50 protein-coding genes and 4 pseudogenes (1 of these 54 running past the window's edge) are annotated in these 57539 nt (G+C 69.5%); 32 read left to right on the top strand and 22 right to left on the bottom strand.

Annotated features, from left to right (window positions below):
* Positions 1-267: pseudogene (locus AB0D85_RS46860) on the top strand (TetR family transcriptional regulator); the annotation flags it as partial.
* 157 nt (positions 268-424) lie between these two features.
* On the opposite strand, the gene AB0D85_RS46865 reads toward AB0D85_RS46860, so the two are convergent.
* Positions 425-1237, bottom strand: a complete 813-nt coding sequence (locus AB0D85_RS46865; protein WP_362335870.1) for an IclR family transcriptional regulator C-terminal domain-containing protein — start codon at positions 1235-1237, stop codon at positions 425-427.
* Between the two features lie 189 nt (positions 1238-1426).
* Between AB0D85_RS46865 and AB0D85_RS46870 the strand changes: the two genes are divergently transcribed.
* The 8 genes from AB0D85_RS46870 (at position 1427) to AB0D85_RS46905 (ending at position 10794) form a co-directional block, all read left to right on the top strand.
* A complete protein-coding gene (locus AB0D85_RS46870) occupies positions 1427-3433 on the top strand; it encodes an acetoacetate--CoA ligase (RefSeq protein ID WP_362335873.1) in 2007 nt (668 codons plus the stop codon).
* Between the two features lie 61 nt (positions 3434-3494).
* Positions 3495-5315 (top strand): PEP-utilizing enzyme, encoded by a 1821-nt coding sequence (locus AB0D85_RS46875; RefSeq protein WP_362335877.1) that lies wholly within the window; start codon positions 3495-3497, stop codon positions 5313-5315.
* Between the two features lie 17 nt (positions 5316-5332).
* The gene (locus AB0D85_RS46880) at positions 5333-6433 is read left to right on the top strand and encodes a PEP/pyruvate-binding domain-containing protein (protein ID WP_362335880.1); all 1101 of its coding nucleotides are present in this window, start codon (positions 5333-5335) and stop codon (positions 6431-6433) included.
* A complete protein-coding gene (locus AB0D85_RS46885; RefSeq protein ID WP_362335883.1) occupies positions 6430-6921 on the top strand; it encodes a biotin/lipoyl-containing protein in 492 nt (163 codons plus the stop codon). Before AB0D85_RS46880 ends, AB0D85_RS46885 begins: the two co-directional genes overlap by 4 nt.
* Positions 6918-8282, top strand: a complete 1365-nt coding sequence (locus AB0D85_RS46890) for a biotin carboxylase N-terminal domain-containing protein (protein ID WP_362335886.1) — start codon at positions 6918-6920, stop codon at positions 8280-8282. Before AB0D85_RS46885 ends, AB0D85_RS46890 begins: the two co-directional genes overlap by 4 nt.
* Positions 8275-9750: a biotin carboxyl carrier protein gene (locus tag AB0D85_RS46895; RefSeq protein WP_362335889.1), complete on the top strand. Its 1476-nt coding sequence runs from the start codon at positions 8275-8277 to the stop codon at positions 9748-9750. The genes AB0D85_RS46890 and AB0D85_RS46895 overlap by 8 nt, the downstream gene beginning before the upstream one ends.
* On the top strand, positions 9731-10633 hold the full coding sequence (locus AB0D85_RS46900) for an HAD family hydrolase (RefSeq protein WP_362335892.1): 903 nt from the start codon (positions 9731-9733) through the stop codon (positions 10631-10633). The genes AB0D85_RS46895 and AB0D85_RS46900 overlap by 20 nt, the downstream gene beginning before the upstream one ends.
* Positions 10630-10794, top strand: a complete 165-nt coding sequence (locus AB0D85_RS46905; RefSeq protein WP_362335895.1) for a hypothetical protein — start codon at positions 10630-10632, stop codon at positions 10792-10794. Before AB0D85_RS46900 ends, AB0D85_RS46905 begins: the two co-directional genes overlap by 4 nt.
* A gap of 17 nt (positions 10795-10811) precedes the next feature.
* Here AB0D85_RS46905 and AB0D85_RS46910 read toward each other — a convergent pair whose 3' ends face one another.
* Positions 10812-11501, bottom strand: a complete 690-nt coding sequence (locus AB0D85_RS46910; protein ID WP_362335898.1) for an isochorismatase family cysteine hydrolase — start codon at positions 11499-11501, stop codon at positions 10812-10814.
* 55 nt (positions 11502-11556) lie between these two features.
* On the opposite strand from AB0D85_RS46910, the gene AB0D85_RS46915 reads away from it, so the two are divergent.
* From AB0D85_RS46915 to AB0D85_RS46960, 10 genes are all read left to right on the top strand, one after another.
* Complete coding sequence (locus AB0D85_RS46915) at positions 11557-12069, top strand: PadR family transcriptional regulator (protein WP_362335901.1); 513 nt, start codon at positions 11557-11559, stop codon at positions 12067-12069.
* Positions 12070-12371: 302 nt separating this feature from the next.
* Positions 12372-13292 carry an alpha/beta fold hydrolase gene (locus AB0D85_RS46920; RefSeq protein WP_362335904.1) on the top strand — a complete coding sequence of 307 codons (921 nt, stop codon included), beginning with the start codon at positions 12372-12374 and terminating at the stop codon, positions 13290-13292.
* Between the two features lie 205 nt (positions 13293-13497).
* Positions 13498-14247 carry an IclR family transcriptional regulator C-terminal domain-containing protein gene (locus AB0D85_RS46925; RefSeq protein WP_362335906.1) on the top strand — a complete coding sequence of 250 codons (750 nt, stop codon included), beginning with the start codon at positions 13498-13500 and terminating at the stop codon, positions 14245-14247.
* A 159-nt stretch (positions 14248-14406) separates the two neighbouring features.
* Positions 14407-15054 carry an ABC transporter permease gene (locus tag AB0D85_RS46930; protein ID WP_362335908.1) on the top strand — a complete coding sequence of 216 codons (648 nt, stop codon included), beginning with the start codon at positions 14407-14409 and terminating at the stop codon, positions 15052-15054.
* Entirely contained in the window at positions 15047-16051 is a 1005-nt protein-coding gene (locus AB0D85_RS46935; RefSeq protein WP_362335911.1) for an ATP-binding cassette domain-containing protein, read from the top strand. The genes AB0D85_RS46930 and AB0D85_RS46935 overlap by 8 nt, the downstream gene beginning before the upstream one ends.
* A complete protein-coding gene (locus tag AB0D85_RS46940; protein WP_362335914.1) occupies positions 16048-16809 on the top strand; it encodes an ABC transporter permease in 762 nt (253 codons plus the stop codon). Before AB0D85_RS46935 ends, AB0D85_RS46940 begins: the two co-directional genes overlap by 4 nt.
* A 54-nt stretch (positions 16810-16863) precedes the next feature.
* On the top strand, positions 16864-17814 hold the full coding sequence (locus AB0D85_RS46945) for a glycine betaine ABC transporter substrate-binding protein (RefSeq protein WP_362335917.1): 951 nt from the start codon (positions 16864-16866) through the stop codon (positions 17812-17814).
* Positions 17811-18671, top strand: a complete 861-nt coding sequence (locus AB0D85_RS46950; RefSeq protein ID WP_362335921.1) for a nitrilase-related carbon-nitrogen hydrolase — start codon at positions 17811-17813, stop codon at positions 18669-18671. Before AB0D85_RS46945 ends, AB0D85_RS46950 begins: the two co-directional genes overlap by 4 nt.
* A complete protein-coding gene (locus tag AB0D85_RS46955; protein WP_362335924.1) occupies positions 18664-19497 on the top strand; it encodes a DUF6282 family protein in 834 nt (277 codons plus the stop codon). Before AB0D85_RS46950 ends, AB0D85_RS46955 begins: the two co-directional genes overlap by 8 nt.
* A gap of 153 nt (positions 19498-19650) precedes the next feature.
* Positions 19651-22491, top strand: a complete 2841-nt coding sequence (locus AB0D85_RS46960; RefSeq protein WP_362335927.1) for an FAD-binding and (Fe-S)-binding domain-containing protein — start codon at positions 19651-19653, stop codon at positions 22489-22491.
* A 125-nt stretch (positions 22492-22616) separates the two neighbouring features.
* Here AB0D85_RS46960 and AB0D85_RS46965 read toward each other — a convergent pair whose 3' ends face one another.
* Positions 22617-23585, bottom strand: a complete 969-nt coding sequence (locus tag AB0D85_RS46965) for an acetylxylan esterase (RefSeq protein WP_362335930.1) — start codon at positions 23583-23585, stop codon at positions 22617-22619.
* Positions 23586-24019: 434 nt separating this feature from the next.
* Between AB0D85_RS46965 and namA the strand changes: the two genes are divergently transcribed.
* On the top strand, positions 24020-25087 hold the full coding sequence (namA, locus tag AB0D85_RS46970) for an NADPH dehydrogenase NamA (protein WP_362336104.1): 1068 nt from the start codon (positions 24020-24022) through the stop codon (positions 25085-25087).
* A gap of 106 nt (positions 25088-25193) precedes the next feature.
* The gene (locus AB0D85_RS46975) at positions 25194-25571 is read left to right on the top strand and encodes a helix-turn-helix domain-containing protein (RefSeq protein ID WP_362335933.1); all 378 of its coding nucleotides are present in this window, start codon (positions 25194-25196) and stop codon (positions 25569-25571) included.
* Positions 25572-26022: 451 nt separating this feature from the next.
* Here AB0D85_RS46975 and AB0D85_RS46980 read toward each other — a convergent pair whose 3' ends face one another.
* From AB0D85_RS46980 to AB0D85_RS46990, 3 genes are all read right to left on the bottom strand, one after another.
* Entirely contained in the window at positions 26023-26967 is a 945-nt protein-coding gene (locus AB0D85_RS46980; RefSeq protein WP_362335936.1) for a fumarylacetoacetate hydrolase family protein, read from the bottom strand.
* The gene (locus AB0D85_RS46985; RefSeq protein ID WP_362335939.1) at positions 26964-28562 is read right to left on the bottom strand and encodes an MFS transporter; all 1599 of its coding nucleotides are present in this window, start codon (positions 28560-28562) and stop codon (positions 26964-26966) included. The genes AB0D85_RS46980 and AB0D85_RS46985 overlap by 4 nt, the downstream gene beginning before the upstream one ends.
* A gap of 68 nt (positions 28563-28630) precedes the next feature.
* Entirely contained in the window at positions 28631-29569 is a 939-nt protein-coding gene (locus tag AB0D85_RS46990) for an MBL fold metallo-hydrolase (protein WP_362335942.1), read from the bottom strand.
* A 140-nt stretch (positions 29570-29709) separates the two neighbouring features.
* On the opposite strand from AB0D85_RS46990, the gene AB0D85_RS46995 reads away from it, so the two are divergent.
* On the top strand, positions 29710-30357 hold the full coding sequence (locus AB0D85_RS46995) for a TetR/AcrR family transcriptional regulator (RefSeq protein WP_362335945.1): 648 nt from the start codon (positions 29710-29712) through the stop codon (positions 30355-30357).
* A 188-nt stretch (positions 30358-30545) separates the two neighbouring features.
* Here AB0D85_RS46995 and AB0D85_RS47000 read toward each other — a convergent pair whose 3' ends face one another.
* The 4 genes from AB0D85_RS47000 to AB0D85_RS47015 form a co-directional block, all read right to left on the bottom strand.
* Positions 30546-32897, bottom strand: coding sequence for a pyruvate dehydrogenase (locus tag AB0D85_RS47000; RefSeq protein ID WP_362335948.1), 2352 nt, complete (start codon positions 32895-32897; stop codon positions 30546-30548).
* A 208-nt stretch (positions 32898-33105) separates the two neighbouring features.
* Positions 33106-34041, bottom strand: coding sequence for a fumarylacetoacetate hydrolase family protein (locus tag AB0D85_RS47005; RefSeq protein WP_362335952.1), 936 nt, complete (start codon positions 34039-34041; stop codon positions 33106-33108).
* On the bottom strand, positions 34038-36122 hold the full coding sequence (locus tag AB0D85_RS47010) for an FAD-dependent oxidoreductase (RefSeq protein ID WP_362335955.1): 2085 nt from the start codon (positions 36120-36122) through the stop codon (positions 34038-34040). The genes AB0D85_RS47005 and AB0D85_RS47010 overlap by 4 nt, the downstream gene beginning before the upstream one ends.
* Positions 36123-36288: 166 nt before the next feature.
* Positions 36289-37386 carry a LuxR C-terminal-related transcriptional regulator gene (locus AB0D85_RS47015; RefSeq protein WP_362335958.1) on the bottom strand — a complete coding sequence of 366 codons (1098 nt, stop codon included), beginning with the start codon at positions 37384-37386 and terminating at the stop codon, positions 36289-36291.
* Between the two features lie 263 nt (positions 37387-37649).
* Between AB0D85_RS47015 and AB0D85_RS47020 the strand changes: the two genes are divergently transcribed.
* A complete protein-coding gene (locus AB0D85_RS47020) occupies positions 37650-38999 on the top strand; it encodes a cation:dicarboxylase symporter family transporter (protein ID WP_362335961.1) in 1350 nt (449 codons plus the stop codon).
* A 135-nt stretch (positions 39000-39134) separates the two neighbouring features.
* Here the strand turns inward: AB0D85_RS47020 and AB0D85_RS47025 are convergent, their stop codons facing one another.
* From AB0D85_RS47025 to AB0D85_RS47035, 3 genes are all read right to left on the bottom strand, one after another.
* Entirely contained in the window at positions 39135-39368 is a 234-nt protein-coding gene (locus AB0D85_RS47025; protein WP_362335964.1) for a hypothetical protein, read from the bottom strand.
* 1129 nt (positions 39369-40497) lie between these two features.
* On the bottom strand, positions 40498-41946 hold the full coding sequence (locus AB0D85_RS47030; RefSeq protein WP_362335967.1) for a DMT family transporter: 1449 nt from the start codon (positions 41944-41946) through the stop codon (positions 40498-40500).
* 732 nt (positions 41947-42678) lie between these two features.
* Positions 42679-43509, bottom strand: coding sequence for a HEAT repeat domain-containing protein (locus tag AB0D85_RS47035; protein WP_362335970.1), 831 nt, complete (start codon positions 43507-43509; stop codon positions 42679-42681).
* 377 nt (positions 43510-43886) lie between these two features.
* On the opposite strand from AB0D85_RS47035, the gene AB0D85_RS47040 reads away from it, so the two are divergent.
* The gene (locus AB0D85_RS47040) at positions 43887-44420 is read left to right on the top strand and encodes a GNAT family N-acetyltransferase (protein ID WP_362335973.1); all 534 of its coding nucleotides are present in this window, start codon (positions 43887-43889) and stop codon (positions 44418-44420) included.
* 284 nt (positions 44421-44704) lie between these two features.
* Positions 44705-45178, top strand: a complete 474-nt coding sequence (locus tag AB0D85_RS47045; RefSeq protein WP_362335976.1) for a transposase — start codon at positions 44705-44707, stop codon at positions 45176-45178.
* Positions 45179-45224: 46 nt separating this feature from the next.
* On the opposite strand, the gene AB0D85_RS47050 is transcribed toward AB0D85_RS47045, so the two are convergent.
* On the bottom strand, positions 45225-45650 hold the full coding sequence (locus tag AB0D85_RS47050) for a hypothetical protein (RefSeq protein ID WP_362335979.1): 426 nt from the start codon (positions 45648-45650) through the stop codon (positions 45225-45227).
* Between the two features lie 25 nt (positions 45651-45675).
* Between AB0D85_RS47050 and AB0D85_RS47055 the strand changes: the two genes are divergently transcribed.
* Complete coding sequence (locus AB0D85_RS47055) at positions 45676-46152, top strand: hypothetical protein (RefSeq protein ID WP_362335982.1); 477 nt, start codon at positions 45676-45678, stop codon at positions 46150-46152.
* Between the two features lie 49 nt (positions 46153-46201).
* On the opposite strand, the gene AB0D85_RS47060 is transcribed toward AB0D85_RS47055, so the two are convergent.
* Positions 46202-46576: a helix-turn-helix domain-containing protein gene (locus tag AB0D85_RS47060; protein ID WP_362335985.1), complete on the bottom strand. Its 375-nt coding sequence runs from the start codon at positions 46574-46576 to the stop codon at positions 46202-46204.
* Between the two features lie 188 nt (positions 46577-46764).
* Positions 46765-47106 (bottom strand): annotated as a pseudogene (locus AB0D85_RS47065) (DJ-1/PfpI family protein); the annotation flags it as partial.
* On the opposite strand from AB0D85_RS47065, the gene AB0D85_RS47070 reads away from it, so the two are divergent.
* Both AB0D85_RS47070 and AB0D85_RS47075 read left to right on the top strand, forming a co-directional pair.
* Entirely contained in the window at positions 47081-47215 is a 135-nt protein-coding gene (locus AB0D85_RS47070) for a hypothetical protein (protein WP_362335988.1), read from the top strand. The pseudogene AB0D85_RS47065 and the gene AB0D85_RS47070 sit on opposite strands and share 26 nt — an antisense overlap.
* Before the next feature lie 160 nt (positions 47216-47375).
* A complete protein-coding gene (locus AB0D85_RS47075; protein ID WP_362335991.1) occupies positions 47376-48224 on the top strand; it encodes a dienelactone hydrolase family protein in 849 nt (282 codons plus the stop codon).
* A 230-nt stretch (positions 48225-48454) separates the two neighbouring features.
* Here AB0D85_RS47075 and AB0D85_RS47080 read toward each other — a convergent pair whose 3' ends face one another.
* The 4 genes from AB0D85_RS47080 to AB0D85_RS47095 all read right to left on the bottom strand — a co-directional run bounded on the left by AB0D85_RS47080 (position 48455) and on the right by AB0D85_RS47095 (position 51726).
* Positions 48455-48949, bottom strand: coding sequence for a DUF3291 domain-containing protein (locus AB0D85_RS47080; RefSeq protein ID WP_362335994.1), 495 nt, complete (start codon positions 48947-48949; stop codon positions 48455-48457).
* 32 nt (positions 48950-48981) lie between these two features.
* On the bottom strand, positions 48982-49689 hold the full coding sequence (locus AB0D85_RS47085; protein WP_362335997.1) for a helix-turn-helix domain-containing protein: 708 nt from the start codon (positions 49687-49689) through the stop codon (positions 48982-48984).
* 416 nt (positions 49690-50105) lie between these two features.
* Positions 50106-50846, bottom strand: a complete 741-nt coding sequence (locus AB0D85_RS47090) for a phosphotransferase (protein WP_362336000.1) — start codon at positions 50844-50846, stop codon at positions 50106-50108.
* A gap of 100 nt (positions 50847-50946) precedes the next feature.
* Positions 50947-51726 carry a methyltransferase domain-containing protein gene (locus AB0D85_RS47095; protein ID WP_362336003.1) on the bottom strand — a complete coding sequence of 260 codons (780 nt, stop codon included), beginning with the start codon at positions 51724-51726 and terminating at the stop codon, positions 50947-50949.
* A 19-nt stretch (positions 51727-51745) separates the two neighbouring features.
* Here AB0D85_RS47095 and AB0D85_RS47100 point away from each other — a divergent pair, with 19 nt between their 5' ends.
* Entirely contained in the window at positions 51746-52213 is a 468-nt protein-coding gene (locus AB0D85_RS47100; protein ID WP_362336107.1) for a MerR family transcriptional regulator, read from the top strand.
* Positions 52214-52682: 469 nt separating this feature from the next.
* Positions 52683-53276: a hypothetical protein gene (locus AB0D85_RS47105; protein WP_362336006.1), complete on the top strand. Its 594-nt coding sequence runs from the start codon at positions 52683-52685 to the stop codon at positions 53274-53276.
* 24 nt (positions 53277-53300) lie between these two features.
* On the opposite strand, the pseudogene AB0D85_RS47110 reads toward AB0D85_RS47105, so the two are convergent.
* Positions 53301-53528, bottom strand: a pseudogene (locus AB0D85_RS47110) (integrase core domain-containing protein); the annotation flags it as partial.
* A gap of 20 nt (positions 53529-53548) precedes the next feature.
* Here AB0D85_RS47110 and AB0D85_RS47115 point away from each other — a divergent pair.
* Positions 53549-54167 (top strand): annotated as a pseudogene (locus AB0D85_RS47115) (helix-turn-helix domain-containing protein); the annotation flags it as partial.
* A 141-nt stretch (positions 54168-54308) separates the two neighbouring features.
* Here AB0D85_RS47115 and AB0D85_RS47120 read toward each other — a convergent pair.
* A complete protein-coding gene (locus AB0D85_RS47120) occupies positions 54309-56432 on the bottom strand; it encodes a glycogen debranching N-terminal domain-containing protein (protein WP_362336009.1) in 2124 nt (707 codons plus the stop codon).
* Between the two features lie 122 nt (positions 56433-56554).
* On the opposite strand from AB0D85_RS47120, the gene AB0D85_RS47125 reads away from it, so the two are divergent.
* Positions 56555-57539 carry the 5' portion of a LacI family DNA-binding transcriptional regulator gene (locus AB0D85_RS47125; protein ID WP_362336012.1) on the top strand. The gene runs 89 nt beyond the window's last position, so the window shows 985 of its 1074 coding nt (coding positions 1-985); it begins with the start codon at positions 56555-56557; its stop codon lies beyond the right edge, outside the window.

Below are 57539 nucleotides of genomic sequence, written 5' to 3' on the forward strand. Positions count from 1 at the left end.
GGCTGCCAGTTCCTCAACGCCGCCGCCGAATACCCCGACCCCGCCCACCCCGTACGCGCCGTCATCGACGACCAGCGCACCTGGCTCTTCGGCGTACTCCGCGACCTCTCCGCCGCCATCGGCCACCCCGACCCCGACCACGCCGCACGCGTCCTCGTCCTCCTCCACGACGGCGCGTTCCAGGCCGCCGAACTCGACGACGCCAAAGCCGTCCGCGAAACCCTGCGCAGAGCCGTCGACGAGGTGTTCCCCACTCAGGAGACCTGACCACCGCTGGGGAGCACCGGATCACCCGTGGTGAGCGGGGCGCCTGCGGATGGCTGACCGTGACGAAGTAGCCACGGGCAATTGGGATGCGCAGGTTCTCGGGGACCGCGGCGACCGAGGTCGGGTGGTCGCGGCCTTCACCGAGCGGAGTTCGCCCTCAGTCGTCCATGCCGCTGTTCCCAAGTCGTTGCGGGGCGGCTGCCGAAACCCGCTCCGCGATGCTGTGCGCCGCTTTCTGCAGGTCGTCCAGGTGCCGGCGCACCACTTCCTGAGCGGACATGACCGTCTTGCGCCAGGTGATGTTGACGCATCCCAGCACTTCCCCGTGCAGGCGGATCGGCACGGCGATCGAGTTGCGGCCGTCGACGTCGTACTCCGGTGCGCGCACGCTGTATCCGCGTGACCTCGTGGTCGACAGCAGACGCTGCAGCCACCTCGGGTCGTGGGCGTATGCGTTGCCGGGTGCGTCGTTTTCGCGGAGGCGGCGCAGCACCGCTTCCCGTTCCCGGTCGGGGCAGAAGACGAGGTAGGCCCTGCCCGAGGCGCCGAGCAGCATGTGTGAACGGAATCCGATCGGGGCGACGGGGACCACCTCGTCGAAATACGCCTTGGGGCTGTTGGTGTCGATCGTCTCCATGTAGTCCAGCCGCGGAACGGTCAGCACGGAGGGCCACATGACGCGCTCGCAGAGGTCTTCCAGGACGGTGGAGGCCAGCTCGCCGAGCCACTCGGCGTCGTTGTAGGGCGCCCTCTGCGGTCTGAAGCTCGCGACGAAGGCCCCGTCGGCGAGCCGCTGCCAGACCAGGCCCTGTTGATGGCAGGTGTGGAGAATGCGGATCAGGGTCGCTTTGGGAATGCCGGTGACCTGGTGCAGGTCGTGCAGGCTTGCCGCGCGCATCTCCTCCAGGGCCCTCAGCACCCGCAGGCCGCGTTCCAGAGAGTTGATCGTCTTCACCTGGTACTGCCGCATGAGACCACCCTCACCTGCGGAGACGGGGTGTGGATTTCACCACATGAAAAGCTCGCAGACAACTGTTGCCCGTGTCACGGCACGTCGGGGACCGTTCCCTCAGCGACGCGAGGAGGCGACATGGCCGTCGAGGCAGCAGGGGGCTCCCCTGCCACTGGTCCAAAGCCCGGGGAAACCGGCGGTTCCGGCGTGGTGGCCGAAGGCGAGCTGCTGTGGACGCCCGGCCGGCGACGGGTCGCCGAGGCGAACGTGACGCGGTTCGCGGACTGGCTGTCCCGGGAACGGGGGATGCGGTTCCACGACTACGACGCCCTGTGGCGCTGGTCCGTCACCGACCTGGAGGGTTTCTGGGGCACCCTGTGGGACTACTTCGGCATCCGCTCCACGGCAGCGCACTCCGCGGTGCTCGACAGCCGGGACATGCCCGGTGCCCGATGGTTTCCCGGGGCCCGGCTGAACTACGCCGAGCACGTCCTGCGCCACGAGCGCCCCGGGGCCGACGCCTTGGTGTTCTGCTCCGAGGGCGCCGCTCCGGCCGCGATGCCGTGGGAGGACTTCGCGGGCCAGGTACGCGTGCTGGCGACGCGGTTGCGCGTGCTCGGCGTGCGTCCCGGCGACCGGGTCTGCGGGTATCTGCCGAACGTGCCGCAAGCCGCGATCGCGATGCTCGCGACGACGGCCATCGGCGCGGTGTGGGCGAGCGCCTCCCCCGACTTCGGCTCGCGAGGCGTCGTCGACCGCTTCGGCCAGCTGCGGCCCAAGGTCCTGTTCTGCGTCGACGGCTACCGCTACGGGGGGAGGTTCTTCGACCGTCGGCAGGAAACGCGTGCCATCGCGGCAGCCCTGCCGGGGCTGGAGCACGTGATCCGCCTTCCGTGCCCGGCCGACGGGGACATCCCTCCGGCCTCGCAGGGCGAGTCGCTGTGGGACGAGATCCTCGACCACCCGCCGGTACCGGCAGAGGACTTCGCCTTCGCGCATGTCCCCTTCGACCATCCCCTGTGGGTGCTGTTCTCCTCGGGCACCACGGGGCTGCCCAAGGCGATCGTGCACGGGCACGGCGGCATCCTGCTGGAGCAGCTGAAACTGCAGACCTTCCACATGGACCTGCGCGCCGGTGACCGGCCGCAGTTCTTCACCACCACCGGCTGGATGATGTGGAACTTCCTGATCAGCTCCCTGCTGGTCGGGGCCTGCCCGGTGCTCTACGACGGCAGCCCCGCGCACCCGGAGCCGGACGTGCTGTGGCGGATCGCGCAGGACGCCCGCGCCACCTTCTTCGGCGCCAGCCCGGCCTATGTGGACCTCATGGCCAAGGCGGGCATCGTGCCCGGCGAACGGTACGACCTGTCCGCCCTGCGCACGGTCATGCCCGCCGGCTCGCCGGTGTCGCCCCAGTGCACCGCCTGGTTCTACGCCAACGTCAGGACGGACCTGTGGATCGCCACCGGCAGCGGCGGCACCGACTGCTGTACCGGCTTCGTCGGTGGGGTGCCCACCCTGCCCGTGCACGCCGGCGAGATGCAGGCACGGTCGCTGGGCGTTGCCGCCCACGCCTTCGACGAGAGCGGTCGAAGTGTCGTGGACCAGGTCGGTGAGTTGGTGATCACGGAGCCGATGCCGTCCATGCCGGTGACGTTCTGGGGCCCGGACGGGGACGAGCGGTACCGGCGCACCTACTTCGAGGACTTCCCGGGCGTCTGGCGGCACGGCGACTTCTTCAAGGTCAACGCCCGCGGCGGCTGCTTCGTGCTGGGCCGCTCCGACGCCACGCTCAACCGGCAGGGCGTGCGTATCGGCACTGCGGAGATCTACCGGGTCGTCGAAGCCCTGGACCAGGTCACCGGAGCCCTGGTGGTCAGCCTCGACCTGCCGGACGAGAACTTCTTCATGCCCCTGTTCGTGGCCCTGGACGAAGGCGTCACCCTCGACGCGGGCCTTGAGCGGACGATCCGGGACCGGCTCCGCCGGGAGTACAGCCCCCGCCACGTGCCGGATCGGATCATCCAGGTCCCGGCCGTCCCGACCACCCTGACCGGCAAGAAGCTGGAGGTGCCGGCGCGCCGGATCCTGCTCGGCACCCCCGTCGAGCAGGCGGCCGACCGCAGCGCGGTGGCCGACCCGCGCGCGCTCGACGCCCTCGCCCGGTACGCCCGTACCCAGCGTGACTACTCCTTGGCCACCGCCGCCGTCTGAGCCGCACCGCCCCTCGCATCCCCGCTCCCTACCGCCTGAGCCGCACACCCTGGAGAGCACCGTGAACGATGCCAGACCCGCCCCCCGCTTCCCACTGCCCTCGGAGCTGACCGAGGTGGCGGGCGCCGAAGACTGGGCGTCGATGTACCCGTACTACACCCGGTTCCAGCCCGAGGACGACCAGCGGTTCTGGTTCTACAACGCGATGCACTTCCCCGAGCCGATGCCCGCGTTCGACGCCGTCACTGCCGAGACGCCCTACACCGCGCTCGGCGCCAACACCGCGCGCATGTTCGCCTTCCCCACCACGCTCGGCATCGAGCACCGCATCGTCAACGGCCGGGTGTACATCACCGCCAACCCGGTCACCGACCCCGAGGAGATCCAGCGCAGGCTCGCGGTGTTCAGCGAGCGGGCGGGCCACTACTACGAGAACTGGGACGAGCTCTACCAGGGCTGGGTCGCCCGTATCACCGCGCTGATCGACGAGGTCCAGCGGATCGAGGTACCCCGGCTGCCGGAGTTCGAGGACCCTGACGTCGTGTTCCAGGCCAAGGGCGTGGCCCAGAACCACTACGTCCGCGAGAACTACCACCGGCTCATCGACCTGTACTCCAAAATGTGGCACCACCACTCGGAGTTCCTGATGCTGGGCTACGGCGCCTACGTGGTGTTCTTCGAGTTCTGCAAGGCGTCGTTCCCGGAGATCCCCGACCAGGACGTGGCCCGCATGGTCGCGGGGATCGACGTCATCCTCTACCGCCCGGACGATGAGCTGAAGAAGCTGGCGAAACTGGCGGTCGAGTACGGCGTCGACGACCTGTTCGTGGAGGGGTGCGACCCGGACAAGGTGCTGGCCGCACTCGCCGTCCGCGGCGACGGCGGCCGGAGCTGGCTGACCGCCCTGGACGATGCCCGCGAGCCGTGGTTCAACATGTCGACCGGCGCCGGTTTCTACCACCACCACCGCAGCTGGAACGACGACCTCACGGTCCCGTTCGCGGCGCTGCCCGGCTATGTGGACCAGGCCAGGCGAGGCGAACTGCTCGACCGCCCCACCGAGCAGCTCACGGTCGAGCGCGAGCGCATCGCCCAGGAGTACCGCTCCCTGCTGGCCGGCGAGGAGGAGCGGGCCGCCTTCGACCAGATGCTGGGCCTGGCCCGCCTGGTGTTCCCCTTCGTCGAGGACCACAACTTCTACTGCGAGCACCACTTCACCACGAAGTTCTTCGCCAAGGTCCGCGAGTTCGGCGAGCTGCTGTACGACCGGGGTGTCCTGGCCGACGCCGAGGACGTCTTCCAGCTGAACCACACCGAGGTCGGTCAGGCCCTGACCGACGTGATGCTCGCCTGGGCAGCCGGCAGCGGGCCGGTGGGCTCGGCCCACGTGCGTGAGACCGTCGCGGAGCGCAGGCGGATGCTGGACACGCTCGCGGGCTGGTCCCCGCCGCCCGCGCTGGGACCGGTCCCCGACGCGCTGAACGACCCGGCGGTCCGCATGCTGTGGGGCATCACCGCCGAGACCATCCAGGCCTGGTCCGCCCCGGTCACGGACGGGGATCACGAGGTGCGCGGCTTCGCCGCCTCGCCGGGCGTGGTCGAGGGCACGGCCCGGGTGCTGCTGAGCGCGAACGACATCGGACAGGTACGGGAGGGCGAGGTGCTGGTCTGTCCGGTGACCGCGCCCAGCTGGGGTCCTGTCTTCGGGAAGATCGCGGCGGCCGTCTCGGACATCGGCGGCACCATGTCGCACGCGGCGATCGTGGCCCGCGAGTACGGACTGCCCGCCGTCGTCGGCACCGGCCACGCCACCAAGCGGATCACCACCGGCCTGCGGCTGCGCGTGGACGGCGACCGCGGCATCGTCACCATCCTCGACTGAGCGTGCGGAGTACGACCATGACCACCTCACCCCATGTGCGCCGGTTCGACGAACTACGGCTGACGGACCGGCCCACGGTCGGCGGCAAGGGCGCCAGCCTCGGCGAACTCACCTTCGCGGGCGCGCCCGTACCGCCCGGCTATGTCGTGACCACCGCGGCCTTCGAGGCCTTCCTCACCGCCCTCGACCCGGGCGGTGGGATACGCACCGCCGTCGAGGCACTGGACGCCCAGGACACCGAGGCGATAACCCGCGCGGTCACACCCGTCAGGGAGCGCATCGAGGCGGCCGCACTGCCCGAGGAGGTGGCGGAGGCGATCCGCGGCCACTACCGGGACCTGGACAGCGAGTCCGACACCCCGGGCGAACCCGCACCTGTCGCCGTACGGTCCAGTGCCACCGGCGAGGACGCGGAGGACGCCAGCTTCGCCGGTCTGCAGGACACCTATCTGTGGGTGCGCGGCGAGGACGCCCTCGTCGAGCACGTCCGCCGCTGCTGGGCCAGCCTCTACAGCGTCGAGTCGGTCAGCTACCGGCGACGGCTCGGCCTGCCGGAGCACGACCTCGCCATGGCCGTCGTCGTCCAGCGCATGATCGACCCGCGCTGCGCCGGCGTCATGTTCACCCGCAGCCCGCTCACCGGGGACCGCTCGGTCGTCGCCCTGGAAGGCTCCTGGGGCCTGGGATCCGCGCTGGTCAGCGGCGACGTCACACCCGACAAGTACGTCATCGGCAAGGTCACCGGGGACATCTGCTCCCGCACGGTCTCGGCGAAGCTGCGCCAGCACCGGATGGACCCCAGCGGCTCCGGGGTGCTGGAGGAGGACGTACCCGAATACCTCCGCGGCGAGCCCTGTCTGTCCGACGAGGAGATCCACGCACTCGTACGACTCGGCCGGCAGGTCGAGTCCCACTACGGGGCCCCGCAGGACATCGAGTGGGCGATCTCCCGCAACCTCGTCCCCGGCCACGACATCTTCCTGCTCCAGAGCCGCCCCGAGACGGTCTGGGCGAGCCGCGAGCAGGCCCCCGCGGCCGTGCCCAAGGCCAGGGCGTTCGACCATGTGCTGTCGCTGCTCGGCGGCGCGGGCTCCGGCTCCGGCGGGGGCACGAAGTGAACCTGACCGGCGAGGACGTCCAGGACATCCTGCGGATCATCGACGGCATGGAGGTCGACAGCCTCCGGCTGCGCACCGGCCGGTTCGAGCTGTCGCTGCGCCGCGCCGACGACGGCGCCTGGACGCAGTCGACGCGTACGACCGCCGATCCGGTGCTCGTCGACGGCCGGGAAACGCAGGCGGTTCGGACCGCCGCTTCGAAGCCGCATGCGGCGCCCGCTCGCGAGGGTCTGACCGAGGTACGTACACCCCTGCCCGGAGCGTTCTACCGGTCGCCGAAGCCCGGAGCGGCCCCCTTCGTGGAGATCGGGGACCAGGTCACCGAGACCACGGTGGTCGGCATCGTCGAGACGATGAAGCTGATGAACTCCGTCTACGCGGGGGCGTCCGGCAGGGTGGCGGAGATCTGCCTGCGGGACGGCGAGTTCGCCGAGCAGGACGCCGTGCTGATGTTCGTCGACACGCGAGCCGGCGAGGCGGCGTCGTGATACTCCGACGTGTTCTGATCGCCAATCGGGGTGAGATCGCCCTGCGCATCCTGCGGACGTGTCAACGGCTCGGTATCGAGGCGGTCCTCGCGGCGTCCGACGCCGATCTCGATTCGGTACCGGCGAGGCTGGCCGACCGGGTGGTGCGCCTCGGCCCTCCCCCGTCCTCGGCCAGCTACCTGGACGTGGACGCGGTGCTCGCCGCGGCCGAGAAGGCCGGTGCCGACGCCGTCCACCCCGGGTACGGCTTCCTCTCCGAGAACCAGCGGCTGGCCCGGGCGTGCGCCGAGGCCGGCATCGTGTTCATCGGGCCCACCGTGGAGCAACTCGCGGCGGTGGGCGACAAGTTGGAGGCCCGTCGGCATGCCGTCGCGGCCGGGCTGCCGGTGGTGCCCGGCGGGGCTCTGGAGGACATCGCCGACGCGGAGCGGCTCGCCGCGGACATCGGCTTCCCGCTGCTGATCAAGGCGGTGGGCGGGGGCGGGGGCCGGGGCATGAAGCAGGTGCACGATCCGGCGGACCTCGCCGCCACCGTCGATCTGGCTGTGGCCGAGGCGGGCGCCGCCTTCGGCGACCCTCGCGTCTACCTCGAACGTTTCGTCGCCACCGGACGTCATGTGGAGGTGCAACTCCTCGCGGACGGCGAGAACGTCGTCCACCTCGGCACCCGCGACTGTTCCGTACAGCGTCGCTACCAGAAGCTGATCGAGGAGGCACCCGCGCCGGCGCTCGACCCGGCGCTGCGTGAGGAGATGCACCGCGCCGCCGTGGCCCTCGGCAAACACCTGGAGTACCGGGGCCTGGGCACGGTCGAGTTCCTCGTCGACGTGGACCGGGGCACCTTCTACTTCCTGGAGATGAACGCCCGTATCCAGGTCGAGCACCCGGTGACCGAGGCCGTCACCGGGTTGGATCTGGTCGCCGAGCAACTCGCCGTAGCCGAAGGGCGATCGCTCTCCTTCGGACAGGCGGACGTGTCCTTCACCGGACACGCCGTCGAGTGCCGGATCAACGCCGAGGACTGGGCACGCGACTTCCGGCCGAGCCCGGGCACCGTCACCGAGGCGGTCTGGCCACTCGGTGACGGCATCCGGATCGACACACACCTCCAGGCGGGCGCGAGCGTGCCGCCGTACTACGACTCGCTGCTCGCGAAGCTGATCGTCCATGGCCGCGACCGCGCGGACGCGCTGGCCCGGCTGCGCGGTGCCCTCGCCCGGTGCGCGGTCGGCGGGGTCAGCACCAACATCCGGCTGCACCAAGAAGTGCTGGCGGAGGCCGAGTTCGCCGGGGGCGGGGTGGACACCGCCTGGTTCACCCGCTTCCTGCGGGACCATCCGGCAGGAGGCAGCCGTGGCTGAGATCCAGCTCGTCGACGTGTCGCTGCGCGACGGCAACCAGAGCCTGTGGAGTGCCACCGGACTCGACACCGGCAAGATCCTGCAGATCGCGCCGGTGCTGGACCGGGTCGGCTTCCGCGCCCTCGACTACACCTCCAGCACCCATATGGGCATGGCGGTGCGCACCCACCGCGAGGACCCGTGGGAGCGCATACGGCTGACGCGTCGCGCCATGCCGAACACTCCGTTGCAGTTCATCGGCACCGGGCTGCGCTTCATCTCGTGGGAGGCCGCGCATCCCGAGTTCATGCAACTGGTCTACGACCGGCTGGTGGTGAACGGCGTCACCCGGTACGTCGTCCTCGACCCCATGCACGACATGGACGCCGTTCGCGCGTCCGCCCGCATGATCCGTGCGGCCGGCGCCACGGAGATCGTCGGGGCCCTGACCTTCACCGTCAGCGACGTCCACGACGACGGGCACTACGGTGCGCTCGCCACGGAGCTGGCCGCCTGCCCGGACATCGACCGCGTCTACGTCAAGGACCCGGGCGGACTGCTCACCCCGGAACGCGCCGCGACGCTGATCCCGGCCGTTCTGGGCAACCTCCGCGGAAAGCCGCTGGAGTTGCACTCCCACTGCACGATCGGCCTGCCCGGCCTGACCTACCTCAAGGCCGCCGAACTGGGTGTGGATGCGCTCCAGGTGGCCTGCGGGGCTCTGGCGGGCGGCACGTCACTGCCCAACGCCCAGCAGGTCGTGGCCAATCTGCGCGAGCTCGGACACTCCGTGAACGTCGACGACCGGCTGCTGGGCGTGGTCGCGGACTACTTCCACCGCATGGCGGCGGCCGAAGGGCTGCCCGTCGGCGGCCCCCGGGACTACGACGCCGCGTTCATGCGCCACCAGGTGGCCGGCGGTGTGATGACCACCCTGCGCCGCCAGCTCGACGAACTGGGCTTCAGCGACCGCTTCGACGCGGTCATCGAGGAGGTGACCCGGGTGCGCGCCGAACTCGGCCACCCCATCATGGTCACCCCCTTCCCGCAGATGGTGTGCACCCAGGCCCTCTACAACGTCATCGGCACCGAACGCTACGAGAACGTCTCCGACCAGGTCATCCGGTACGTGCTCGGCAGCTTCGGCCGCCCCACCGCCCCCGTCGACCCGGAGGTCGCCGACCGCATCCTGGGCAGGCCACGAGCCAGGGAACTGGCCCAGGAGGCACCTCCGCCGACCGTCGCCGAACTGCGCCGGCGCTTGCCTCGCGGCATCAGCGACGAGGAACTGCTCCTGCGGGCCACCATGCCAGCCGAGCAGGTGGACGCCATGGTGGCGGCCGGCCCGGCCCGGCGGCACTACAACCCCGACGTCAGACCGGTCCTCGACCTGCTCCACGGTCTGCGGACACGCCCGGCGACACCCGAACTGATCCTGGACCGGCCCGACTTCCGACTGGAGCTGCACCGTGACCGCCGAAACCGCTGATCCGGCCGCCGACTTGACCGACCGTCTGCGGGCCGTCCGCGGTGTCGTCTTCGACATGGACGGCACGCTCGTCCTGGGCGACCGGCACAACCACGGGCTCACACCTCTGCCCGGAGCCCTGGAACTCACCGCCGCCCTCACCGCCCGCGGCCTGCCCTGGGTCACCTTCACCAACGGCACCACCCGTACGCCCGAGGTCTATGCCGAGGCGCTGCGCCGCATCGGCTTCGACCTGCCCGACGACGCCATGCTCACCCCCGCCACCAGCGCCGTCGACCACTTCCTGGCCATGGGCCACCGCAGCGCGCTGGTGCTCGGCGGCGAAGGTCTGCAGGAGCCGCTCCGGCGGGCCGGCATCGAAGTCGTAGCGCCGAAGGGGAAACCGGAGGCCGACGCCGTACTGGCGGGCTGGTACCCCGAGTTCACCATGGCCGACCTGGAGGCGGCCTGCCACGCCGTCCTCGGCGGCGCCACCCTGTACAGCAGCTCGCAGTCGGTGTTCTTCGCGAGCGCCGACGGCCGGGCCCTGGGCACCTCCCGGGTCATCTGCGCCATGATCAGCAGCGTCACGGGCGTCGCCGAACAGGTCGTGGGCAAACCCTCGCTGACCGGCCTGCACTGCGCCGTGCGGCGGCTGGGCGTCGAGCCGCGGCGCCTCGCCGTCGTCGGGGACGACCCGGAGCTGGAGATGGCGATGGCCCGACGCGCCGGCGCCCTCGGCATCGCGGTGGCCACCGGCATCCACACCGCGGACCGCTCCGGCACACTGCCGCCCGAACAGCGCCCGCATCTCACGGTCGACGGCGTGGGCGCGCTGCTGGACCTCCTGCCGACGGCCACCTCCCGGCCCCACGTCTCCGAGAGCACACCTCCACCGGCATGACGATCACGATCGCCGACCCGCAGACCCTGACCGTCCCGCTGATCGCCACCACACTCGGCGCCCGCGACATCTACGCGACATCCATGCGACCGGAACGGATGGCGTCGCCGCTGGACGAGCCTGTCGGAGACGACGTGCATCCTGCCGCCCTCGGTCCCTGACGCGGACGGGTGGCGCGTCAGGCGACGTCTGCCCGGTCCCCGTCGTCTGGCGCGTGTGTGGCTGTGGTCAGTCGGTTCGTGATCTCTTCGGCGGTCAGCACGAGTGCGAATCCTTTGCGCAGGACGGCTAGTTCCGGTTCCTGCCGGGATTCGTCGTCGGTGGCCGTGACGTCGGAGCCGACGACGACCTTGTAGCCGCGTTCATATGCCTGCCGGGCGGTGGTGCCGCAGCAGTAGTTGGTGAGCGTTCCCGTGACGATGACCGTGTCGCGGGCGAGGTTCCGCAGCATCGTGTCGAGCGGGGTGTCGTAGAACGCGCCGTAGGAGGGCTTGCGGATCAGGGCCTCGTCCGGTCCGTGGCCCATCGGGGCCCAGACCTCGGCGGGGCCGGGTCGGCGCCAGTCGGTGTCGGCGTGCGGGAGGAACCGCAAGGCGTGCGGGCGGTCCAGTCCGAGATGCGTGTCGTCGAAAATGGTCCAGATCACCGCGACGGAGGCGGCCCGACATGCCTCGACCAACTGCCGCAGCCGGGGCGCCATCCGGGTCGCCGCGGGCACCCAGTAGGGGCTCCATCCAGGCCGGACGAATTCATCCTGCATGTCGATGACCAGCAGTGCCGTCCGCTCGGGTCGTACATCGAACGAGGCCTGGCCGTGCTCATAGGCGTCCCGTGCCCGCGCGGTCACCCATTCCTCGGTGTACGTCATCCCCGCCTCCTACATCGATTCGAGGTACCTCGTTTCGATGTGCGAGAGTAGCAGCATGCTCGAACTCGCGATCCTGGGATTCCTGGCCGAGGGACCACTGCACGGCTATCAACTGCGCCATCGCATAGCGCACTTGTCCGGCCACGCCCGGCCGGTCAGTGACGGCAGCCTCTACCCTGCGATCAACCGGCTGGTCAACGCCGGACTGCTGGAGCGACGGACCGAACCGGGCGTCTCGGCTGCCCAGCGGCACACCCTGAGCCTGACCGTCGCCGGCCGCAGCGATCTGCTGCGACGGCTCCGGGATGCCCACGGCCTGGACATCAGCGACAGCACCCGGTACTTCACGGTCCTGGCCTTCCTCTCCCAGCTTCCCGACACCGCTGACCAGCACGCGGTACTGCGCCGGCGGCTGCACTTCCTGGAACAGCCCGCGAGCTTCTTCCACGACGGCGACCGCCCACTGGGCGCCGAGGACACCGACGACCCCTACCGCCGCGGCATGCTCACCATCGCCCGCACCACCAGCCGCGCGGAACGGTCCTGGCTGCGGGAGGTCCTGGCCTGACACCACGCCGGCAGGCCCACCTCGCCTGGCGGCGAGCCCTGATGATCCTGCCCTCCGACGTGCCGACGACCGGTGGCGACGCACCGGCGTGACGCGCGACACCAGTCGGACACCCAGGCGTTGCAAAATATGCATGCCCTTGTTGCGCTCATCGCATCGTGGCTTGAGAGTGACCGCCCAGGACCTGCAGCACACGCTCGACAACTGCGCAGGAGTCCCCGCCGACAGCAACAGGAGAAGGCCCCGCCCCGAGCGGGCGGAGCCCTCGCCCTGGCCCGGTCCGACCAACACAAGGAATCATCGTGATCGAGAAGGAAACCACGTTCTACAGCGAGGGCAGCCGCCTCAAGGCCACCGTCTACTACCCCGACGATCTGCCGGAAGGCGGGCCGCACCCGGCGCTTGTGGTCAATTCCGGATACCAGGGGTTCAACGAGTTCTACCCGAAGATGTTCGCCCAGCGGATGACCGAGCGCGGGTTCGTCTGCCTGGGCTTCGACTACCGCGGCATGGCGGACAGCGAGGGAGAGAAGGGCCGGGTCCTGATCGAGGAGCAGGTCCAGGACGTACGCAACGCGGTGACGTTCATCCGCTCACGGGATGACGTCGATCCCCGCCGTGTCGGCCTCATCGGCTGGGGCATGGGTGCCGCGAACGTCGTCCTCGCGGCCGAGAAGAGCGGCGATGTGGCCGGCGTCGCCGCACTGAACGGGTTCTACGACGGGGAGCGCTGGCTCAAGTCCATCCACACCTACGACGAGTTCCTGAAGATCGTCGACGAGGTGGCGGAAGACCGGGTCAACCGAGTCCTGCGGGGCGAGTCCAAGCTTGCGGACACCTTCGCCCACTACCCGCTCGACCCGGCGACCGGCGACTATGTCGAGAAGGAGCTGTCGCAGGTCTACGGGTTCGGGCACCCGACCCGGCTGCAGTTCACCGAGTCCATCCTGGACCTGAAGGTGGAGAAGGTGGTGGCGGACCTCGCGCCGACACCTCTGTTCATCGGTCACGGTGAGCAGAACTCGCTGCACCCCTATGCCGAGGCCCTGTCCCTGTACGCGTCCGCGGACTCGCCCAAGGCTCTCTACACGATCCAGGGGCGGCACAACGACTTCATGTACGTTGACCACCCGGAGTTCCTGCTGCTGTGCGACCGGCTGAAGGACTTCTTCGACGAGGCGTTCAGTGTCTCGGCCGCGCCCGCCCGGAGCATCTCGGCCTGACGGTGGGCCCGGCTGCCGGCGGGGGTGACCGGCTGGTCCCTCCCCGACGCCAGAGACGGCCTGAAGGCGAGCGGTGCAGAAAATGCAACGCCGTGTTGCGGGCACCGTCGTCTCTCATCTAGCTATTCATACCGCTACCAAGGACTTCGGTATGGCTCCTGAGCAGAAACAGACTCCTGCAGCGCGGAGCGGGGCTTCGCGCGTGATGGCGATCCTGGACGCGCTCGCGTCGGCGGATCCGGCCGTGTTCCCGGACGGGCTGAGTGTGGCCGACGTCGCCAAGGTCCTGGATCGCGAGAAGTCCGTCGTGTCCCGGCAGCTCAAGAGTCTGCTCGAGACAGGCATGGTCTCCAGACGTGACTCGGGGCGGTACGAGCTGAGCTGGCGGCTCTTCGCCCTGGCCGTGCGGGCGGGCGACCAGCGGCTGACCAAACTCGCGGCTCCTTTGCTGCTCAGGCTGACCGAGACCGTCCGGGAACGCACCTATCTGAGCGTTCTCAGCGACGGTGAGGTGCTCACCGTTATGTCCGAAGGTTCCCGGCGGTCGATCGAAGCCGTGAACTGGGTGGGCCGCACGATCCCGGTGAATCGCAGTTCCAGCGGTATGGCTCTGCTGATGGACTACGAGGACGATCACATCCTCGACCTGGTCCGGCGCGGCGAGAACGGAGTTCCGGACCGTGAGGCACGTGCGTTCCTCGCCCAGGTACAGGAGTCCCGCCGGCGGGGATACACGATCGCGAACCGCGTCTTCGACCCGGAGCTCCTGGGCATCGGGGCGCCGGTCCGGGACTTCACCGGCCGGATCAAGGCCGCCGTGAACATCTCCGGTCCCGCGTTCAGGATCGAGCCGCATATCCAGGCTTTCGGCGGCCACCTGCTGTCGGCGGTGAAGGCCCTCCAGGCATCACTCTGCTCCGACGTGCGCGCCGGCACCGGTCCGAGCGAACTCTGACGGCCGCCCTCTACCGACAACCACCTGTTCGAGCCCCGGAGAACCGGAGAACGCCATGCGACATCCAGCCCGTCCCCTGCTCGGGTCCGGCCCCACCGGCGCGCAGCAGCCGGTCCTCCATGCGGTCGTGAGCCGTACGCGCGGAGGTTCGGCCACCCCATGAACCTCCTCTCCTACATGGCGGAAAACGCCGACTACCTGCTGTTCCTGGCCGAGCAGCACATCGAGCTCGTCCTGGTCAGCGTCGCGTTCTCCTCGGTCGTCGGGATCGGGCTCGCCCTGCTCACCCAGTCCGCCCCCGGCCTGCGTCGCGTCCTGCTGTCGCTCACGGGGTCCCTGCTGACCATCCCGTCGTTCGCTCTGTTCGCCCTGATGATCCCCGTCCTGGGCCTCGGTGTCACCCCGACGATCACCGCCCTGACCGTCTACGGAGTCTTCCCGATCCTGCGCAACACGGTCACCGGCATCGAGGAAGTGGACCCGGCCGTCGTCGAAGCGGCGCGCGGCCTCGGTATGGGCCCTGGGCAGCGGTTGCGCTCCGTCGTTCTGCCGCTGGCCTGGCCGGTGATCCTCAACGGGATCCGCACGGCGACGATCATGCTGGTCTCGACAGCGGCCATCGGAGCCGTCGTACGCGGCCCCGGTCTGGGGCAGCTGATCTTCCGTGGCCTGGAGCGCATCGGAGGAGCGAACGCGCTGGAGGAAGCCCTTTCAGGAGTGGTCGGAGTGGTGCTCGTCGCTCTGGTCCTCGACCTGCTGTTCATCGCGATTGCCAAGATCACCGCCCTGCGAGGACTGAATGTCTGACAAGCCCACCCCGAGTCCCGACGCCATGATCTTGCTGCACGAGGTCTCCAAACAGTACCCGGGCCAGGACACCGCGGCCGTCTCCGAGCTCTCGATCGAGATCAAGCGGGGCGAGTTCGTCGTCCTAGTCGGCCCGTCCGGCTGCGGGAAGACCACCACGCTGCGGATGATCAACCGCCTCGTCGAGCCGACCCACGGGCGCATCTTCATCGACGGCAAGGACGTCACCCACGCCGACGTGGACGACCTCCGGCGGGGCATCGGCTACGTCATCCAGCAGATCGGCCTGCTGCCCCACCTGACGATCGCGGACAACATCGCCCTCGTGCCCAAGATGCTCGGACGGAAGAAGCCGGAGCGCCGTCGGCGGGCGGCGGAGCTGCTGGAGATGGTCGGGCTCGATCCGGACGTCTACGCCGGCAGATACCCCAGGCAGCTCTCCGGCGGCCAGCAGCAGCGGGTCGGTGTGGCACGCGCCCTCGCCGCCGATCCGCCGGTGATGCTGATGGACGAGCCGTTCGGCGCCGTGGACCCCATCGCGCGGGAGAAGCTCCAGACGGAGTTCCTGCGGCTCCAGGAACGGATCCGCAAGACGATCGTGATGGTCACCCACGACATAGACGAGGCGCTGCGGCTGGGCGACCGGATCGCCATCTTCGGCCCCGGTTCCCGTCTGGCCCAGTTCGACACTCCCCTGGAGATCCTCAGCAACCCCGCCGACGGGTTCGTCCGCGACTTCGTCGGATCGGGCGCCCCGGTCCGGCGGCTGGCACTCCTGAAAGTCGCGGATGTCATCGCCGCCGTTCCGACCGACCTCCCCAGCGGTACGAACGCCGTTCCGGTCGACGCCGGCGAAAGCGTCCACCGGGCGCTCGAACTGGCCCTGGCGTCCAGAGCGGAGGGCATCACGGTCAGTGTCCCTGGAGAGGGCAGCCGCTACCTCGGCCTCCAGACTCTGCTCACCGCCGCCGCACAGCCTGCGAAGGTCCTCTCATGAGCACCGCGGCCGTGCAGGCGGTCAGCACGCGATCCGGAGCACGTAGGTCCAGGACATGGGTCCTGCCCCTGGTCGTCCTCGTCCTGCTGGGAGCCCTCTGGGTCTACGTCGGCTCCCTCGACCTGGACTCCATCGAGACCCGCAGCCTGGCCTCCGACGTCGTCCTGACCGCGCTCTGGGAGCACGTCCAGCTCGTCGTCGTCTCGACGCTGCTGACCATCGCCATCGGTGTCCCCCTCGGCGTGCTGTTGACCAGGCCCGGCATCAGCAGGGTGGGCGTGATCGTGCTCGCGGTGGCCAACGCCAGCCAGGCGGTCCCCTCCATCGGGGTACTGGTGATCCTGGCCATGGTCTTCGGCGTCGGCTTCTGGATGGCCGTCGTGGCACTGGTGCTGTACGCGCTCCTCCCGGTTCTGCGCAACACCATGGTCGGTATCCGCCAGGTCGACCCCGCGCTGATCGACGCCGGGCGCGGGATCGGGATGAGCCCCCGAGAGGTGCTCCTCACCATCGAACTGCCCCTGGCAGTACCGGTGATGCTGGCCGGCATCCGAGTGGCCCTGATCCTGAACGTCGGCGTGGCAACCCTCGCCGCGTTCACCAACGCCGGGGGCCTCGGCACCATCATCTCCTCCGGCATCTCCCTCGACAGAACGCCGGTGCTCGTCGTCGGCAGCGCCCTCACCATGGCCCTGGCCCTGACCGTCGACTGGCTGGCCGGCCTGGCCGAGCGGGTCCTCCGCCCACGCGGCATCTGAGACCGCTCCCCTCCGCTATCTCACGCACCGTCAAGCACTACGAAAGGCTTCAGCATGCGCAGAACCATGTTGGCCGCGGCCGGTCTGCTCAGCCTCGCGCTCACCAGTGGATGTGCCCTCGGCAGCAGCGGCGCCGAGCAGGGCAGCGGCACCGCCAAGAGCGGCCCCCTCAAGGGCGCCACCGTCAACGTCGCCTCCAAGAACTTCACCGAGCAGTTGCTGCTGTGCGAGATCACCGCCGAGCGGCTCGAGTCGCAGGGCGCGAAGGTCGAGCGCACCTGCGGCATGAGCGGGACCAACGCCGTCCGTGCCGCGCTGACCAGCGGCTCCGTGGACATGTACTGGGAGTACACGGGCACCGGCTGGCTGGCCCTCCAGCAGTCGGGGACCGAGACCGACCCGCAGGCCGTGTACGAAAAGGTCAGCACCCTGGACAAGGCCAAGAACGATGTGGTGTGGCTTCCGCCTGCGGCGGCGAACAACACCTACGCCGTCGCGGTGAAGACACAGACGGCGAAGAAGCTGGGTGTCTCCACGCTCTCCGAGTACGCCGCGCTCGCCAAGCGGGATGCGGGAAGCGCCGGCTTCTGCGGTGCCTCGGAGTTCTTCGGCCGCGACGACGGCTGGCCCGGGCTGCAGAAGGCGTACGGCTTCAGCCTCCCGAAGAGCGATGTGGCGGAGCTGGCCGAAGGCCCGATCTACAACGCCGTCGCCAAGGGCAACCCGTGCCACTTCGGCGAGGTGTTCGCCACGGACGGACGGATCTCCGCCCTCGGCCTGACCGTCCTGAAGGACGACAAGAAGTTCTTCCCGCCCTACAACCTGTCCCTGAACGTCCGGGGGGCCGTCCTGAAGAAGTACCCGAAGATCGAGACGGTGATGGATCCGGTGAGCAAGCTGCTGACCACCGCCGAACTGCAGAAGCTGAACGCGCAGATCGACGTGGACGGCAAGAGGCCCGAGGAGGTCGCGAGCCAGTGGCTCAGCGCCAACAAGCTGAAGTGACAGCGAGCCCGGAGGAGCCCCGCACCCTGCGTGTGGGACTCCTCCAGACCGCCCCCGTCTTCGGTGCCGTGGAGGAGAACCTCACCCGGATCGCCGAACTGCACAACGGGCTCGGACCGGTCGACCTCGCCCTCACCCCGGAGCTCTCGGCCAACGGCTACGGATTCACCCCGTACCAGCGGACCGACGAACTCTTCTCCGAGGACGATCCCCGGCTCGCCGCCCTCGTGTCCGCGGGTATCGGGGTGGGCTTCGCCGAGAGGAGCGGCTCCGGGCTGCCCTGGAACTCCTACCTGCTGTCCGATCCGCTGACCGGGACCCGTCACCTTCAGCGCAAGCTCCAGCCCGTTTCCTATGCGCCGTGGAACGAGCACCTGTCGTTCCAGGCCGGTGCGGAACTGCGGACCGCCGACATCCGCGCGGCCAGGATCGCCACGGCCATCTGCAACGACATGTGGCACCCCGTCATCCCGTGGCTGGCGGCCCAGGGCGGTGCCGAAGTCCTGGTGGTTCCCGTGGCCAGCATGGAAGGGACCGACCCGGCGAGGATCCGGCGTACGTGGGAGGTGATCCTGGAGCACACGGCTGTACTGCTGCAGTGCTACGTCGTCTTCGTCAACCGCTGCGGTACGGACGAGGGGGCCCGGTTCTGGGGCGGCTCACGCGTTCTGGGCCCGGACGGCGGCGTCCTCGCGCGCCTCGGGGACGGGCCGGGCGCCGCCGTCGCCGAGCTCGACCTGACAGCCCTGCGCCGCCTTCGCGCGGAGGTCCCCCTGCTCGCGGAGGCCCGCACCGAGTTCCTCAGCGGAGCGTTGTCGACGGGCCCTGGCCCGGCAAGGGAGCTGCGTCATGTTTGACGTTCATGTTCATGCCGCCCCCGACGTGCTGGAACGGATCGGGTACGACGACCAGATCGGCGCCGGTTATGCCGCTGCTGGCTACAGCGGCTTCGTCCTGAAGGCCCACCACGAATCCACCGTGGGCCGGGCCAGCGCCCTCAGCCGGTCGTCCGGGCTGGAGGTCGTGGGAGGAATCACCCTCAACCGTGCCGTCGGCGGAATCAACCCGGCGGCCGTCCTCTCGGCTCTCTCCGCCGGTGGCCGGCTCGTCTGGTTTCCCACGGCGGACGCCCACACTCAGGAAAGTGCCGGGCTGCCCCGCCTGGGAGACCTGGACCATCGTCTGGACCGCTCCGTCCTGTCCGTCCCGCCGGTCCTGTCGGCAGACGACCCGGCCACCAAGGACATCGCCTTCGTCCTGGATCTGATCGCTGAGCACGACGCGGTGTTGTGCACGGGACATCTCAGCCGCGAGGAGTGCGGGTGGCTGCTGGACCAGGCCCTCGCCCGGGGCATCAACAGGTTCCTGCTCACACATCCCTCCTACACCGTCCCCGGTATGGAGGTGCGGGAGATCGCCGAGTTCGCCGAGCGGGGCGCGCATGTCGAGATCACCGCCTACCAGCTCTTCCACCAGCCCGGAATGACGGCTGCCCGACTGGCCGCCGTCGCTCGGGCAGCAGGGTCACGTCTGGTCCTCGCCTCCGACGCGGGGCAGCCCGACAGCCCGGAGCCCCCTGCGGCAATCGAACAGCTCATCGCCGCCCTCACCGCCGAAGGACTGGACTCCCGTCAGCTTCGGGACGCCGCCGACGAGACCCCGCGGAAGCTTGTCCTCCGCTGACGGCCGTCGGAGAAAGCGGCTGAGGCGCGAGAAGCCGATCGCTCACCACGGTCCGCAGAGCACGCTCCCCGGACGCGGCTCCACCGTGAACGGATCCAGGTCACCCCAACACCACCGACAGCCCCTCAGGAGCAGCACAGTATGGACGCGGCCATGACAGATGGTCCAACGACCCCCGCCACGTCGTTCCTCGAAGCGCTGCGCGGTCGGCTCGGCGGCGTCGTCGACGGGTCGCCCCGGACCAGGGCGCTGTATTCGACCGACGCCTCGAACTATCGGATCGTCCCTCAGGCCGTGCTCACGCCCAGGTCGACGGACGACGTGGTCGCCGCGGTCGGCATCGCCCGCGCCCACCGGGTTCCGGTCACCGTCAGGGGCGGAGGCACCTCCTGCGCCGGCAACGCCGTGGGCCCCGGCCTCGTGATCGACTTCTCCCGCTTCCTGAACCGCGTCCTGTCGGTGGACCCGGATTCCTCCACGGCCGTGGTCGAACCCGGGGCGGTCCTGAGCACACTCCAGGACGCGGCCCTGCCGTACGGACTGCGCTTCGGTCCCGATCCCTCCACCGCCACCCGCTGCACGATCGGCGGGATGATCGGCAACAACGCATGCGGCCCGCACGGCCTCGCCTACGGGCGTACGGCGGACAACGTGGTGTCCATGACCTGGCTGACCGGTCGCGGCGACGTCATCACGGTCGGCTCCGGGGAGGACGCGCTCACAGCGGTACCCGGTCTCGACGCCTTCGTCTCGGCGAACCTGGCCGTGCTGCGCACCGAGTTCGGGCGCTTCGGACGCCAGATCTCCGGCTACTCCCTGGAGCACCTGCTCCCGGAGAACGGGCGCAACCTCGCGGCCGCCCTGACGGGCACCGAAGGCAGCTGTGGCATCCTCCTCGAAGCCACCGTCAGGCTCGTGCCGCGGGCATCCGCACCGGCCCTCGCCGTCCTCGGCTACGGCGACATGGCCACCGCCGCGGACGACGTGCCCAACCTGCTCCCCTTCCGCCCGCTCGCCCTGGAGGGCCTGGACGCACAACTCGTCGACGTCGTCCGCCGGGCGCACGGCAGTGCCGGTGTCCCCGACCTGCCCGCGGGCGGGGGATGGCTGATGGCGGAGGTCGGCGGCACCGACTCGGACGAGGCCGTCGCGGCGGCACGGAAGCTCATCGCCGCCTCCACCTGCGCCGACGCCGTCGTCCTGCCCGCGGGCCCGGAGGCGACCAGGCTCTGGCAGATCCGTGCCGACGGTGCCGGCCTCGCCGGACGCACCGCCGACGGCAAGCAGGCCTGGCCCGGCTGGGAGGACTCCGCCGTCCCCCCGGAAAGGCTCGGGGACTACCTGCGGGGGCTCGAAGCGCTCATGGCCGAGGAGCACCTGTCCGGGCTGGCATACGGCCACTTCGGCGACGGCTGCATCCACGTCCGCATCGACTTCCCGCTCGACGCCGGGGGCGCGCTCATGCGCGGATTCCTCGAACGCGCCGCCGCTCTGGCCGCCGAGCACGGCGGCTCCCTCTCCGGCGAACACGGTGACGGGCGCGCCCGCTCCGAGCTGCTGCCCGCCATGTACAGCCCCGGGGCCCTGCGCGCGATGGAGACCTTCAAGGCCCTCCTGGACCCTGACGATCTCATGAACCCCGGGGTCGTCGTCCGCCCGGCGCCGCTGGACGCCGACCTCCGCCGCCCCCAGGCCCGCACGCTCCGCGCCACCGACGGATTCGCCTTCGCGCACGACGCCGGAGACATCACCGACGCCGTCCACCGCTGCGTCGGCGTGGGCAAATGCCGCGCCGACCTCCGCGGACAGGGCGGATTCATGTGCCCTTCGTACACCGCCACCCGGAACGAGAAGGACTCCACCCGCGGCCGGGCGCGCATCCTCCAGGAAATGCTCAACGGCGGTGTCGTCACACGCGGTTGGGGCTCCCCCGAGGTCCACGACGCCCTCGACCTGTGCCTGAGCTGCAAGGCGTGCGCGAGTGACTGCCCCACCGGCATCGACATGGCCACGTTCAAGTCCGAGAGCCTCCACCAGACCTACCAGGGCCGCCTGCGCCCGTTGAGTCACTACACGCTCGGCCGCCTACCGCAGTGGCTCAGGCTCGCCGCGCCGTTCGCGCCCCTCGTCAACCTCGCGGGCCGCGTCCCGCTGCTCCGCAGGGCGATGACGACACTGATGGGAGCCGACCACCGCCGCTCGCTGCCGAGGCTGCCACGGGCTCCGTTCCGCTGGAGCCGCCCGAGCAAGCCGCGCCGGACCGTGGGCCGGCCGGCAGACCGGCAGGCAGGCGGACCCAAGGTCCTGCTCTGGGTCGACTCCTTCTCCGACGCCCTCGCCCCGGACATCCCCCGTGACGCCGTCGAGGTTCTCACCGCCGCCGGCTGCGACGTCGAGATCGCCGCCCCCGGCGCCTGCTGCGGCCTGACCCTCGTCTCCACCGGCCAGCTCACCGCCGCCAAGGCCAAGCTGCGCAGAACGCTCGACCTCCTGTTCCCGCACGTCATGGACGGCCGGACCGTCGTGGGCATCGAGCCCAGCTGCACCGCCACCCTCCGCTCGGACCTCGTGGAGCTCCTCCCTGAGGACCCCCGCGCCGGCGAACTCGCCCGCTCGGTCAAAACCGTCGCCGAGTTCATCACCTCCATCGGCTGGACACCACCGCGAGCGGCCGAGAAACTCCTCGTCCAGCCCCACTGCCACCACTACGCGATCATGGGCTACGACACCGACAAGGCGCTCCTGGAATCCATGGGCTGCGACGTCGAGATCTCCGCGGGATGCTGCGGTCTCGCCGGCAACTTCGGCATGGAGAAGGGCCACTACGACGTCTCCGCGAAGATCGCCCAGGACGGCATCCTGGCCAAGGCATCGGCAAACCCTGACAGCCGGATCCTCGCCGACGGGTTCTCGTGCCGTACTCAAGTACGCGACCTCGCCGGCCTCGACAGCCGCCACCTCGTGCAGATCATCGCCGAAGCCCTCCGGCGCTGAACGGCCGCGCACGGCTGGTGGGGAAATTCCGGGCGGCCGGGTCCCCCGGACAGAGTGGCCGCGGACCCGAGCCGATCGGCGCGCGTCAAGCGCTGAAACGTCATCAGAACGTGGAGCCCCGCCCGCTACCCGCGTTCGGCCAGGAACTTCAGCTGTTCGCCGCGCTGGTGGATGCCACCGCCTTCGTGGCCGTTCCATGGCCACACGGTGATCCGCTTCTCCCCCTGCCAGCGGTTGTAGGCCGCGAACACGGTCGAGGGCGGGCAGTCCGCGTCCATCAGGCCCACCGAGTAGAGGGCGGGGACCGTGGCGCGAGCTGCGAAGTGCACTCCGTCGAAGTAGTCGAGGGTCTGAAAGACCCGGTCCTCGCGCAGTCGCTGGCCCGCGAGGAACTCGACGAACTCCCCGTACACGGGTGCGTCGGTGATGGTCACGGCTCGACGGATGTGCGACAGGAACGGCACGTCGACCATGGCGCCCGCAAGGTCCTCGCGCAGGCCTGCGACGGCCTGGGTCATCGCGCCGCCCTGGCTGCCGCCGGCGATGACGATGCGATCGGGGTCGATTCCCTCGATGCCTTTCACGACGTCCACCGCCCGGTAGGCGTCGGTGAAGACCCGTCGGTAGTAGTAATGCTCAGGGGCCTCCAGGCCCTGGGTCACCCAGCCCTTGGCGGTGGGGCCGTTCGTCCCGTACGGGTCGCCGGTGTCTCCCGGGTTCCAGTTGCCGTAGCCCTGGCCGCGGGTGTCCATGACGAAGTGCGCCCAGCCCGCGGCCGGGAAGGTGGTGTGCGCCCACGGATAGGAGCGCCCGCCGGTGTAGCCGATGTACTCGACCACGCACGGCAGCGGGCCCTCGACCCCGTTGGGCATGACGAGCCAGGCCTTGATCGGGTGGCCGCCGAACCCTGCGAAGACGACATCGAACGCGTCCACAGTCACCAGAGCGGTTTCATACGATGCGATCCGGACGTCGAGGTCATGGGTGGCGGCCTCCGTGAGGGTGGACTTCCAGAACTGGTCGAAGTCGGCGGGTTCCGGCACCTCAGGCCGGTAGTCGCGGAGCTGCTCCAGCGGGAGATCAAAATGAGCCATGAGGTCCAAACTCCAAGCCGTACAAGATCGTCACCATGGGGAACGGGCAACCGCGAAGCCCCGTGACAGGCGACTTGATCCGCGGGGTGCAACGCACAGCGATCACCATACGGTCACACTAGAGAAAGATCATTCATTCTTCCAGGTTGCCCGCCTTCGCTTCACGGCGCAGCCCTCGGCTGCCGTCCGGCACAGCGCATGCCGCACTCCGCCGCGCCGGCAGAGTCATCGCCCAAGGACCGGTGGCCGAGTCGCTCACCGACGACAGTGTCAGCGCCTGTTTCGGACCGACCGGCCTGAGGTGCACCGGCTTCCACACTTACATTTCTGTCAGTACTGGAATTAAATGTGCGTACTGGCACGCCGAGCAGGTACCTCCTAATCTCGAAGTCGTACGAACCGTTCGACCTGAAACAGGAGCCCTCTTGTCCGCGATGCTCTACGAGCCGATCACCATCCGTGGCACCGAATTCCGCAATCGCATCGCGATGTCTCCGATGTGCATGCACTCGGCCGACCAGCAGGGCCGCGTTTCCGACTTTCACCTGGTGCATTACGGTGCGCGAGCACTGGGTGGCGCGGGCCTGGTGATGCTGGAGACCAACTCGGTACTGCCCAACGGTCCGATCGGCCCCGGCGACCTGGGCATCTGGGGCGACGAGCACATCGAGGGACTGTCCCGGCTGGCCGGGACGATCCAGCGCTTCGGCGCCAAGGCCGGGGTGCAGATCGGCCACGACGGCCGACAGCTCGGCATCGACTCCGTCACGCCGGTGGCGCCTTCGGCCATCCCGTTCACCCCCGAATCGCGTGTGCCCGAAGCGCTGACGGTCGAAGGGATCAAGGACGTCATCGAGGCCTTCCGCAAGGCCACTGTGCGTGCGAAGACGGCCGGGTTCGACGTGATCGAGGTACACGCGGCCCATGGCTATCTTCTGCATGAATTCCTCTCGCCGCATTCCAACAAGCGCACCGACGAATACGGCGGCAACCACGAGAACCGTTATCGGATCGTGCGCGAAGTCATCGATATTGTGCGCGGGGAATGGGAGGGCCCCCTGTTCGTACGTATCTCCTCGACCGACTACGCAGAGGGCGGGAACACCCCCGAGGACTACGTCGTTTTCGGCCGCTGGATGAAGGAGCAGGGGGTGGACCTGATCGACGCCTCGTCGGGCGGCATCGCTCCGGTGAAGGTCTCCACCTTCCCCAACTACCAGGTTCCGGCCGCCGAGTTGATCCGGCGAGAGGTCGGCATCAGGACCGGCGCTGTCGGCCTGATCGAGAGTGGCCGGCAGGCGGAGGAGATTCTCCGGAACGGCCGTGCGGACATCGTCCTGATCGGCCGGGAGATGCTGAAGGACCCGTTCTGGGCTCGTACGGCCGCCGACGAACTTCGCACTCCGATCACCCCGCCCCAGCAGTACACGCGCTACGGCTCGGCTTGGCAGCGGTCGCAGCCGCCGCTGCCTGCCGCGCCGTTGACCGCGACCACGTCCTGACCCGGCCGGCCAGGGGGACGGCGTATTCTACGGAGCGCACCCACCCTGGCCTGGTAGGACAATGTCCCTGTGTGCTGGTGTGCTACGGATCGGATGTGCGGACCTCATGCCCAGAACACGACTCTCCGACGACCTGCCCGGTTGCGCGATGGAGGCGACCGTCACCATCATCGGCGGCAAGTGGAAGGGGGTCATCCTCTTCCACCTGCTCGACGGCACCATGCGGTTCAACGAGCTGCAACGCGTGATGCTGGGCGTTGCCCCCCGGGCGCTGACCAGGCAGCTTCGGGAACTCGAAGAGGACGGCCTGGTGACGCGCACCGTCTACCCGGTCGTGCCGCCCAAGGTCGAGTACTCCTTGACGGAAGAGGCACGGTCGTTGGAACCCCTGCTCATCGGCCTCAACGAATGGGGCAAGAAGTGGCTGTCGCGGCGCGACATCGCCTGCCGGGCAACGGAGCCGGCCGGCCACAGCACGCCATGACTCGGCCACGGGCTTGCGGGGATGACCTCATCAATGTTCATGACGGGGGCTTCGTCCCGCCCCTCGTCGAGCGGTGGGACACGTAGCGGCGTGGCCGTGACCCATCCGCGAGACCACGGTGGTCGAGGGGGCGGCGGCTTACGACATCGTCATCTCCGATGTCATCCCGGTCGACAAGGCCGGCGGTGAACACGCGGCCGACGCGCAGCGGGTCGCCCGCGAACTCTCGCCCCCTTTGCTTGCCTGCCACCCGTCGAGCCGGGCACCTGGCGGCCACCGCCGTCGCCTGCTCCGCCCTGACGGACACGGTCATCGACCAGGTCGGGAAGAAGACGGAGGCCCACCGTCACTGCTCGCGCGCTCGGTGCTTGTTCCCGCCGAGACCAGGTTCGTCGCCGGGGTCGCGCTGATCACTCAGCGCGACCCCCCATGGGACTCGGTCGCCCGGCGTTCACCGCCTGCGCCGGGCGCTGGGCACGGACACCGGTGGGACGCCCTCGGTGACGGTGTTGCTGATGGCGCCGATGCCTTCGACCGTCATGGTGACGGTGTCGCCGAGGACGAGCGGCGGCGGTTCGAAAACACCGTTGCGGCCCCAGAGTTCGGCGAGACAGCCTCCGTTGCCGCAGGTGCCCGAGCCCAGGACGTCACCCGGTCGGATCCAGGTGCCGCGGGAGGCGTAGGCCGCCATCTCCTCGAATGTCCACGCCATGTTGGACAGCCGGTCCTGCCCCACCATCTCGCTGTTGACGTACACGGTCAGAGCGAGGTCGAGGAAGCCCTCGGCGTCGCGGTGGGGTTCGAGTTCGTCGGCGGTGACCAGCCAGGGGCCGAGCGTGGTGGCGGTGTCCTTGCCCTTGGCAGGCCCGAGTTTGACCTTCATCTCGCGGCCTTGCAGGTCGCGGGCGGACCAGTCGTTGAGGATCGTGTAACCGATGATGTGTTCGCGTGCCTGCTCGGGGGTGAGGTCCCGGCCGGCTTTGCCGATGACGGCGGCCACTTCGAGTTCGAAGTCGAAGCGCCGGCAACCGGGCGGTACGGGGACGTCGTCGTGGGCACCGATCATCGCGTACGGGTTGGTGAAGTAGAACGCGGGCGCGGTGTACCACTCCTCGGGAACCGTGTCGCCGTATCCCCGCGCGACGCCCGCGACATGGCTCTCGAAGGTCATGTAGTCACGGACGGTGGTCGGTTCGAGCGGCGGCAGCAGCCGGACGTCGGCCAGGGCCACGGGCAGGGAGCCGGCCAGCGCACGTTCTCCCGCCTCGCGCAGCGACTCCTCCCCTTCCACGATCAGATCGAGCAGGTCGACGGGGTGGTCGAAGGCGTGGAACCGGCCGTCGGCGGCGACTCCGGACTGCCGTTTCCCGTCGTGGACGACGCTCGCGAACTTCACGCGGCGCTCTCCTTGCTCTCGACCGGCCCGGTTCCACCGGACCGGAAGCCGACGAAGACGGCGGCGATCAGGGCGGCGGCCACGCACGCGGCGGCGGTGAGCAGCAGGGCGTTGTTGTAGCCGTGGGCCAGGGCGTCCGAGGTGAACGGCCTGAGCTTGACGCTGAGCGGGCCGAGGTCGGCGGTGTGCAGGGCCAGCGGGCCGCCCGCGTCCAGGACGGCGTTGGCGATGCCGTGCTCCTTGGGAGTGAGTCCCGCGTCGGCGAGGCTCCCGGTGAGCCGGCTCGCGGCCATGCCGAGGGCGACGGCTCCTACGACGGCCGGGCCGAGGGTCTGGCCGAGGTCGCGGACCAGGCTGGTGGTGGCGCCGGCCATGCCGGTCAGGCCCGGCGGTACGACGTTGACGGCGGCGGCGGTGATGGCGGCGACGACCAGGCCGAAGCCCACGCCGTTGAGGACCAGCGGCCCCAGCAGGGGGACCAGGCCGGTCTCCTGGACCGGCACCGCCCGCAGCCACAGCTGGGCGGAGGCCAGCGAGACGAAGCCGGTGACGAGCATGGGGCCGGGCCCGACCCGGTGCAGCAGCCGGACCAGCAGGGGCCAGATGAACGGGGTGATGCCCTGGATGATCACGAAGGGGACCGCGGCCTGGAAGGGGCTCTGGTGCTGGATGACTCCCAGGCGGATGCTCAGGTCGTAGGCGCCGCCGAGGAAGCCGAACATGCCGATCACCGCCATCGCGGCCGAGGCGGCGAAGGCCCGGATGCGGAAGAGTTCCAGCCGGAGCATCGGAGCGGCGCTGCGGTTCTCCATCACGACGAACGCGGCGAGGAAGACGACGAAGCCGACGAAGGACAGCACGATCGGCGCCGAGCCCCAGCCGTCGGAAGGGCCCTGGATGATGCCGTACAACAGGGAGAGCATGGCCACGGCGATGGTGATCTGACCGGGCCAGTCCAGCGAGCGGCCCTGCGGAGCGGTGGACTCGGCCGCCAGCAGCCAGGCGGCGCCCGCGGTGACGACGGCGATCACGCCGGTGACGCCGAAGGCCCACTGGAAGGAGGCGTGTTCGACGATACCGCCGGACAGGAGCGGGGCGACGAGGGCGCCCAGCGACAGGGCCGTGGTCCAGGAGGCCAGCCCCTTGGCCCGCTCGGCCGGTGTGGTGGTGACGGCGGTGATCATCGTCAGGGAGGCGGGGAAGAGGGCGGCGGCTCCGATGCCGGAGATCGCCTGCCCGGTGATCAGCTGGGCCGCTGAGCCGGCGGTGGCGGAGACCAGATAACCGATCGCGGCCAGGAGCGACGCGCCCACCACCAGTTTCTTACGGCCGTACAGATCGCCCACGACACCGAAGGTCAGGGCGAGCACCGCGGCCGGCACCAGGAAGGCGTCGCTGATCCAGGTCAGTTCGGAGCCGGAGGCTTGGAGGGAACGCTGCATGACGCCGTTGATCGCGGCGGGCAGCACAAGCCCGATCTGCGCCAGGCAGACGGCCAGGCAGCCCGCGAGGATCGTGCCTGTGTGCCGTTCCGGAGTGGTGAGGGCGATGCCGGACGAGGCGGTCGGTGGATCGTAGGCAGGTGTGGCGACCATGACTTCTCCTTTGGAGATCGGCGGAAACACATACCGAGGACGGGGGATTTGGAAGAGTTGCGTGACCGTCAGAAGCCGGTGTGCAGCTCGGCCATGCAGCCGAACAGTCCGGGGCCGTCGAGCGGGGGCAGTTCCGGGTCGAGCTCCCGGTAGACGGTGTGGACGTTGACGGCCAGGCGTTCGCTCTCGGCCAGATCCGCGAAGCGGCCGAGCCGGATGTCGCGCGCGGCGTCCATGACGGGCATCCCGGCGGCGAAGCGGACAGCGGCCTGCTCGTGGACGTGTACGAGGTACTCGCGGATCTCGCGGACGGCCTGTTTGGTGGTGACCGGTCCGTGGCCGGGCACGATGGTGTCGGCGTCGAGAGCGAGCAGGAGGTCGCACGCGGCGAGCCAGCGGGCGAAGGGGCCGTGCCAGACGATCGGCGTGGCGCGGGCGAAGACGATGTCACCGGTGTAGACGACCCCGGCCCGTGGCACATGGACGATCGTGTCCCCGGCGCTGTGCGCGGGGCCGACGTCGATGAGGCGGACCTCCGTACCGCCGACGTCCAGGACCGCCTCGCCGTCGAAGACCCGGCTCGGCAGCACCGGTTCGATACCGGAGTAGTCGAAGCGGCCGAAGGCGCGGCGGGCGAAGTGTCCGGCGGCATTGTCCATCCCGGTCAGCGCCCGCATCTGGGCCGGGCCCACCTGCCGCATGTCCGCCACCGACCCACGGGCCGCGATGATCTCGGCGTGGGCCACGAGCTGGTTGCCGAACCAGTGATCGCCGTTGCCGTGCGTGTTGACCACGGTGGTGATCGGCGCGATGGCCGTGACCGGTGCCAGCGCGTCCAGCATGAGCCTGGTCAGCCGCAGGTCGTAGAGGGTGTCGACGAGCAGTGACGCGCCCCGGCCGGTGATCAGTCCCGCGTTGCTCATGCCCCAGCCTCCGGCGTCCGCCATCCAGGCGTGGCAGCCGTCGCCGAGCGTGATTCGGCCCGTGCGGGGGGTCACGGAAGCCATGGCATCTCCTTGTCGCGTGTCACAGCCAGCGTCGCGAAACTCCAGTCCATCTTTGGACTGGAGTCCATCAGTGGCGAGGAATCTAGAGAGATACCGGGGAGAGGTCAAGAGCCGTGCGGACCTGTGCTCTACTGGGGCCCATGAACATCAGGTCCCTGGCAGCCGGCGACGAGGCCGGTGCGGCGGTCGGACGTCAGGAGCGCAAGCGCCGCAAGCTGTACGACCAGCTGTACGACACGGCTGTCGGCCTCTTCGTCACCCACGGGTTCGAAGCGACCACCATGGACCAGATCGCCGAGGCCGCCGACGTGGCCCGTGCCACCGTCTTCAACCACTATTCGCAGAAGGTCGGCTTCCTGGAGGAGTGGGGCGCCCGCCGCCGCGCCCGGGTCGCCGAGATCCTGGGCGCGGAGCACGCGGAGAGCCTGCCGGTCGACGACCGCCTGCACCGCTACCTCAAGGAGATGGCCGACCTCAACACCGCGTCCCGCGCGGAGACCACCGTTCTGATGGACGCCTCAGCGCGCTACGGCCGCCTGCTCCAGGACCCGTCCCTGGAGGTGGAGCTCACCAGGATCGTCGAAGAGGGGCGCCGCCGGGGGGAGATCAGGACGGGCGTCGACAGCGACCAGGCCGGAGCGCTCCTGGCCGCCTGCTACTTCTCGACGGTCCTGCGCTGGATCCGTGAGGAACCGGCCCCCTTCGACCTCCACCAGCGTCTCCGCGGCGCACTCGACATCATCCTGCGCGGGCTCCTGGTCGGCCGTGCGGACTCCAGCGAGCCCTGACAGCGGCTGGGCAGCACGTGCCAACGCGCCGTACCACCACATGAAGGAGGCCATCGCGTGCCTGCTCCTGGTCGAACTGACAGCTCACCAGGGAGACTTGCGCGATGGCCTGATCTTGCTCAGGGGTCGACGCTCCGGAGAGGACACCTCGAACACCAGCAGTTCCACTCGGTTCTTCGCGTCTGTGTTCAGCCAACGAGGTCCAGTGCGGCGGTGACGATGCTGTCCGTGTCGATGCCGTGGTGCCGGTAGATGTCCTCGATCGCGCCGGACTGGCCGAAGCGGGTCACGCCGAGGGTGGTGACAGGCACGTTCTGGATCGTGCTCAGGAAGGCCAGGGTGTGCGGGTGGCCGTCGAGGACGGTGACGAGGGGTGTGGCCCGGTCGGCGGGGAAGACCTGGTCGAGGATCCAGGTGGGGTCCTGCGCGAGGCCGCGGCGGGCTTGGAGCGCGCGGAAGAGCAGGTCGGGACTGGTCACGCAGATCACGTCGGCGTCGTGGCCGAGGGCGGCGAGCCGGTCGGCGGCGGCCAAGGCCTCGGGGACGAGAGCGCCCATCGCGGCGAGGGTCACCACCGGCCGGACGTGCCTGCGCATCCGGTAGCCACCGGCGATCACCTGCCGGCGCCGACGTTCGCGCGCGGCCGGGTCGCTGGGCACGGCAGCCGTGGACTGGTCGACGGGACGGGTGGACAGCCTCAGATACGCCGAACTGCCGTCCGGGCGCCCGAGGTTGCCGAGCGCGGCGAGCAGGCACCATTCGGTGTCGATGGCGAACGCGGGCTCGTAGGTGACACAGCCGGGCTGTTCGATACCCAGCGAGGGTGTGGTGATCGACTGGTGGGCACCGCCTTCCGGGGCGAGGGTGACGCCCGACGGAGTGCCGACGAGGATCGACTGGCCTCCGGCGTAGATACCGAACGACCATGGTTCCAGCGCCCGGTTGACGAACGGGTCGTAGACCACGCCGATCGGGAACAGCGGCTGGCCCCAGCGGCTCCAGGTGGCGCCCAACTCGCCGAGTACACAAACCAGGTTGGTCTCCGCTATCCCCAGCTCCACATGCCGGCCGGTCGGTTGTTCCCGCCAGTGCAGGATCGTCTCGGCGTCGTCGGCGAACCAGTCGGGACGCTCGGCCGATGCCCACACGCCGACCTTGTTGAGCCAGCCGCCGAGGTTGGTGGACGAACTGACGTCCGGGCTGACGGTGACGATCCTGCTCGCCGCCTCCGGTGCCTTCCGGGTGAGGTCCAACAGGACACGGCCGAGGGCCTGTTGTGTGGTGGCGGTACCGGTCGGCGCCGGCCGGGCGAGGTCGCCGGGGACCGCGGGGGGCTGCCGCGACGGGCGGCCGGGCCGGCGCAGCCGCTCGGCGGCGGCCCGGCACCGGTGCGCTTCGGGCGAGTCGTCGGCGAACGCGGTCCAGGGGTGGTCGAGAGCGGTGCCCAGGCGGTCGGCCAGCTGCACCATCTGGTCGGCGGACAGCAGGGACGAGTGGTTCTGCGGGTGCCCCTCGGTGGGCAGTCCGTAGCCCTTGACGGTGTACGCGAAGACTATGGTCGGGCGGGAGTCGTCGATGGCGTCGAACGCGTCAGTCAGCGCGCCGATGTCATGGCCTCCCAGGTTGCGAAGAGTTGTCCGCAGCGACGCGTCGTCCAGCGGTGTGATGAGGTCGGCGATCGGCTGGGCCGTCGAACCGTTTCCGGGCAGGCGCTCGCGCAGTTCGGTGGCGGAGCAGCGCAGCAGACGCTGGTACTCGGGGTTGTTCATGGCGTCGATCCGGTCGCGCAGGGCCGCACCGCCCGGCCGGGCGAACAGTTCTCGCAGCCGGTGTCCGTACTTGAGGGTGATGACCTGCCAGCCGGCTGCGGCGAACATGCCTTGGAGCCTGTCCGCGGCGATGCCGGGGACGATCCGGTCCAGTGACTGACGGTTGAGGTCGACGACCCACACCACCTCGCCCAGGCTCGCGACCATCGGGTCCTGGACCGCCTCCCAGATGGCCCCCTCGTCGAGCTCGGCGTCGCCGAGCAGGGAGAACTGCCGTCCCTTGCCGGCTCCGCCGAAGTGGTCCTCCACGTAGCGGCGCGCGATCGTTCCCCACAACGGTGCGGTCGCCCCGATCCCCACCGAACCTGTGGAGTAGTCGACCGGGTCGGGGTCCTTGGACCGGCTGGGATAACTCTGCAGTCCTCCGAAGGCACGCAGGGTGGTCAGGTAGGACTCGTCCAATGTGCCCATCAGGTAGTTGATGGCATGCAGTACAGGGGAGGCGTGCGGTTTGACGGACACCCGGTCGTCGGCGTTCAGGGTGTGGAACCACAGCGCGGTCATGATCGAGGTCATCGAGGCGCTGGACGCCTGGTGTCCGCCGACCTTCATCCCTGAGGGATTGGGGCGTATCCGGTTGGCATGGTCGATGATCGCGGTGGACAGCCACAGCACCCGCCTCTCCACGCTCTCCAGAACGCCGAGTTCCTCCTCCCCCGGCGAGCCGGAGCCACTGCTGCCGGCTGCCCTCAACTCCGCATCCGCGACCATCACAGACCACCTGCGCAATCGGCATCGTGCCTTGTCGGGTTTCTGCTCAACGCATGAACTGATGTTGCTCCGCAAAGCGGGGATCGGCAGCCATGGTCCTGGCGAATGACCAGCCGTTGTGGCATGTGGAAGTCGCTCCGCGATGCTCGACGGAGTCGAACCGGAAGGCCTGAATTCGCGGGTGGCAGATGCCCGGCATCTGCTTCCCTCACGGCGAGCCGCACTCTCCGCTGTTCAGCCGAGCACAGGTTCCCAGGAGTGTCTTCGGGCGTGGCGCCGTGACCCTGAACGAGTAGCTGAGCAGCTCTCCGATTCTTCCCTCGACCAGCTGTCCGGGACGTAGATAGCCGGGGACGGCAAGCCCGTCCGGAGTGCGGCCGGTGCCGCCCAACTCGGGATCGGCTCCCCACCCGGTTCCTCCGGGTGTGCCGGTGGAGATCACCGAACCGGGCTGCAAGGTGAGCATCCTCGAGACGAAGGAGATGATCTCCGGGATCGAGGAGATCAGGTGACGGGTCGTGTTGCGTTGCCGGACCTCACCGTCCACTGTCGTGACGAGAAGGAGGTCCTCCGGGTCCCCGATCTCGTCTGCGGTCACGACCTGTCGGCCCATGCGGGTCGCACCGTCGAAGTTCTTCCCGGGGCCGAGCGCCATGCTGCGGCTGCCATCGGGATGCAGGACCACCTGCCGGTCGCGTGCGGTGAGGTCGTTGAGGGCCACATAGCCGTAGACGTGATCGAACGCCCGGTCCTCCGGGATCGCCCGGCCGGCCCGGCCGATGACAATGCCCAGCTCGGTCTCGTAGTCGAGTTTCGACGTCACCAGCGGGTCCAGCACCGCGGGCTCATCGGGTGCGGCGATGGTCTGGCCCGCCTTGAGGAAGAACTCCGGCTCGGGCCGGTAGATCTTCTCCTTCTCCGCCAGGTGGTCGGCGTAGTTCTGCCCGACGCAGAAGACGACCGGCGGTCGCAGCGGGGCATCGATCGTCACATCCGCCAGGGCGATCGTGGTGCACGGCCGGATCTTGCCGTCGCCCGCCAGGATCGCGTCCAGGCCTCCCGGCCGGCCGTCGATACTGACGCTGTCCCCCTCGACCACTCCGGCATGGCGTGTTTCGTCGATCAGGACGCTGACTGCCTTCACTTGATCCTCCGCGCTGCTCGATGCCCCTCGTAGACGGCCTCGTAGGTCGAACGAGGCGCGACGGCGTCGCCGATCGTCTCCACGCTCACGCCCCTGTCGGCGAGTGCGGCATGCAGGTCGTTGACCGACGTGCGGGCGGTGACCATGACGATCCAGTCGGACTCGACGGTCTGCTCGGCGCCCTTGCGGTGCACGTTGTGCAGGACGGTCCGCCTGCCGTCGATCCGCTCCACGAAGTGGTCGACGACAACCCGTATCCCCGACTCGTAGACGCGGGGCATCAACCACTCGAAGTAGACGTCGTCGAGGCTCTCGATCCCCAGCATGGGCCAACGTGTGACGACGGTGGCACGGGCACCGCGTTCCTGGAGGAGGCAGGCGACCAGAGGCGCCACGAGGTCGCTCGTGTCGTCGACGACAACGACGTTGCCCTCGGGCCGGACCTGGCCGGTGACGACCTCGTCCCAGCCCACGCAGCGACCGGTCTCCCAGCCCGGCAGTGGTTCGCCGGTCCACCCCTGGAACCCGTCCGCCCGGACTCGGGAGCCGGTGGCGATCACCACGTGGTCGGGCGTGTGGGTGTCCAGCATGGCGGTGATGCCGTCCGGCAGCACGGGCGAGGACAACGCGATCTTCGCGCCGTTCTGCCGAGCCTGGTCGGCGAGCCAGGTGCCGATGCGGCGGTACTCCTCGCGGCCGGGCAGCAGGGACTGGAGGTGCGCGTGTCCGCCCACGTGGTCCTCGGCTTCCAGCACCGTTACGTCGTGCCCGCGGGCAGCGGCGATCCGCGCGTATTCGAGGCCGGCCGGACCCGCGCCGACGACGACGATCGACTTCGGGTCGGGGACAGGAGTCAGCGTTCCCGCGCCCCAGCGGCCCTCGCGTCCGATGGTGGGGTTGTAGACACACTGGACCCGCGCGCCCCTGGTCACGCTGCGCCAGCAGTGGTTCGCGGCCACGCACCGGCGGATGTCCTCGCCCTGGCCGGACGCCGCCTTGATCGCCCACTCCGGGTCGGCGAACATCTGGCGGGCCAGGAGGATCGCGTCCGCGTCACCGGTGTCCAGGGCCGCTTCGGCTTGTTCCGGCGTGGTGATCCGCCCGACCATCAGCACCGGCTTGGTGCTGACTTCCTTCACCGCCTTCACGTACTGGTGTTCCCAGCCGGCCTCGAAGTGCATGGGCGTATGGATGAACGCGTGGTGCACACCGGCCGAAACGCTCACGTAGTCGATGTCCAGCCGCGCTTCCAGGTCCGCGACGATACGGGTGACCTGCTCGGTTTCCAGGTCGTTGGGCCAGAACGACGTCGAGTTGATGCGGTAGCCGAGGAAGGGCTCGTCTCCGATGGCCGCGCGGATACGGCGCATCGCCTCCACGGGGAACCGCAGTCGGTTCTCGTACGAGCCGCCCCACCGGTCGGTGCGCTTGTTGTAGAGCGGGGAGAGGAACTGCCAGGCCAGGTAACCGTGGCTCAGGTGGAACTCGACTCCGTCGAGGCCTGCCGCCACAGCCCGAGCCGCGGCCGCGGCGTAGGCATCGAGGATCTCCTCGATCTCGGCATCGGACAGCTCCTTGGGCGTGACCCCGCCGGTGCCCTCGCCGAGCGGAACCTGGCTCGGGCCGACCGTGTGCCAGGTGGCATCCGGGTCGAAGCTCGGCTCCGTCTTCGGGAACGGGTTACCCCGTACCCCCGAGTGCCACAGCTGGATCCCGATCTTCGCACCGTGGGAGTGCACCGCCTCGGCGATGCGGCGGAGGGGCTCGATGTTGCGGTCGTCGAACAGCTGGCCGACCGCGAGCGGAGCGGCGAGGGAAGAGGCGTGCACATGGGTGGCACCCATCAGGATCAGGCCGACACCGCCCTTCGCGCGCTCGGCGTAGTAGTCCACCGCCATGTCGGTGAATACGCCGTTGAGCCCGTCGGTCACCCAGGTCGCGCAGGTCGGCGGGAAGACGACCCGGTTGCGGATCGGGGTATTGCGCAGCCGCCACGCACCGAAGAGTCGCGGGTAGCGCTCACGACCGCCTTCGAGGACCTGATCGAGCGCGTGGTCGGTGGCGGTCATTTCATTCGACATCGGGTACACCTCGTTGTGTCCGTCGAGAGTCGGCGGACCGCGGCACCGCACAGCCAACCGACCGAAAGCACGCTCATAGTCGTGGCGACCACGAGCCGCGCTCAGACCTCGACGGACGCGGGCCACCCCGTCTCTTCGGATGGATGGACAGAGAGCCCAGTGCGTGCTAGAGGTCCGCGCGGACGGCAATCGCGGAGTCCAGGAGGCCCAGCATCCGCGCTCGGTGGAGCGCTTCCGTACGTGAATGCACTCCGAGCTTCTCGAACAGGCTGCGCAAGTACCCCTTCACCGTCGCGTCGGAGATCCCGAGGGCACGAGCGGCGAGTCGAACGGAAAGGCCTCGGTCGAGGGCCACCAGAACGTCCTTCTCCCGCCGGGTCAGGTGAACCGCGGCCGCGGAGGCCGACGGGAGGACGGGATCCGCCGGCGGACGGCGGCCTGCGAGAAGGTCCCGCACCTGCGTTCTGACATCGTGCGGCCGCGCTCCGAGCAGGAAACCGCCCATGGCCGCCGCCTGAGCCCTGACCTCGTCATCGCGGTACTCGGAAAGCACAGCCAGCTGGACTGCCGGATACCTGCGGCGTACCTGCTGCATCAGATGGTCTGCGGGGCGCCCGGCGAAGTAGGGCTCGCTGATGACCAGCGACACGTCATCCTCTCCGGCGAGCAGCGCCGCGGTCTCGTCCCGTGACGTTGCCACCCGGGCACCGATACCGTCGGCCTCCAGCAGGCGGGCGACACCGTGCGCGAGCAGTGCCCGCTCACTGCACACCACCACCCAGCTCCTGTCCCGGCCGGGTGCCCGCCTGAGATGCGCTGCCAGCATCGCTGCGACACCTTCGAGCCGCGAAAGCCGGTCGGCCGCTGGAACACGGTCGTCGGCGCAGGAGACCGACAGCGCTCCGACAGGAGTGTCCCCCACCCACATGGGGACCGAACAGCCGGACCGGAATCCGCTGTTCACGACCAGCTGGTCCACCGGCCTGGTGAACTCGGGCTGCCGGTCGAAGTCGTCGGTCACATAGGCCCGTCCCGCGGCCGCGGTGGTGAAGTGCGTCGACGTCGCCAGAAGCAAGGTCGCGTCCCGTCCCAGGAGACCGCGACCGGCATGGGCGACGATGGTGAAGCGCTTCTCGCTGAACAGAGCGAGGGAGACTCGGTCGGCCTGTTCCGCCGACCGCACGGCTTCCGCCGTGGCCCACAACGCGTCCTCGTCGTCGCGGGCGATGATCTCCGCCAGCCTGGCAAGAAGCTGAACCGCCATCACGCCCTCCTCCTCGCCCGCTCGTCAACGAGGGCCGCGCCGCCGAGTCGGTCAATGATCCCACGCCGACGGCACTCGGGCCCCGGTCGAGTTGTGCCGCACCGAACGCCCTCGACGCAGGTCGGCGGGCGCCCGACGGCATTTGGAGAATCACCCAAGATTCCACGCACTCGTAACCCAGGGCTTCTGCAGGACCTACTCCTCGGCCATAGTTCCTACGCGGAAAAGATTTTCCGCATCGCAGAAACTGCATGGAGGTACCAGTGCCGTCGTCCGCACCGTCCCTGCCGCGACGCGTTCTACGCACGCTGCGTCTGTCCCTCTTCGCGCAGGTCGCCTGCGCGCTCGCGCTCGGCATCCTCGTGGGAACGCTCTGGCCCGAGGCCGGCACCGCGGCCCAGCCACTCGGTGACGGCTTCGTACGGCTCATCAGGGCCCTCATCTCTCCCCTGGTGTTCTGCGTGGTCGTCTTCGGCATCACCAAGGCCGGCGACCTCAAGGCATTCGGGAGGATCGGCGTCAAGGCACTGATCTGGTTCGAAGTGGCCACGACCTTCGCGCTCTTCCTCGGTCTGGTCGCCGGCAACCTGGTCGCTCCCGGCGCCGGAATGAACGTGGATCCGACACGGCTCGACGCCTCCGCCGTGGACGAGAAGACCGGCGGCGGATCACTCCCCTCGACCAGCGAGTTCATCCTGCACTCGCTGCCCGACAGCGCCGTCGGCGCGTTCGCCGAGAACTCCCTGCTCCAGGTCCTGGTCCTCGCCTGCCTGGTCGGCGCCGCCCTCCTGCACCTCGGGCTGTCGAGGGTCCCCGCCATCCTGCCCGCCATCGAGCAGGTCCAGGAGATCGTCTTCACGATCGTCGGCTTCATCATGAAGCTCGCCCCGCTCGCCGTCTTCGGCGCCACCGCCCACCTGGTCGGCCAGTACGGAGTCGGCGTGATGACGACCTACGGCAAGCTCATCGGCGTCTGCTACGCGGTCGCACTGCTCTTCCTGCTCCTCCTGGCCGCAGCCCTCAAGGCCGTGACCGGGCTGAGTCTGTGGAAGTTCCTGCGCTACACCCGCGAGGAGATGCTGCTCGCACTGGGCACCGCATCGAGCGAGACGGTCATGCCCCGCATGATGCAGAAGCTGCGGCATGCGGGCTGCCGGGACGACGCCGTGGGCCTGGTGCTGCCCACCGGATACTCCTTCAACCTCGACGGCGCCTCCATCTACCTGTCCGTAGCCACCCTGTTCATCGCACAGGCGGTGGGCGTGGACCTCACCCTGAGCCAGCAACTCACCGTGGTCCTGGTGCTGATGCTCACCAGCAAGGGCATGGCGGGCGTGCCCGGTTCCGCGTTCCTCGCCCTGTCGGCCACCGCGAGTTCCCTCGGTGTCATCCCCGCGGGCGCCGTGGCCCTGCTGCTCGGCGTGGACCGCATCATGGACTCGATGCGCGTCGCCACGAACCTGCTCGGCAACTGCGTCGCCGTTTTCGCGGTCTCCCGCTGGGAGGGCGCACTGGACACGGCGCGGGCCCGCAAGGTCCTGAACCAGGAAATCACCTTCGTGGCGGAGACCGACGCCGAGGAGACCGTACGGGGCGAAGCCGGAGTGGCCTGAGCCGACAGAGCGGGCGACCCCGTCCGGTCACGGTCACGAGTTGCCCGGCACGGATGGCCATGTCCCCGTCGACCGGTCACCTCCTTCACCACTCCCCCGCCGCGATCGCGGTGGGGGAGTCGGTGACGCGTGGAGTCAGCGGATGTCCTTGGCGGCTTCGGTGATCACGTCGGCCACGGCGTCCGGCTGAGAGACGGACACCGCATGGGACACGGCCACACGCACGACGGCCGAGCCGGCGCGCTCGACCATGAACTCCCGGGCCAGGGCGGGGATGGCGTTGCCCTCCGTGGCCACCACGGCCCATGAGGGCAGCGTGCGCCGGGCCGACCGACCGGACAGCTCGGCCGTCAGGGCCCGGACCCGCACCGAACGCGCTCGCCGCCGCGCTCGTCGTCGGCGGCGGGCTCGCCCTCGCCGCACCACGCCGAACGACGGCACGCCGGACGCACCCTTCTGCGCTCCGCATTCCTGCGGCAAGCCGCGCTCGGCCTCGTGCTCGGCGTGTTCTTCGGCGCAATGCAGGTGTCAATTGCCGCGTACGCCGTCGGAGGCGGCAGGGCGGTTGGGCCTACGGAGCATGGCGTCACGGCGGCTCACCCCGACGGCACCAGGCAACGGCCGCAGCCTGCCTCACCCTCACGAGCCTCCCGCTGACCTTTCTCAACGCACCCCTCGCAGTCGGCGCCGCCCTCGCCCTGACCGGACTCGCCGTACCCGTCCTCCTGATCCTCACCTCCCTCCTCACCCAGTCGTCCGTCCCGTGCGCGGTCCTCACCCAGGCGTTCATCTGGGGCAACTCCGCAAGCGCGGCAGGATCGGCGGGCGCCGCGGCGATCGCGGGGCGGGTGGTGGACACGGGCGGTGCGCACAGCGGGTTCGGCGTGGTGGCGGGGGCCGCGGTGGTGATGACGGTCCTGGCGTCCGGCGGTCAGCGGGACCCGTCACCGGACGGACCGAAGCCGTCCGCGCCCGCGGAAGCCACGGGGCGAACGGGTCTACCCCCAACCTGACCCGCACAACTCCCAACGCGAAGACCCCGTCGCTGCCCATCCGAGCAGCGCTGTCGGGGAAGACCTGACTGTCGGGCTCGTGACCGGGCCCGGAGCAGGCTGCGCGACCGGCCTCACGGCCGGGCTCACTCAAGGAACGGCCGGCGCTCCCGCCGGCGCAGTGACAGCCGGCATCCCGGCGCGCTCGCCTTCGGGTGGGCAGCTGGCCTTGCATACGGCTTGGCCGCCGGACTCACCACCGGCCCCGCTACGAGGCTCGGCACCGCAATGGCCTACCAGTTCCGTCACCGCGAACTCCAGGACCGGCTCACCGCTAGCCCTCTCCCATAGCATCGGCCAGTTGTCTTCCTCTCGTTGTCGGCATACCGAGGGAACGCGATGGACTGCACAGGCGTGGCCCGCGCCCTCTGGATTCCCCGTGCCGGGCCCGAGGCCCGGCGTGCCCATACGGTGGTTCAACTCCCTCTAGACAGGCTGACCGAGGGCTACTCCGGCGCAACCGGACCGAACCCGCGTGCGGCCAGGTGTGCGTCGATCTCGCGTGCGCTGCCGGACCAACGGTGGTGGTCGCGTGGGTCGCTCGGGTGTCTGGTGTACATCTCCCTCAGGACCCGGCCCAGATCACACATTGCAGTGTGATCGGGCAGGTGTCGCCATTCGGTGAAGGCGCGTTCCAGGCACAGCCGGGTCCGGGTGATGTCCGTCCGGGGCGGCTCGGCGTGGAAGCGGGCTGCACTCAGCCACAGCTGCACGGCGAGGGAGCCGTCGCCGCTGAGGTGCGCGACGTGGGCACGTACCTCGATCCAGCGTGTCGCTTCGGCGGACTTCGCGCCGTGCAACCGCACGGCGTGGTTCTCCAGCTGCCGGATGGTGTTCTCCGCCTCGGCCGGTCTGCCCAGCCGGGCGTCGCGCCAGATCCGTTCGTAGACGTCCTCACCCGGGGGCGGAGCCGTTGCGAGGATCGGGTGCTGGAGCAGTGTGTGGAGGCTGCTTCTGTCATGACCGGGCAGGTCCTGCACAGACGGTGCACGCCGGGCGTCGCCGATGACCACGACGGCCACCCCGAGCATGATCATCACGAGGCCGGGCCATGCGGAGGCCGCGGGCAGCTGCCCCAGCCAGAGCCAGGCCACCGACGCCGCCACGGGTGCCTCCAGCAGCAGAAGCACGCTGACCGCAGTGGCGGGTGCCCGGCCGAGAGCGAAGTTCAGCGAGAACAGACCGAGAAGCTGCGGCAGAAGAAGCAGGCCGAGCAGCGCCAGCCAGGCGTGTGCGGTGAAGCTCACCGGCGGGGTACCGGTCACCAGACAGAGCAGCAGCATCTCCACGGTGCACACCGAGAAGCACAGCACCGAGTACATCGGCGTACTGACGTCGGGCCGGGCCTCCTCGCTCAGCGCCGTGTACGCGGCCAACGCGATCGCGCCGGCGAGCGCGAGGCCGTCCCCGGCCACAGCGTTTGCGCCTTTACCGGTGTCGGCTCCGCTGGCGACCATGGCACCGGCGACCGATATCGCCAGTCCTGCCCAGGCCGTCCGGGACAGGCGTCTGCCCTGTGCGGTCGCGATGAGTGCCTGCCACACCGGCTGGGTGGCCACCAGCGCGGTCGCCATCGCCACGCTGGTCATCTGCGCACCGGTCATGAACGTGGCGAAGTGCACGGCCAGTGCCGTCCCCGCGGCCAGCCCGAACAAGACCGCCCGGCGTTGCTGCCTGCGGACCAGGCCGCGCTCCCCGCTGAACACCCGGCGCACCTCACGGCGCCGCACCAACAAGAACGCCGGCCCTAACGTCAACAGGCCGAGAGCATTACGGCCGAACGCCAGCGCAAACGCGGGGGCTGCGGCGTACGCGGTCAGCGGGGCGGTCGCGGAGAACGCGAGAACAGTGATCAGGACGGCGGCACCGGAGACGGCGTCCAGTTTCGTGCGCATGATGGCGGATGGACCCTATGTGTGGCGGCGGGAGCGGACGGCTGGATACGGCTGCCGCCCCGGCAGGGAGACAGGCAGCAGTGAACGGCGGGATGAGAGCAACGGGAAGTCGGTGACCGCGATCGCGGTCTAGCCCTCCCCGGCGGGGAGAGTCCGCTTACCGGCGGGACTCCGCCACGAGCACGGCCGTTGCCGCGTCGTACCCCGCAGCGTGGACGCCTCACCCACAGTGCCGGTACGGCGGGACGGGGTTGGGGGAACTTCCGTGTCCGCACACAGCGACCGGGCACCGTCGCCGGCCAGGAGATGGATGTTCACGAAAGTCCCTTCACGCGGGCTGGTGTTGCGGCAACAGCACACCAGCACCGCGTTCACGGATCACTGCCGTACGCGCCCCAACCCCAGGTACAGCAGGCTGTACCACCGCCACTCCACACGGCACTCCGAACCCCGGCACAGCGACGGCACCACGACCCGCACCTCAAGGCTCACGACATCAACATCCCGGCGACCATCACCCCGTCTGCTGCCCTGGCAGCCCTTCAGGCCGCAGGAGCAGCCCGAAGCGACACCCCTCCCAGCAAGATCAAGGCACCACGTTGTTGATCGGCAAGCCTTTGCCGCCATGATCACCGGCTTGGGGTCAATGATGCGGATTCCTGAGAACGGTCAGGGTCGCTCTTCGTTCCCCAGCCGGGTGGCGTCGGCAACGTGGCGTCCTTCTCGCGGTGTTCAGGTGCTGCGGGAAGACATACGCCGTGCGGTGGTGGCCTGTTCGCGGACGTAGGGGTCAGGGTCTGCCCGAAGCCGGTCAAGCACAGCCGCGATGTTGGGATCGCCGTGTTCCGCGGCGTGGAAGCGTCCCAGGGCTATGGCGACCCAGGCGCGGATGCGGGTGGTGCTGTCGTCCGCAAGGCGAAAGACATGCGGCAAGGTTCCAGGTTGGTGGAGGAAACCGAGGGAGCTCAGTGCGGAGACACGTACCTGAGTGGACGGATCAGCAAGCAGGCTCACCAGCAGGTCCACGGCCGCCGGGTTCTTACCGTGACTGCCGAGCGTGCCTACGACCGTGGACCGGAGCCGCTCGTCCGGGTCCCGGGCGGCCTGCGTCAGCAGCGGAAGATCCGCGGGCTCGGGTGGTACGTACCCGAACAGCCAGATCGCTGCTCGTCGCAGGTCCTTGTCGGACGTTTCGACCCACGGCACGAGGATGGAGCGCGCAGCAACGGGGTCCTCCTGCGCGAACACGACGAGCGTTGTCGTGAGATCGTCCTGGTCGTCGCCCAGGTCGCGGGAGAAGGCACGCAGCAGGGTGGCCAGACAGGAACGGCCGGCCGTGGTGGCGAGTATGCGGGCCAGCACGCAGCGGCCGTACCAGTTTCCCGCTTGTACCGCAGCCTCCAGGTGCGCCTCCAGGCGAGGAATCAGCGCTGCCTGTTGCGCGGCTACGAGCTGCTCCTCTACGTCGTGGAGAGCATCGACATCGCAATCCGGGTCCGCAAGGCCGACCGCGAGGTCGTCAAGGAGCGCGCTGAGATCATTGCCCGACCCCTGGTCCTCCACGCTGTCTCCCTCATGCTTGCCCCGGCGATGCCGAGCCCCACGGGGCAACGTCGTGGCTGCGCCGCGAGCACAGTCAGAGCCTGATGTGGGGAATCCCGGCGAGCATATCTGCCCCATCTCTGAGCAGCGGGTGGGGAGATTCAGGGCTCTGACCGCGTTTCCGTGAATGATCTTGGTGCTGCGGCGGGCTGCCGCCGAATCGGTCTCGTCTCTCAACCGCGCTGTCGAAGTGGCACGTCGTGTGCTCGGCCGTCGGCCCGATGTTTCACCCGTCACGGTGTGCGGCGCAGGCGGCTTGACGACTTGTGGTTGCGGAGCGGCAGCACGGGCGAGCGCCGGATTACCGATGAGGCGCTTGCCTTCGGCAGGATGGGCGCATGACCGAGATCCGCACACCTCGCCTCCTCCTCCGTAGCTGGCACGACGACGACCTCGCGCCGATGGGGGACATCAACGCGGACCCACGGGTCATGCGCTGGATCGACGACGGCTCGGTGCGGGACCTGGAGCACACGGCCGAGGACATCGAGCGATGGGAGGAGGAGTGGGACGATGAGGGCTTTGGACTCTTCGCCGTCGAACTGCTGGCCTCGGGCGAACTGATCGGCTTCACGGGACTGTCCGTGCCCGAGTTCCTGCCGGAGGTGATGCCCGCCGTGGCGATCAGCTGGCGGCTCGGCTCACAGTTCTGGGGCCAGGGATACGCGTCCGAAGCCGCGCACGCCACGCTGGAGTTCGCGCTCCAGGACCGCGGCCTGGACCACGTCATCAGCATCAACCGGGTGGGGGACAACGCCTCCGAGAACGTCATCCGCAAGCTCGGCATGGTGCCCGAGCGGGAGACGACACACCCGGTGTACGGCTACCCGCTGCGCGTTCACGCCATCGATCTCACCGAGTTCCAGGCGTGAACCGGCCGAGCCGTCGATCATCACAAGTCGGCCGACCACTGTCCCTAACGTCCCTGAGCGCGTTGATCGCCACGGTACGGACACCAAGGGACGGATGGTGTCTTCCTGTTGTCGACCTGCGCTTTCACGGACCGCGGCCAGCGCCTTGCATCTCCCCACCCAGTGCTCGGGTACTGGCCAGCCCCGCTTGCGTAGTTCCTCACGTCAGCGCCTCTGCTGTCGGGGACACCTGGCAGGCCTGCATCGAACTCGGCAGGCGTCCCGCCGCACGACTGTGCCGCCGGATGCGGCTGACCGCGGGACGGACCCGGCTGCTCAGGCTACTGACGGCGCCGACGGTTCAGGACCGTGCCCCGCGGGTGCTGGGGGTGGACAAGTTCGCCTTCCGCAAGGGCTGCACCTACGGCGCGGTGCTGGTCGACGTCGAGGCCGGCCGGGTCGTGGACGTGCTGCCCGATCGCACCTCCGGCACGTTCGCGGCCTGGCTGAAGGAGCATCCCGGCGCGGAGATCATCTGCCGGGACCGGGCCACCGCCTACACCAAGGCGGTCAGGGAAGCCGCCCCCGACGCCCTCGAAGTCGCTGATCGACGGCACCTGCTGCAGAACCTGTCCGCCGCGGTGGAGAAGACCTGCCTCCAGCGCCGCGACTGCCTGCGCAAACGCGCCGAGGAGGAGACGGCGACCGAGGTGGCCCCGAGGACATCCGCCGCCTGCCGGAGAAACGCTGGACGATCAGCGCGATCGCCCGACGCCTGAAACTCGACCGCAAGACGGTGCGCCGCTTCCGCGACACCAACGTCGATCAGTTGCTCGCCTCCGCCTGCGAACGCAGGCCCAACTGTGTGCTGGAGCCGTTCAAGGCATACCCGAACGCCCGCTTCACCGAGGCGCAAGGCCAGGTCAGCGGCACCCGGCTGCTCCTGGAAATCCAGGCCCGCGGCCACTGCGGCAGCCGCCAAGTCGTCCGCGAACACCTCGCCGCCCTACGCGCGGGCACCGCCGAACCGGTCCGGGCCGACATCCCCAGCCCCGCAAGATCACCTCCTGGATCATGCGGCCGCGCGAGACCCTCACCGACAGCCACGAGCACCTCCTCCAGGTCCGGCTCGCCTGCCCGCACATCACCCGGGCCCGCGACCTCGCCCGCGCCTTCGCCGACCTGATCCGCCACCAGCGCGGATGTCTCCTGCTGGAGTGGATCCGGCAAGCTGAACAGGAAACGGCTCACCGATCGTCACCGAGGAGAAGGATCCATGAGAGCGTTGCCGGCCGTCACCGGCCGTGATGAGTTCGACGTCCTGGTCGTCAGGACCGACTACCACGACGACCAGGCATGGCGGGACGTGACGGTGGCGCTGATGAAACCCTGGGGGGACAGGCCCTACGAGGCACAAGTCCACTTCATAGACGACCCAGCATGGGCAGGAGCGACGGTTGACGAGGCGCTGAATGCGGTCTGCGCCGACGAGAACCTGGCCGTTGTCTTCCTCGCCGACCGGACAACCATGCAGGCCGAGAGCCACGCGTTGCTGGCGATCACCACGCTGACGCGGGAGGACTGCGTGGACGACGAGGACTACGAGCAGCTGACCGAGTTCGGCCGTGAGTTCCGCACCGTCCCCGCAGGGGTCCACGACGTCCACGCCAACCTGAGCATCGGCAACCTGGGCTTCGAGGAGTACGCCGCATGGGCTCACGATGATCCCGAGGGGATCTACCGGTCCTTCTGAACAGGGCTCACGGAACTGCGGACAGAGCCAGATTCAGATGGCGCCATCGTCAGCCGCTGTACCGATGTGCAACCGCTTCGGTCGAGTCCTGGGCTGTGCTGAGCGGTCGCGGAGAGGCTCGTTCACGGCGGAAGCCGGCCCGGTAGTCGGTGGGGCGGACTCCGAAGTGCCGGGTGAAGAGCGCGGCGAATGTGCCGTGGTCGCGGTAACCGACTTCGAGATGGATCTGACGACTGGTGCGGTCCGTGCTCTCCAGCAGGTGTTGGGCTCTGCGCATCCGGGTCCGCTGCAGATGGACGAGTGGCGACTCGCCTGTCTCCTGTTTGTAGCGCCGCAGCAGGGTCCGCGTGCTGACGTGAAAGTGCTCGGCAAGTGTGGGCAGGCTGTATCGATCCTGCAGGTGCTGGTCGAGGAACCGTTGCACCTGGGCGGAGAAGCCGTCGCCGGGGTGGGCAGGAGTTCGCCGTCGACATAGGGGGCCTGGGACGTGCGCGCGTCGTCGATCAGTGCGATCCGAGCCGTACGGCGTGCTGCGGTACGCCCGCAATGACGCTGGATGAGGTTCAGCACGAAGTCGTACATCGCGCTGAAGGCTGCCGTCGTGGTGACGCCACCGTCGCTGACGACCAACTCCTGTGGCGCGATGTCGGCACCGGGATACCTCCGGGCGAGTCGGTCCGCGAACAGCCAGGCGGTCGTGGCCCGTCGCCCCGCGAGGAGACCGGCCTCGCCGAGCAGGAACGCACCGACGCATATCGACACCACGGTGATTCCGCGGCCGGCATGCGCACGGATCGCTTCGATTTCCGGCCTCAGGGCATCCAGCCCCAGGGCCGGGTCCTTCCCCGGGGCCGGCTCGAAACCCGGCACCACAAGGACGTCGACGTCGCGTAACGGGACCACCCCGAGCGCGACCCCGCCCGAGACGATGACACGCCGTCTGGGCGAGACCACGACGACCTCGAACGGCGTGGACGAGCCCCCGCCTGCCCAGGTGACGTGGCTGCCCATCGTCAGCAGATCGACGACCCCGAACACCTCCGACGCGAAGCAGCCCGGGTAGGCGAGCACACCTACCCGCAGCGGACCGGAGGCCCCCATGAGGCATCTCCTTTCGACGCCCGTGTGGCGGGATCACCCTGCAGTATGGCGATACCGCCCCTCGGCCCGGAAGAGCCCGCCCGGTCAGCATGACCCCGACACCCCGTCGGGAGGAGCCGGCCATGACCACACGCGAGGCGGATCGCGATGATCCGCTGACCGACTTCCACCGCCGCGCGATGGCGTTCAGCGGTGTGAGCAAGGCGGTCCATGTCGCCGGAGCCGGTCCTGCGGTGATCGTGATGCCGGAGATGCCGGGCATCAGTCCCGACGTGGCTCGCTTCGCTCGTTGGGTGCGCGACGCCGGTTTCACGGTCTACATGCCGTCGTTGTTCGGCACCGACGGTGCTTTTCCTACGGCGAGTTACGGCATGTCGGTGATGAAGCGAGCCTGTGTGAGTCAGGAGTTCCGCGTCTTCGCGGGCGGTGGCACCAGCCCTGTCGTGGACTGGCTCCGCGCCCTGGCGAGACAGGCACACGACGAGTGCGGTGGCCCGGGCGCCGGCGTGGTCGGGATGTGCTTCACCGGGAACTTCGCCCTCACGATGACACTCGAGCCCTCCGTGATCGCTCCGGTCGTCAACCATCCCTCGCTCCCCCTGGACGACCCGGCCGGGCTGGAACTCTCGCCTGCGGACGCGGCTGCGATCCAGGAGCGCTTCGAGCGTGACGACCTCAGGGCTCTCGGCTACCGGTTCGACAACGACCGCTGGTGCACCGGTCAACGTTTCGCCGCCTATGCCGCCCTGCTGGGCCGGCGCTTCGACGGCCGGGTCGTGAGCGGCGCCGCCGCGAACACCGCGCCACCGCCCTTCTTCAGGGACATCGTCGGTACACCGCACAGCGTGGTGACCGCCCACCTGGTCGACGAGGAGGGACACCCCACCATCCGCGCCCGCGACGAGATCATCACGTTTCTCCAGTCCCGCCTGGCGGTCGATGCGGACACGACCTGGCCGAACACCCTCTGAACTGTGGAGGAACCAACTGCAGTCACGAAGGCGGGAACGGGGGCTGCAACACCCTCAACGGCGTCACCGCCGGCGGCAGGCGAAGCACCGTCGTCTCCATGTCCGAGGCGCGCGGCGACGACACCTCAGAGCACATCCTGGCCCAGGAGAACGCGGCCCGTGCCCCGACCGACCGCGCACTGTGCGCCGTATCCCCGGTCGCGCCGCGCGCTGCGGGCGGGCTGTTCGGGCTACGCCGGCGGCGCCTGCTGAAGGTGCCGGGCGGCCTCGGCCGCGGTGTATGACGCGGCGAAGGTGAATGCGCGGGGGGACGGCCCGTGCGCCCGCAGGTCCGCCAGCCGCTCCAGGGCCTCGTCGACGGTCGGGAGGTGACCGGCGGGGATCCACCAGAGCACCAGGTGCGCCTCGACGTGCCGCTCGAACCATTCGCGGCGCCGCTGCATGGCCTCCAGGTGCCCGCTGCGGTAGGTGAAGTCCCACAGGGCCTCCTGGGCCTCCCACACCGACAGGGTGACGATGACGTTCTCGCCCGCCGGGCGCAGGCCGGTGGCGTCGGCTGCCCCCTCCTCAACGAGCCGCCACACAAAGCCGGGTGCGCCGTCGGCGGAGGCGTTGACCGGGTCGAGCATCTCGACGAACGGCGCTGTGCGTGGGTCGTCGAGGGGGTGACGGAGCGTGGCGACGTTGAGGTGGGCGAGGTGAGCGGCATGCGTGGATGCGGTCATGACGTCATCCCAACACGGCCCGCTTTTCTATGTCAATGACGATTGTTTTTAGAAGGCTCGACAACCACGCAGCACTCCCCCGGCCTGGCGTCCATACGGGCGCGGACGGGACCGTCCGTGCCGAGCAGCCCCTCCAGCAGTGCGAGATTCATGCCGCAGACCAACGGCGGGAAGCGTTCGGCGACGGCATGGAAGGGGCAGTTGCGCATACGGACGACACGTGCGGCCGCCCCGGACGCCCCTCTGGGTCCTTCGGCGCCTTCGGCCACTTCGACGTCTTCCAGGTGTGGTTCGTAGCCGCGGGCGGTCAGCATCTCCATGGCCTCTTCGAGGCCGCCGCAGGGCGCCGCCGGGCCGCGCAGCGACTCGCCCCGGCGGCGCGCGGCCTCCCGGAGCCCGGCGTCCAGCCCGGCCTGCTCGGCGGCCTCGGCGAGCAGCTCGGCGGCGGTTCGGTAATCGCGGGCGGGCAGCGACACCGCCCGCTCGGCCCGTGCCCGCGTGTACACCTTGGCAGGCCGGCCCGCCCCCGGCCCCGAGCGGCCCGTCAGGCGGCGGCTGCCGCTCTCCAGCAGCCCGGCCTCGGCCAGCCTGTCCAGATGGTGCGCGGCGAGCGTGCGCGCCACCCCGGCCGCCTCGGCGGCCTCGTTGCGGCCGACCTCGCGACCCTGCGCCACTACGTACTCGTACAGGCGGCGCCGCACCGGATCCTGCAACACCGCGATCGCTTCGATGTCCTTCACGTGGCCATTCTAGGAACAACGCAGATTGGAGATAGAAGGGCGGGGCGCAACCCGGCCGGGGCGCTCTGAAGCCCCCCAGTCCCGGGCGCCCGACACCGGCATCGACACCGGCTTTGGCTTTGGCTTTGGCTTTGGCTTTGGTGATCACGGTGCCGCGGATCCCGGCAGGCCGTGCCCATCAGGCCGGGCCAGACCCCAGGAGCCAGGAGCGGGCATCTGGCGCGAGGATGCTCATCAATGAACGGGGCCCCGAAGACCCATGCGCAGATACCGGCCGAGAGCTTACGGCGCCCGAAATGTCCCCGGGAAGGCATCCCACTGCCGTCAGGGGGATCCAGAATGCACCGGATGCCACAAGGCTCTCCGGCCGTCACGGGAAACAACCAACGAACCGGCCGCAGCTGCCACCCGCGCGCTCACTGCAGCGAGCGTTCCAACGCACCCCGGTGATCGCACACCCATCGATACGCCATCTGGACCTGCCTCACCACCCCCGTGTCGCGGAGCCGGGCCATGGCGGCATCACCCGCATCGGCCTGGGCCTCGATGCCCCGCCAGCACCGTTCCTGCCACCACAGGATCGTGGACACGAGAGGTCGTCGGTCCACCAACCCGTAACTGTCGACGACCAGCCTCATGCGCCGGACCGCCTCCCCGACGTCGGTGACCGCGGGGCCCAAGCCGAGGTACTGCCAACAGACATGAGCGATGTCGTGGATCCGTGCGCCCGGCGCGGCAAGGTCCCAGTCGATGAACGCCGCCGGCCGAAGCCCGCCACCGGACAGCAGATAGACGGTGTTCCTGGGCGCCAGGTCGTTGTGACACACGACCTCCTGGTCTCCGGCCAGCATGGTGCCCGCTGTCAGGTCGTGGAACTCACGCACAAGCCGGGCGACCCTCACCAGACTCTCGTCCGATGACACAGCAGCAGGCTGCCGCCGCTCCCAGGCCACATGACCCTCGAGATAACTGAGGACTTCACGGCCCTCATCATCGACACCGAGATACCGCGGAGCACCACTCCAGCCACCGGCCTCAAACAACCCCAGCAGATCACCAACGAACTTCGTACGCGCCGACGCCGGACGGCGCACCGTCTCCCCGACACGAACGACCGCATTGACGAAACCCCCGGGCAAGGACAACGACTCAGGCATACACACACCCTGCCCGATCACTGCCTCCAGATGCGGTGTCTCAGGACGCCGGCCCCACGAAGTTCCCGAAGGGCTTCCGGTGCGGGTGGCCGGACACCTCTCAGGCGGAGGCGGCGGCCACGAAAAACGGAACGGCGATCAGGAAGCGGCCTGCCTCGGCGCGCCGGCGCTGTTCGGCGAGCCACTCGTCCGCCCGGTCGCGACCGACAGCGCCGCTGGCACAGGCCGGCCCGGCGAGCCCCGCCACCAGCGACAGCATCGCGGGGTCGGTGAACACGCTGGTGTGCACCTCGACCGTGACATCATCGAAGCCGCCCGCCAGGAGCAGGCTGCGGTACTGGCGGCCGGCGCGGGGCGTGCCCAAGAGATCGGCGCGGGCGTGCACGATCGTGCGGGTGAGCGCCGCGTCATCCGAGTCGATCATGATGGCGTCCCAGTCCTGACCGACCAGAACGATCCTGCCGCCCGGGCACAGGACCCGTCGCGCCTCAGCAACCGCGCGCCCCGGCTCCTCAAGCACGTGGAAGACCTTGTCGGCACGGTAACCCGCCACGCTGCCGTCGGCGAACGGCAGATCCTCCGCCCCCGCCTCGCTGAACTCGGCCTGCGGCCACCGCTTTCGGGCCGCGGCCAGCATCCACGGGCTGGGATCCACGCCCACCGCGCGGACACCGCGTCCGGCCAGTTCGGCGACGGCACGTCCGGCGCCGCAACCGACGTCCACGACAGTCGAGCCCGCGACCTGAGACAGCAGTTCGTAGGAGCGGGCCCGCAGCCGAGCGGCGCTCGGCATCCGGTCCGCAGTGTCGAGGACGGCCAGCAGGGCTTCGGTGTCGCGGTGCTCTCCCACCGCTTCCTGATTCTTGGACACGGACGTCATGCTGCGACTTAATGTCGGCATGAAGTCAAGCGAAGACGGCGCCGTCAGCACGTTGGCCATCGGCGCCTTCGCGGAACGGTTCGGCCTGGCCCCGCACGTGCTGCGGCATTGGGAGGCGGTGGGTCTGCTGCACCCCGAACGGGACTCCGGCGGACGCCGATGCTACGGAGCGGACGACCTCACCCGCGTGGCGACGATCCTCATCCTCAAGGACGCCGGCCTCGGCCTGAACACCATCAAAAGCCTGACCACAACCGTCGACCGCGCCACCCGGCACAAGATCCTGCATCCCGCGGCCGAAGAACTCCGGTCGACAATCGCAGCGGCCCAGGCCTCACTGGGCCTCATCGAGGGCGGCCTGAACTGCGAACACGAGGACGTCACGCAGTGCCCGAACTACCAACGGCTCATCGCAGAACGGACCGGCCCCCGAAACCCGGCCCCAGAGCCGGCGACCGAGGCCATGGCAGCCGCGCCTGGCGCCTGACGGCTGGCTGATGCCTGCACGGCCGCGACCAGCCACACCATCGTCGCCCCCGACACACAGCCCGGCAAGCGACACTCACCTGTCTCGCCGCCGCACCGCCTGGCTGCGATGCCCCGGCCTCAGGTCAGCGCCGGTGGAGGTGGAACTTCTCGACCGTACTGTCCTGCACCAGAACCCCGGCCGGCGCACCCCACACGCTGCACCCGCCCACGGCCCCGCCGCCCGCGTCGCAGCGGCGCACTCTGGTCCTGGCCATACATACCACCGGTCACACCCCACGCAGCATCGACGGCAACGCCTGGGACGTGGTGTCCGTTGCCGCCCATCCAGTAACGGCACTCACAGAACAGGCGTTGTACACAGGGAAAGCACGGCCTCCCACGCGTAATATCCCCACACCGAGGCACACCGCGACCGGAGTCGCTTCCCCGACTTCGCCGCAGCCCGGCCACAAACCGAGGAGAAGACAATGCCCGAAAACACCACCCACGCCACCAAGCTGACATCGCAGTACATCAGCCAGGTGACCAGCGACCTCGAACACAACACCAAGGAACAGGAACGCATCACAGCCGAACTCGCCCAACTCCAGGACCAGTTGGCCACCCTGCAGCAGGACCACACCGTGCTGGTCACCATGCAACAAGCACTCGGCATCCCCGCCACAACCCCCGAGCCGCCCAACACCGAGGGCGCCACAGTGCCCTCCCCCCGGCAGAAGACGGCAACCGCATCCGGCACACGCCGACCGGCAAAGAAGGCACCAACACAAGAGCCCGAGAACAAGAAGACAGCAGGACCCACACTGGTCGACCTCATCCACCAGCACGTGCTCGAGCAGACCGAGCCCCGCTCCGCGGCGGAGATCGCCGAAGCGCTCAGGCAGACGCACACCGAACGCACCATCGACACCAAAGTCGTACGCACCACCCTCGAAAACCTCGTCGCCAAGAGCCGCATCCACCGCACCAAGCAAGGCAGCTCCGTCTTCTACACCACCACCGGCACACCGGAACACGAGGCAACGCCCGCGGACAAGGACCAGCCCGAAACCACCGCATGAGCCCGCAGCCGTCTTGGCCTGTGTGGTCATGACGGTCTCGAATTCGACGGGGGTCAGTCGGCCGAGCGAGGCTTGTCGGCGGCGTCGGTGGTAGGTCTTCTCGATCCAGGTCGCGAACGCGGTCCGCAGTTCCAGGCGGGTGGATCACAGCCGACGGTCGAGGACGTTCTTCTGCAGCAGGCTGAAGAAGGACTCCATGGCTGCGTTGTCGCCTGCCTCCCCGTCCCGGCCTGTCGAGCCGACCATCGGGTGGCCGCCGCGAGCGTGGTGGCATGCCGACGTTCGTGTTCGCCCCGCTCACGGGCCGCTGTCTGTCGTCTGAGGAACGCGAAGAGATCGCTTTGATGACGGCCCTGGGCACCGGGGTTCGTGAGATCACCCGTCGGCTCGGTCGCGATCCGGCGGCCATCTCGCGGGAGTTGCGACGCAACGCGGCCACTCGGGGCGGGAAGCTCGAGTATCGCGCTTCGGTAGCGCAGTGGAATGCGGAGCTCATGACGCGACGCCCCAAGCCCGCGAGGCCAGCCGTCAACGAACGACTCCGCGGGTGCGTCCAGGAACGGCTCTCCGGCCAGGTCCGCCGACCTGACGGAACGCCGGTGCCGGGACCTGAGGCCACACCCTGGAAGGGCCGTGACAAGCCGCGACGCGAAGACCGGGGGGCACCTGCCTGGCACCGGACGTGCGCTGCGCGTCCCGCGAGCATGTTCCCGACAACACGCGAACGGTCACGTGACGCCCGAGGCGATGATCAGCGAGCGGCCTGCCGAGGCCGAGGACCTCGCGGTGCTTGGCCACGCGGAGGGCGACCTCATCATGGGCACCGACCGGTCCACGATCGGCACCCTCGTCGAGCGCACGACCCGGTTCACCATGCTGCTGCACCTGCCACGGTGGGACGGCTACGGCGTCGAACCACGGGTCAAGAACGGCCCGGCCCTGGCCGGATACGGCGCCGAGGCCGTGCGAGACGCGATCACCACGCTGTCCGGGCACCTGCGCCGCTCGCTGAGACCGAGAACCCGGGGAAACTCAGGCAGTGGTCACGGCCAGCCTTCCAGGCGCTGTCACCTCCACTGATCCGTCCCCCCTCACGTCGAGGTCCAGCCGGTCCCCGTTGGCCTGGAGTCCGTTGACGGTCAGCGGGGCGTAGTTCCGGGCGAAGGTGGGGGCCACGGTGACCGTGCCGGCCGGGACGTCGGCTTCCAGGCCCAGGGCCGCCCGGAGCACGTGCACCGAGGCGGCGGCAGCCCATGCCTGGGGGCGGCAGGACGCCGGATAGGGGGCGGGGCCGGGTCCCGCCTCGGTGCCGTGGCCGGCGAAGAGTTCGGGCAGCCGGGCCTCGAATTCCGCCGACGCCGCGAGCAGGCCGTCCGCCAGGGACGCGGCAGCGTCCGGGAAGCCCGCCCTGACCAGGCCGTGGACGGCGATCGCGGTGTCGTGAGGCCAGATCGATCCGACGTGGTAGCCGAAGGGGTTGTAGCCCACCGCGTCGCTGCTCAGTGTGCGCAGGCCATGTCCCGCGTCGAGGTCCGGGCCGGTGAGGCGGGCAGCCAGCAACGCGCTCTCCTCCGCGTTGAGCAGGCCGGTGCCGAGGAGGTGTCCGAAGCCGGAGGTGACGGAGTCGACCGGCTTGCCGTCGCCGTCCAGCGCGACCGCCGGGAACGGGCCCTTCTCGTCCTGTACCCAGAAGTGTTCACGGAAGCGGGCGGCGAGTTCGTCCGCCCAGTTCTCCCAGGCGTCAGCGCCCGGCCGTCCGAACGCGCGCAGCAGGGCGGCTCCGGCCCGAGCGGCCTCATAGGCGTACGCCTGGACCTCGCACAGGGCGATCGGCGCGTGGGCCCGGCGGCCGTCGCTGTAGCGGATGGAGTCCTCGGAGTCCTTCCAGCCCTGGTTCGACAGGCCGTGGCCGGTCTGGTCGATGTACTTGAGGAAGCCGTCGGCGGATGCCGCCTCGCGCATCCAGACGAGGGCCGCCTCGGCGTGCGGCAGGAGTTCCTCGACCTCGGCCGGGGACATGCCCCAGCGCCAGGCGTCGTGGAGCAGCGTGATCCACAGCGGGGTGGCGTCGACCGTGCCGTAGTACACCGGCGGCAGGGAGAGACGGTCCGTGAACCGGTGAGTGGCACGGCGCACCTCGTGGAGGATCTTGCCGGGCTGTTCCTCCGTGGCAGGGTCGGTGACGGCGCCCTGACGGCGGGCGAGGGTGCGGAGGGTTCCGGCGGCGAGGTCGGTGCCGAGCGGGAGGAGCATGCGGGCGGCCCAGAGCGCGTCGCGGCCGAACAGGGTGAGGAACCAGGGGGCGCCGGCGGCCAGGAACTGGTCCGGACGGTCCGGGTCGGGCGACTGGCGGTCCGTCAGGCGCAGCCGGTCCAGGTCGGCGAGGGACTGTTCCAGCCACCGGTCGAGGCGGCGGTCCGTGCCGCGCGACGTGGGAAGGGACCAGGGCAGTCGGTCCGCGGGCGGAGCCGGGAACTGGTCGCCGTCCGTGTACACCGCCGTACAGGTCAGCGTCATGCTCCACGACGTACCCGGCTCCAGATCGATGTCGTACGACAGTTCCCCGGTCGGCACCTGAAGCGCGTCCGGCGCGGGCGCGGCCGACACGCGTACGGCGAAGTCGTCCGCGGACCAGGCGAGGCCGATGGCGTCCCCGTCCGCGGCGTGCGGCGGCACCTCCCCGGCCGCCTGCCCGGACTTGACCTGCTCCATGGTGGCGAGGTCCGTACCGGCATGCACCGTCAGCCGGAAGCGGACGTGCTCGACGCCCGCGTTGGTGACCTCGAAGACCTCCTCAAGGCGGCCGTCGCCCACGGTGCGGCGGCGGTGCAGGGCGACGGCCGGGTCCGGCGTCACCTCGCCGAGCCCGCGCAGAACCGCCCGGAAGTCGGCGCCGTCCGCGCCTCGCAGCCCGCCCCGCACCGGGGCGAGGGCGATGCCCTCGGCGGTGACGGTCAGTCGGGACAGCGCCCTGCGGTCGCCGTGGTAGAAGCCGTACGCGGCCCCGCTGAGCTGCCCGTTCTCCCGCGAGATCACGAGGCTGGGCGCATGCAGGGTGACCACCGCGTCATGCAGGAACGGCTGCAGGCCGCCGGTCGCCAAGGGGGTTGCCGTGACCGGGCCGTTGGTGTCCTGGGGCTTGACAGTGGTGTCCAAGGAAGTAGAACCTCTCAGCGTTGGATCGTTCAAATGACACTAAGCCAGTCTTCAGAGCGAACACAACGACTTTTGGAACGCTAAAATATTGTCTGCATTGCTTCGGCAAGTCGGAGAGCCGCATGTCCCGCTCCAGTAACAACTCCTCGACCAAGGGTGGCCCGGTGACCCTTGCGATGGTCGCCCGCCGGGCCGGGGTCTCCGCGCAGACCGTGTCGAACGCGATCAACTCGCCGGACCTGCTGCGGCCCGAGACGCTGGAGCGGGTCCGCCGTGTGATCGACGAGATGGGCTACCGCCCCAGCCGTGCGGCGCAGACGCTGCGCACTCGTTCCAGCAGGCTGATCGGCTACGCCATCCAGCCCGCCCCTGCCAGCTCGGCGGTCCTGGACCGGTTCCTGCACGCCTTGTCGCAGGCCGCCGACGAGGCCGGCTATCGGATCCTGCTGTTCGCCGCCCCGTCGGGCGGTCCGAGCCTGGAGGGGTACGAGGCGTTGCTCGACCAGCACGAGGTCGACGGCTTCGTCCTCAGCGGCACCGGGCACGGTGACCCGCGCCAGGCGTGGCTCGCCAAGCGCGGCGTGCCGTTCGTCGGCTTCGGGCGGATGTGGTCGGGGCGGCAGATCGGCGACTGGGTCGACGTCGACGGCGCCTCGGGCACGGACGCCGCGGTCGAGCACCTGGTCTCCCTCGGGCACCGTCAGATCGCCTTCCTGGGCTGGGAACGCGGCTCGTCCGCCACCGGCGACGACCGCGCCGAGGGCTGGCAGCGTGCCATGCGCCGGCACGGGCTGCCGGTGCGTGGGCGACGGGCGCAGAGCGTGAACGACATCGACGCGGCCCGCACCGCGGTGAAACCGCTCCTGGACGCGGGCGCGACCGCCGTGATCGCGGCCAGTGACATGCTGGCGCTCGGCTGCTACCAGACACTGCGTGAGCGCGGTGCCGCCCCCGGCCGGGACGTCGCCGTCGTCGGCTTCGACGACTCGCCGACCGCCGAGATCCTTTCCCCCGCCCTGGCCTCCGTCGCACAGCCGCTGGAAGAGGTCGGCCGGGAGTGCGTACGACTGCTGCTGGCGCGGATCGCCGCCCCCGGCGCGGAGCCGG

This window comes from Streptomyces sp. NPDC048277 (assembly GCF_040652235.1).
GTDB lineage: Bacteria > Actinomycetota > Actinomycetes > Streptomycetales > Streptomycetaceae > Streptomyces.

Excerpts from the sequence above, each read along its gene's own strand:
- AB0D85_RS46955 (WP_362335924.1), top strand. The coding sequence starts at position 18,664 with ATGTTTGACGTTCATGTTCATGCCGCCCCCGACGTGCTGGAACGGATC.
- AB0D85_RS46940 (WP_362335914.1), top strand. The coding sequence starts at position 16,048 with ATGAGCACCGCGGCCGTGCAGGCGGTCAGCACGCGATCCGGAGCACGT.
- AB0D85_RS47075 (WP_362335991.1), top strand. The coding sequence starts at position 47,376 with ATGACCACACGCGAGGCGGATCGCGATGATCCGCTGACCGACTTCCAC.
- AB0D85_RS47000 (WP_362335948.1), bottom strand. The coding sequence starts at position 32,897 with ATGGTCGCGGATGCGGAGTTGAGGGCAGCCGGCAGCAGTGGCTCCGGC.
- AB0D85_RS47080 (WP_362335994.1), bottom strand. The coding sequence starts at position 48,949 with ATGACCGCATCCACGCATGCCGCTCACCTCGCCCACCTCAACGTCGCC.
- AB0D85_RS47105 (WP_362336006.1), top strand. The coding sequence starts at position 52,683 with ATGCCCGAAAACACCACCCACGCCACCAAGCTGACATCGCAGTACATC.
- AB0D85_RS46995 (WP_362335945.1), top strand. The coding sequence starts at position 29,710 with ATGAACATCAGGTCCCTGGCAGCCGGCGACGAGGCCGGTGCGGCGGTC.
- AB0D85_RS46960 (WP_362335927.1), top strand. The coding sequence starts at position 19,651 with ATGACAGATGGTCCAACGACCCCCGCCACGTCGTTCCTCGAAGCGCTG.
- AB0D85_RS47040 (WP_362335973.1), top strand. The coding sequence starts at position 43,887 with ATGACCGAGATCCGCACACCTCGCCTCCTCCTCCGTAGCTGGCACGAC.
- namA (WP_362336104.1), top strand. The coding sequence starts at position 24,020 with ATGCTCTACGAGCCGATCACCATCCGTGGCACCGAATTCCGCAATCGC.
- AB0D85_RS46880 (WP_362335880.1), top strand. The coding sequence starts at position 5,333 with ATGACCACCTCACCCCATGTGCGCCGGTTCGACGAACTACGGCTGACG.
- AB0D85_RS46865 (WP_362335870.1), bottom strand. The coding sequence starts at position 1,237 with ATGCGGCAGTACCAGGTGAAGACGATCAACTCTCTGGAACGCGGCCTG.
- AB0D85_RS46905 (WP_362335895.1), top strand. The coding sequence starts at position 10,630 with ATGACGATCACGATCGCCGACCCGCAGACCCTGACCGTCCCGCTGATC.
- AB0D85_RS46965 (WP_362335930.1), bottom strand. The coding sequence starts at position 23,585 with ATGGCTCATTTTGATCTCCCGCTGGAGCAGCTCCGCGACTACCGGCCT.
- AB0D85_RS46990 (WP_362335942.1), bottom strand. The coding sequence starts at position 29,569 with ATGGCTTCCGTGACCCCCCGCACGGGCCGAATCACGCTCGGCGACGGC.
- AB0D85_RS46930 (WP_362335908.1), top strand. The coding sequence starts at position 14,407 with ATGAACCTCCTCTCCTACATGGCGGAAAACGCCGACTACCTGCTGTTC.
- AB0D85_RS46945 (WP_362335917.1), top strand. The coding sequence starts at position 16,864 with ATGCGCAGAACCATGTTGGCCGCGGCCGGTCTGCTCAGCCTCGCGCTC.
- AB0D85_RS47070 (WP_362335988.1), top strand. The coding sequence starts at position 47,081 with ATGACACGCCGTCTGGGCGAGACCACGACGACCTCGAACGGCGTGGAC.
- AB0D85_RS46985 (WP_362335939.1), bottom strand. The coding sequence starts at position 28,562 with ATGGTCGCCACACCTGCCTACGATCCACCGACCGCCTCGTCCGGCATC.
- AB0D85_RS47045 (WP_362335976.1), top strand. The coding sequence starts at position 44,705 with ATGCGGCTGACCGCGGGACGGACCCGGCTGCTCAGGCTACTGACGGCG.
- AB0D85_RS47095 (WP_362336003.1), bottom strand. The coding sequence starts at position 51,726 with ATGACGTCCGTGTCCAAGAATCAGGAAGCGGTGGGAGAGCACCGCGAC.
- AB0D85_RS47010 (WP_362335955.1), bottom strand. The coding sequence starts at position 36,122 with ATGTCGAATGAAATGACCGCCACCGACCACGCGCTCGATCAGGTCCTC.
- AB0D85_RS46910 (WP_362335898.1), bottom strand. The coding sequence starts at position 11,501 with ATGACGTACACCGAGGAATGGGTGACCGCGCGGGCACGGGACGCCTAT.
- AB0D85_RS47090 (WP_362336000.1), bottom strand. The coding sequence starts at position 50,846 with ATGCCTGAGTCGTTGTCCTTGCCCGGGGGTTTCGTCAATGCGGTCGTT.
- AB0D85_RS47055 (WP_362335982.1), top strand. The coding sequence starts at position 45,676 with ATGAGAGCGTTGCCGGCCGTCACCGGCCGTGATGAGTTCGACGTCCTG.
- AB0D85_RS46915 (WP_362335901.1), top strand. The coding sequence starts at position 11,557 with ATGCTCGAACTCGCGATCCTGGGATTCCTGGCCGAGGGACCACTGCAC.
- AB0D85_RS47100 (WP_362336107.1), top strand. The coding sequence starts at position 51,746 with ATGAAGTCAAGCGAAGACGGCGCCGTCAGCACGTTGGCCATCGGCGCC.
- AB0D85_RS46975 (WP_362335933.1), top strand. The coding sequence starts at position 25,194 with ATGCCCAGAACACGACTCTCCGACGACCTGCCCGGTTGCGCGATGGAG.
- AB0D85_RS46935 (WP_362335911.1), top strand. The coding sequence starts at position 15,047 with ATGTCTGACAAGCCCACCCCGAGTCCCGACGCCATGATCTTGCTGCAC.
- AB0D85_RS46925 (WP_362335906.1), top strand. The coding sequence starts at position 13,498 with ATGGCGATCCTGGACGCGCTCGCGTCGGCGGATCCGGCCGTGTTCCCG.
- AB0D85_RS47030 (WP_362335967.1), bottom strand. The coding sequence starts at position 41,946 with ATGCGCACGAAACTGGACGCCGTCTCCGGTGCCGCCGTCCTGATCACT.
- AB0D85_RS47015 (WP_362335958.1), bottom strand. The coding sequence starts at position 37,386 with ATGGCGGTTCAGCTTCTTGCCAGGCTGGCGGAGATCATCGCCCGCGAC.